Source organism: Bacillus sp. SRB_331, from assembly GCF_003264175.1.
Lineage (GTDB): Bacteria > Bacillota > Bacilli > Bacillales > Bacillaceae_G > Bacillus_A > Bacillus_A mycoides.
Genome location: NZ_NADV01000030.1, coordinates 57,672 through 115,342 on the forward strand (window position 1 = coordinate 57,672; position 57,671 = coordinate 115,342).

The 57,671-nt window shown below is 35.0% G+C and carries 58 protein-coding genes and 1 pseudogene (2 of these 59 cut by a window edge); 42 read left to right on the forward strand and 17 right to left on the reverse strand.

The features are described from left to right. From B5P42_RS20645 to B5P42_RS20655, 3 genes are all read left to right on the forward strand, one after another. Positions 1-901, forward strand: the 3' portion of a protein-coding gene (locus B5P42_RS20645; protein ID WP_113735075.1) for a ring-cleaving dioxygenase. 38 nt of this gene lie to the left of the window's left edge; the window shows 901 of its 939 coding nt (coding positions 39-939); its start codon lies off the left edge, out of view; the stop codon is at positions 899-901. A gap of 27 nt (positions 902-928) precedes the next feature. Further along, positions 929-1,543, forward strand: a complete 615-nt coding sequence (locus tag B5P42_RS20650) for an alpha/beta hydrolase (RefSeq protein WP_113735141.1) — start codon at positions 929-931, stop codon at positions 1,541-1,543. A gap of 137 nt (positions 1,544-1,680) precedes the next feature. Then, on the forward strand, positions 1,681-2,475 hold the full coding sequence (locus B5P42_RS20655) for a phosphotransferase (RefSeq protein WP_113735076.1): 795 nt from the start codon (positions 1,681-1,683) through the stop codon (positions 2,473-2,475). 136 nt (positions 2,476-2,611) lie between these two features. On the opposite strand, the gene B5P42_RS20660 is transcribed toward B5P42_RS20655, so the two are convergent. Then, complete coding sequence (locus B5P42_RS20660; RefSeq protein WP_113735077.1) at positions 2,612-4,144, reverse strand: BA3702 family sensor histidine kinase; 1,533 nt, start codon at positions 4,142-4,144, stop codon at positions 2,612-2,614. Positions 4,145-4,379: 235 nt separating this feature from the next. Here B5P42_RS20660 and B5P42_RS20670 point away from each other — a divergent pair, with 235 nt between their 5' ends. Beyond that, complete coding sequence (locus B5P42_RS20670) at positions 4,380-4,751, forward strand: VOC family protein (RefSeq protein WP_002087825.1); 372 nt, start codon at positions 4,380-4,382, stop codon at positions 4,749-4,751. Positions 4,752-4,771: 20 nt separating this feature from the next. Here the strand turns inward: B5P42_RS20670 and B5P42_RS20675 are convergent, their stop codons facing one another. After that, a complete protein-coding gene (locus tag B5P42_RS20675; RefSeq protein WP_113735078.1) occupies positions 4,772-5,581 on the reverse strand; it encodes a YitT family protein in 810 nt (269 codons plus the stop codon). 143 nt (positions 5,582-5,724) lie between these two features. Between B5P42_RS20675 and B5P42_RS20680 the strand changes: the two genes are divergently transcribed. The 4 genes from B5P42_RS20680 to B5P42_RS20695 all read left to right on the forward strand — a co-directional run bounded on the left by B5P42_RS20680 (position 5,725) and on the right by B5P42_RS20695 (position 9,172). After that, entirely contained in the window at positions 5,725-6,528 is an 804-nt protein-coding gene (locus B5P42_RS20680) for a protein phosphatase 2C domain-containing protein (RefSeq protein ID WP_113735079.1), read from the forward strand. Positions 6,529-6,543: 15 nt separating this feature from the next. Next, a complete protein-coding gene (locus B5P42_RS20685; RefSeq protein WP_113735080.1) occupies positions 6,544-6,996 on the forward strand; it encodes a peptidoglycan recognition protein family protein in 453 nt (150 codons plus the stop codon). 17 nt (positions 6,997-7,013) lie between these two features. Further along, entirely contained in the window at positions 7,014-7,265 is a 252-nt protein-coding gene (locus B5P42_RS20690; RefSeq protein ID WP_002111161.1) for a DUF2164 domain-containing protein, read from the forward strand. 428 nt (positions 7,266-7,693) lie between these two features. Continuing rightward, positions 7,694-9,172, forward strand: coding sequence for a DUF4822 domain-containing protein (locus B5P42_RS20695; protein ID WP_113735142.1), 1,479 nt, complete (start codon positions 7,694-7,696; stop codon positions 9,170-9,172). A 253-nt stretch (positions 9,173-9,425) separates the two neighbouring features. On the opposite strand, the gene B5P42_RS20700 is transcribed toward B5P42_RS20695, so the two are convergent. Both B5P42_RS20700 and B5P42_RS20705 read right to left on the reverse strand, forming a co-directional pair. Further along, entirely contained in the window at positions 9,426-9,638 is a 213-nt protein-coding gene (locus tag B5P42_RS20700; protein ID WP_113735081.1) for a CsbD family protein, read from the reverse strand. Between the two features lie 171 nt (positions 9,639-9,809). Beyond that, positions 9,810-10,622, reverse strand: coding sequence for a GNAT family N-acetyltransferase (locus B5P42_RS20705; RefSeq protein WP_113735082.1), 813 nt, complete (start codon positions 10,620-10,622; stop codon positions 9,810-9,812). 152 nt (positions 10,623-10,774) lie between these two features. Here B5P42_RS20705 and B5P42_RS20710 point away from each other — a divergent pair, with 152 nt between their 5' ends. The 6 genes from B5P42_RS20710 (at position 10,775) to B5P42_RS20735 (ending at position 17,332) form a co-directional block, all read left to right on the forward strand. Beyond that, positions 10,775-10,978, forward strand: a complete 204-nt coding sequence (locus B5P42_RS20710; protein ID WP_012261408.1) for a hypothetical protein — start codon at positions 10,775-10,777, stop codon at positions 10,976-10,978. Between the two features lie 459 nt (positions 10,979-11,437). Continuing rightward, a complete protein-coding gene (locus tag B5P42_RS20715) occupies positions 11,438-12,226 on the forward strand; it encodes a helix-turn-helix domain-containing protein (protein WP_002142721.1) in 789 nt (262 codons plus the stop codon). Positions 12,227-12,396: 170 nt separating this feature from the next. Beyond that, a complete protein-coding gene (locus B5P42_RS20720) occupies positions 12,397-14,010 on the forward strand; it encodes a long-chain fatty acid--CoA ligase (protein ID WP_113735083.1) in 1,614 nt (537 codons plus the stop codon). A gap of 123 nt (positions 14,011-14,133) precedes the next feature. Then, complete coding sequence (locus B5P42_RS20725; RefSeq protein WP_113735084.1) at positions 14,134-14,709, forward strand: biotin transporter BioY; 576 nt, start codon at positions 14,134-14,136, stop codon at positions 14,707-14,709. Positions 14,710-14,784: 75 nt separating this feature from the next. Beyond that, positions 14,785-16,248, forward strand: a complete 1,464-nt coding sequence (locus B5P42_RS20730) for an acyl-CoA synthetase (RefSeq protein WP_113735085.1) — start codon at positions 14,785-14,787, stop codon at positions 16,246-16,248. Next, positions 16,241-17,332, forward strand: a complete 1,092-nt coding sequence (locus tag B5P42_RS20735; protein ID WP_113735086.1) for an acetyl-CoA C-acyltransferase — start codon at positions 16,241-16,243, stop codon at positions 17,330-17,332. Before B5P42_RS20730 ends, B5P42_RS20735 begins: the two co-directional genes overlap by 8 nt. Before the next feature lie 7 nt (positions 17,333-17,339). Here the strand turns inward: B5P42_RS20735 and B5P42_RS20740 are convergent, their stop codons facing one another. Continuing rightward, positions 17,340-17,921: a DUF6434 domain-containing protein gene (locus B5P42_RS20740; RefSeq protein WP_113735087.1), complete on the reverse strand. Its 582-nt coding sequence runs from the start codon at positions 17,919-17,921 to the stop codon at positions 17,340-17,342. A 104-nt stretch (positions 17,922-18,025) separates the two neighbouring features. On the opposite strand from B5P42_RS20740, the gene B5P42_RS20745 reads away from it, so the two are divergent. Next, the gene (locus tag B5P42_RS20745) at positions 18,026-18,469 is read left to right on the forward strand and encodes an NUDIX hydrolase (protein ID WP_113735088.1); all 444 of its coding nucleotides are present in this window, start codon (positions 18,026-18,028) and stop codon (positions 18,467-18,469) included. A 44-nt stretch (positions 18,470-18,513) separates the two neighbouring features. Here B5P42_RS20745 and B5P42_RS20750 read toward each other — a convergent pair whose 3' ends face one another. Further along, complete coding sequence (locus B5P42_RS20750) at positions 18,514-19,716, reverse strand: alanyl-tRNA editing protein (protein WP_165497881.1); 1,203 nt, start codon at positions 19,714-19,716, stop codon at positions 18,514-18,516. Positions 19,717-19,849: 133 nt separating this feature from the next. On the opposite strand from B5P42_RS20750, the gene B5P42_RS20755 reads away from it, so the two are divergent. Together B5P42_RS20755 and B5P42_RS20760 are read left to right on the forward strand one after the other, a co-directional pair. After that, positions 19,850-20,242 carry a hypothetical protein gene (locus B5P42_RS20755; RefSeq protein ID WP_002137716.1) on the forward strand — a complete coding sequence of 131 codons (393 nt, stop codon included), beginning with the start codon at positions 19,850-19,852 and terminating at the stop codon, positions 20,240-20,242. Between the two features lie 84 nt (positions 20,243-20,326). Then, a complete protein-coding gene (locus B5P42_RS20760) occupies positions 20,327-21,565 on the forward strand; it encodes an MDR family MFS transporter (protein WP_113735090.1) in 1,239 nt (412 codons plus the stop codon). 58 nt (positions 21,566-21,623) lie between these two features. Here B5P42_RS20760 and B5P42_RS20765 read toward each other — a convergent pair whose 3' ends face one another. Together B5P42_RS20765 and B5P42_RS20770 are read right to left on the reverse strand one after the other, a co-directional pair. Continuing rightward, positions 21,624-22,004 (reverse strand): Hsp20/alpha crystallin family protein, encoded by a 381-nt coding sequence (locus B5P42_RS20765; protein ID WP_002087791.1) that lies wholly within the window; start codon positions 22,002-22,004, stop codon positions 21,624-21,626. Between the two features lie 125 nt (positions 22,005-22,129). Beyond that, positions 22,130-22,273 carry a small acid-soluble spore protein P gene (locus B5P42_RS20770; protein WP_002014281.1) on the reverse strand — a complete coding sequence of 48 codons (144 nt, stop codon included), beginning with the start codon at positions 22,271-22,273 and terminating at the stop codon, positions 22,130-22,132. 121 nt (positions 22,274-22,394) lie between these two features. On the opposite strand from B5P42_RS20770, the gene B5P42_RS20775 reads away from it, so the two are divergent. Both B5P42_RS20775 and pdaB read left to right on the forward strand, forming a co-directional pair. Continuing rightward, positions 22,395-22,658: a hypothetical protein gene (locus tag B5P42_RS20775; protein ID WP_002014282.1), complete on the forward strand. Its 264-nt coding sequence runs from the start codon at positions 22,395-22,397 to the stop codon at positions 22,656-22,658. A 46-nt stretch (positions 22,659-22,704) separates the two neighbouring features. Then, the gene (pdaB, locus tag B5P42_RS20780) at positions 22,705-23,430 is read left to right on the forward strand and encodes a polysaccharide deacetylase family sporulation protein PdaB (RefSeq protein WP_002066634.1); all 726 of its coding nucleotides are present in this window, start codon (positions 22,705-22,707) and stop codon (positions 23,428-23,430) included. A gap of 37 nt (positions 23,431-23,467) precedes the next feature. Here pdaB and sspO read toward each other — a convergent pair whose 3' ends face one another. After that, the gene (sspO, locus tag B5P42_RS20785; RefSeq protein ID WP_002033549.1) at positions 23,468-23,617 is read right to left on the reverse strand and encodes a small acid-soluble spore protein O; all 150 of its coding nucleotides are present in this window, start codon (positions 23,615-23,617) and stop codon (positions 23,468-23,470) included. Positions 23,618-23,906: 289 nt separating this feature from the next. Here sspO and acnA point away from each other — a divergent pair, with 289 nt between their 5' ends. Next, positions 23,907-26,630, forward strand: coding sequence for an aconitate hydratase AcnA (gene acnA, locus B5P42_RS20790; RefSeq protein WP_113735091.1), 2,724 nt, complete (start codon positions 23,907-23,909; stop codon positions 26,628-26,630). A gap of 69 nt (positions 26,631-26,699) precedes the next feature. Then, positions 26,700-28,414: pseudogene (locus B5P42_RS20795) on the forward strand (ABC transporter ATP-binding protein). Between the two features lie 22 nt (positions 28,415-28,436). On the opposite strand, the gene B5P42_RS20800 reads toward B5P42_RS20795, so the two are convergent. Beyond that, complete coding sequence (locus B5P42_RS20800; RefSeq protein ID WP_080784617.1) at positions 28,437-28,769, reverse strand: YmzC family protein; 333 nt, start codon at positions 28,767-28,769, stop codon at positions 28,437-28,439. A gap of 11 nt (positions 28,770-28,780) precedes the next feature. Next, on the reverse strand, positions 28,781-28,993 hold the full coding sequence (locus tag B5P42_RS20805; protein ID WP_002033553.1) for a hypothetical protein: 213 nt from the start codon (positions 28,991-28,993) through the stop codon (positions 28,781-28,783). 481 nt (positions 28,994-29,474) lie between these two features. On the opposite strand from B5P42_RS20805, the gene B5P42_RS20815 reads away from it, so the two are divergent. From B5P42_RS20815 to sspN, 4 genes are all read left to right on the forward strand, one after another. Beyond that, complete coding sequence (locus tag B5P42_RS20815) at positions 29,475-30,050, forward strand: TlpA family protein disulfide reductase (protein WP_044443541.1); 576 nt, start codon at positions 29,475-29,477, stop codon at positions 30,048-30,050. Between the two features lie 115 nt (positions 30,051-30,165). Then, the gene (locus B5P42_RS20820; protein WP_113735092.1) at positions 30,166-31,113 is read left to right on the forward strand and encodes a 3'-5' exonuclease; all 948 of its coding nucleotides are present in this window, start codon (positions 30,166-30,168) and stop codon (positions 31,111-31,113) included. 131 nt (positions 31,114-31,244) lie between these two features. Then, positions 31,245-31,388, forward strand: coding sequence for an FbpB family small basic protein (locus B5P42_RS20825; protein ID WP_002014298.1), 144 nt, complete (start codon positions 31,245-31,247; stop codon positions 31,386-31,388). 43 nt (positions 31,389-31,431) lie between these two features. Beyond that, the gene (sspN, locus tag B5P42_RS20830; RefSeq protein WP_000527988.1) at positions 31,432-31,566 is read left to right on the forward strand and encodes an acid-soluble spore protein SspN; all 135 of its coding nucleotides are present in this window, start codon (positions 31,432-31,434) and stop codon (positions 31,564-31,566) included. 76 nt (positions 31,567-31,642) lie between these two features. On the opposite strand, the gene B5P42_RS20835 is transcribed toward sspN, so the two are convergent. Then, on the reverse strand, positions 31,643-32,935 hold the full coding sequence (locus tag B5P42_RS20835; RefSeq protein WP_002066644.1) for a glycoside hydrolase family 18 protein: 1,293 nt from the start codon (positions 32,933-32,935) through the stop codon (positions 31,643-31,645). 109 nt (positions 32,936-33,044) lie between these two features. Here B5P42_RS20835 and B5P42_RS20840 point away from each other — a divergent pair, with 109 nt between their 5' ends. Continuing rightward, the gene (locus B5P42_RS20840) at positions 33,045-33,464 is read left to right on the forward strand and encodes an acyl-CoA thioesterase (RefSeq protein WP_000495823.1); all 420 of its coding nucleotides are present in this window, start codon (positions 33,045-33,047) and stop codon (positions 33,462-33,464) included. A 26-nt stretch (positions 33,465-33,490) separates the two neighbouring features. Here B5P42_RS20840 and B5P42_RS20845 read toward each other — a convergent pair whose 3' ends face one another. Then, positions 33,491-33,781 carry a HesB/YadR/YfhF family protein gene (locus B5P42_RS20845; RefSeq protein WP_113735093.1) on the reverse strand — a complete coding sequence of 97 codons (291 nt, stop codon included), beginning with the start codon at positions 33,779-33,781 and terminating at the stop codon, positions 33,491-33,493. 108 nt (positions 33,782-33,889) lie between these two features. After that, the gene (gene plsY, locus B5P42_RS20850; protein WP_002121351.1) at positions 33,890-34,486 is read right to left on the reverse strand and encodes a glycerol-3-phosphate 1-O-acyltransferase PlsY; all 597 of its coding nucleotides are present in this window, start codon (positions 34,484-34,486) and stop codon (positions 33,890-33,892) included. Positions 34,487-34,711: 225 nt separating this feature from the next. Here plsY and B5P42_RS20855 point away from each other — a divergent pair, with 225 nt between their 5' ends. The 8 genes from B5P42_RS20855 (at position 34,712) to B5P42_RS20890 (ending at position 45,794) form a co-directional block, all read left to right on the forward strand. Continuing rightward, positions 34,712-36,568 carry an anaerobic ribonucleoside triphosphate reductase gene (locus B5P42_RS20855; RefSeq protein WP_113735094.1) on the forward strand — a complete coding sequence of 619 codons (1,857 nt, stop codon included), beginning with the start codon at positions 34,712-34,714 and terminating at the stop codon, positions 36,566-36,568. Next, positions 36,565-37,017, forward strand: a complete 453-nt coding sequence (gene nrdG, locus B5P42_RS20860) for an anaerobic ribonucleoside-triphosphate reductase activating protein (protein WP_002128495.1) — start codon at positions 36,565-36,567, stop codon at positions 37,015-37,017. Before B5P42_RS20855 ends, nrdG begins: the two co-directional genes overlap by 4 nt. A gap of 18 nt (positions 37,018-37,035) precedes the next feature. Then, the gene (locus tag B5P42_RS20865; protein WP_002185181.1) at positions 37,036-37,713 is read left to right on the forward strand and encodes a response regulator transcription factor; all 678 of its coding nucleotides are present in this window, start codon (positions 37,036-37,038) and stop codon (positions 37,711-37,713) included. A 203-nt stretch (positions 37,714-37,916) separates the two neighbouring features. Then, positions 37,917-39,158: a S1C family serine protease gene (locus tag B5P42_RS20870; protein WP_002185182.1), complete on the forward strand. Its 1,242-nt coding sequence runs from the start codon at positions 37,917-37,919 to the stop codon at positions 39,156-39,158. Positions 39,159-39,293: 135 nt separating this feature from the next. Beyond that, on the forward strand, positions 39,294-39,707 hold the full coding sequence (locus B5P42_RS20875) for a CoA-binding protein (RefSeq protein WP_000151385.1): 414 nt from the start codon (positions 39,294-39,296) through the stop codon (positions 39,705-39,707). 374 nt (positions 39,708-40,081) lie between these two features. Continuing rightward, the gene (parE, locus tag B5P42_RS20880) at positions 40,082-42,046 is read left to right on the forward strand and encodes a DNA topoisomerase IV subunit B (RefSeq protein WP_002014314.1); all 1,965 of its coding nucleotides are present in this window, start codon (positions 40,082-40,084) and stop codon (positions 42,044-42,046) included. Between the two features lies 1 nt (position 42,047). Continuing rightward, positions 42,048-44,471, forward strand: a complete 2,424-nt coding sequence (gene parC, locus B5P42_RS20885; RefSeq protein ID WP_002014315.1) for a DNA topoisomerase IV subunit A — start codon at positions 42,048-42,050, stop codon at positions 44,469-44,471. Positions 44,472-44,762: 291 nt separating this feature from the next. Then, a complete protein-coding gene (locus B5P42_RS20890) occupies positions 44,763-45,794 on the forward strand; it encodes an oxidoreductase (protein WP_002014316.1) in 1,032 nt (343 codons plus the stop codon). Between the two features lie 57 nt (positions 45,795-45,851). Here B5P42_RS20890 and B5P42_RS20895 read toward each other — a convergent pair whose 3' ends face one another. Next, on the reverse strand, positions 45,852-46,295 hold the full coding sequence (locus B5P42_RS20895; RefSeq protein ID WP_113735095.1) for a VOC family protein: 444 nt from the start codon (positions 46,293-46,295) through the stop codon (positions 45,852-45,854). Positions 46,296-46,354: 59 nt separating this feature from the next. On the opposite strand from B5P42_RS20895, the gene B5P42_RS20900 reads away from it, so the two are divergent. Continuing rightward, on the forward strand, positions 46,355-47,323 hold the full coding sequence (locus B5P42_RS20900; protein WP_113735096.1) for a helix-turn-helix transcriptional regulator: 969 nt from the start codon (positions 46,355-46,357) through the stop codon (positions 47,321-47,323). Between the two features lie 95 nt (positions 47,324-47,418). On the opposite strand, the gene B5P42_RS20905 is transcribed toward B5P42_RS20900, so the two are convergent. Then, entirely contained in the window at positions 47,419-48,012 is a 594-nt protein-coding gene (locus B5P42_RS20905) for a TetR/AcrR family transcriptional regulator (protein WP_044439934.1), read from the reverse strand. 164 nt (positions 48,013-48,176) lie between these two features. Between B5P42_RS20905 and B5P42_RS20910 the strand changes: the two genes are divergently transcribed. The 6 genes from B5P42_RS20910 to B5P42_RS20935 all read left to right on the forward strand — a co-directional run bounded on the left by B5P42_RS20910 (position 48,177) and on the right by B5P42_RS20935 (position 56,838). Continuing rightward, positions 48,177-49,070, forward strand: a complete 894-nt coding sequence (locus B5P42_RS20910) for an ABC transporter ATP-binding protein (RefSeq protein WP_113735097.1) — start codon at positions 48,177-48,179, stop codon at positions 49,068-49,070. Further along, positions 49,063-49,869, forward strand: coding sequence for an ABC transporter permease subunit (locus tag B5P42_RS20915; protein ID WP_002087759.1), 807 nt, complete (start codon positions 49,063-49,065; stop codon positions 49,867-49,869). The genes B5P42_RS20910 and B5P42_RS20915 overlap by 8 nt, the downstream gene beginning before the upstream one ends. 356 nt (positions 49,870-50,225) lie before the next feature. Continuing rightward, positions 50,226-51,929 (forward strand): peptide ABC transporter substrate-binding protein, encoded by a 1,704-nt coding sequence (locus tag B5P42_RS20920; protein ID WP_113735098.1) that lies wholly within the window; start codon positions 50,226-50,228, stop codon positions 51,927-51,929. 281 nt (positions 51,930-52,210) lie between these two features. Next, complete coding sequence (locus B5P42_RS20925) at positions 52,211-53,926, forward strand: peptide ABC transporter substrate-binding protein (protein ID WP_113735099.1); 1,716 nt, start codon at positions 52,211-52,213, stop codon at positions 53,924-53,926. A gap of 416 nt (positions 53,927-54,342) precedes the next feature. Next, positions 54,343-56,037 carry a peptide ABC transporter substrate-binding protein gene (locus B5P42_RS20930; protein ID WP_113735100.1) on the forward strand — a complete coding sequence of 565 codons (1,695 nt, stop codon included), beginning with the start codon at positions 54,343-54,345 and terminating at the stop codon, positions 56,035-56,037. 81 nt (positions 56,038-56,118) lie between these two features. After that, positions 56,119-56,838 carry a class I SAM-dependent methyltransferase gene (locus B5P42_RS20935; protein WP_113735101.1) on the forward strand — a complete coding sequence of 240 codons (720 nt, stop codon included), beginning with the start codon at positions 56,119-56,121 and terminating at the stop codon, positions 56,836-56,838. A gap of 38 nt (positions 56,839-56,876) precedes the next feature. Here the strand turns inward: B5P42_RS20935 and B5P42_RS20940 are convergent, their stop codons facing one another. Continuing rightward, positions 56,877-57,263, reverse strand: coding sequence for a hypothetical protein (locus B5P42_RS20940; RefSeq protein WP_113735102.1), 387 nt, complete (start codon positions 57,261-57,263; stop codon positions 56,877-56,879). Positions 57,264-57,401: 138 nt separating this feature from the next. Between B5P42_RS20940 and B5P42_RS20945 the strand changes: the two genes are divergently transcribed. Then, positions 57,402-57,671, forward strand: partial view of a hypothetical protein gene (locus B5P42_RS20945; protein ID WP_002033583.1) — the 5' portion only. It continues 66 nt past the right edge of the window; 270 of the gene's 336 nt are visible here — the first part of the coding sequence; it begins with the start codon at positions 57,402-57,404; its stop codon lies beyond the right edge, outside the window.

The window sequence follows — 57,671 nt, forward strand, 5'->3', positions numbered from 1 at the left end:
AATCGTAGGACACCCACAAGAAAATGTAGATTTTTATGCAGGTGTATTAGGATTGCGTTTAGTAAAACAAACAGTGAATTTTGATGATCCAGGTACGTATCATCTTTATTTTGGTAATACAGGAGGAAAGCCTGGAACAATTATTACGTTTTTCCCATGGGCAGGTGCTCGTCAAGGTATTATTGGGGACGGTCAAGTAGGCATTACGTCTTATGTCGTACCAAAAGGTACAATGGAGTTTTGGGAAAATAGATTAGAAAAATTCGACGTACCGTATACAAAAATGACTCGGTTTGGAGAACAGTATATAGAATTTGATGATCCACATGGTTTGCATATAGAATTAGTTGAAAGAGAAGAGGGCGAATTAAATAATTGGACTTTTGGGGAAGTTACGCCAGAAGTAGCAATTAAAGGATTTGGCGGTGCTGTTCTTTTATCTGCACAACCTCAAAAAACTGCTGAATCGTTAGAGCATGTTATGGGTCTTGAGAAAGTAGGAGAAGAGGGAGAGTTTATGCGGTTCCGTTCTTCTGCTGATATTGGAAATATTATCGATTTGAGATTATCAACAATTGGACGTGGGCAAATGGGTGTTGGTACAGTTCATCATATTGCTTGGAGAGCGAGTGATGATGCTGATCAATTAGACTGGAAAGAGCATGTTTCTCGCTTTGGATATGGTGTAACCCCTGTACAAGACCGAAACTATTTTAACGCAATTTATTTTAGAGAACACGGCGAAATCTTATTTGAAATTGCAACAGACCCTCCTGGTTTTGCCCATGACGAATCTTTAGAGACGATGGGTGAGGAGTTAAAATTACCGGATCGATATGAACAACATAGAAAACAAATTGAACAGACACTCTTACCATTTGAAGTGAGAAATCTAGATTAAAGTGATTGAAAGGGGAAAAGGAATATGATGAAACATGTTTTTCAAAAAGGAAAAGATACGTCAAAACCAGTGTTGTTATTGCTTCATGGTACAGGAGGAAATGAATTAGATTTATTACCGCTTGCAGAAAGAATTGATCGGGAAGCTTCTGTATTAAGTGTTCGTGGAAATGTATTAGAAAATGGGATGCCTCGTTTCTTCCGCCGATTAGCAGAAGGTATTTTTGATGAAGAGGATCTTGTTTTACGTACGAAGGAATTAAATGAATTTTTAAATGAAGCAGCAAAAACATATGAATTTGATAGAGATAATATCGTAGCTGTTGGGTATTCAAATGGAGCAAATATTGCGGCGAGCTTATTATTCCATTACGAAAATGCATTAAAAGGTGCAGTCCTTCATCACCCAATGGTGCCTAGAAGAGGAATACAATTACCTAATTTAGCAGAGAAATTCGTGTTTATCGCTGCTGGAACAAATGATCCAATTTGTTCACCTTCTGAGTCAGAGGAATTGAAGATGCTATTAGAAAATGTAGATGCTAATGTAACAATGCATTGGGAAAATAGAGGACATCAATTAACGATGAATGAAGTAGAGAAGGCAACAGAATGGTATGAAAAAATATTTTCACATGCATAAATAGTAGACTAAATCGAGTGTAAAATCATAAAGATTTTATACTCGATTTTTTTGTTGCAATTTAAGGGGTTAAAAGAGAATAGGAAAGTTATGTTAAAATATAAAGAAAATGTAGAATAATGGAGGGGAACTATTAGATGTCAAACTACGAAAATGAAGAAATGCTAACGGGAGGGAATGTCTCAAACGTATATCGTTCGGAAGATACTGTTCGACGAGAATTAAAGCAAGGCAGTACCAAAATTCATAAGCTATTAAATCATTTGGAAAACAAAGGTTTTAGTTATGCACCAAAGTTTTTAGGTATTGATGATAAAGATAGAGAGATATTATCATTTATTGAAGGAGAAGCTGGTAATTACCCTTTAAAAGAGTACATGTGGTCTAATGATGTTTTAAAAGAAATAGCGAAGATGCTCCGTCTTTATCATGATGCTGTGAGTGATTTCCCGTTATCAGATGATTGGAAACCGATGGATAATACTCCAAATAAAATAGAGGTTGTATGCCACAATGATTTTGTAATATACAACATTATTTTTAATAACGAAAAACCAGTAGGTATTATTGATTTTGATGTTGCTGGTCCTGGACCGAGACTTTGGGACATAGCCTATACTCTTTACACTTGTGTCCCATTAAGTAGAGTTTATTATAAGGAAACAGGTGCGGCGGTTTATTATAATTCATTACAGCATGCAGACCGCATAAAGCAAAGAGTTAAATTGTTTTTTGAGTCCTATAAAAGTGATGGCATCGCCGAGGATTATTTAGAGATGGTACTTCTACGATTAGAAGGATTATGTAAATACATGAAAAGAAAAGCACTAGAAGGCGATATGAACTTCCAAAAGATGATAGATGAAGGGCATCTTGAACATTATGAAAATGATATTCAGTTTATTCGTAAACATGGAAAAGAGTGGATTTAATAAAATAAATCGTATACAAAAATAAAGCTCAGAGTCATATAGGGACTTTGAGCTTTTTAACGTATTAGTGTAGATATTTTCCACAATAACCCGACTACTTATAACAGATGTCTTTTACTATATTAATGTAGCATAGTTAAGAGTTTGTTACAGGCTGAGCTGTAGCAATCGGTAATTGGATATCGACAGTTGTTCCTATGTTTAATTCACTGGAAATGAATAATTTTCCGTGATGCTCTTGAATGATTTTATAGCACATCATTAAGCCAAGGCCAGTTCCTTTTTCTTTCAAGCTATAAAAAGGTTCGCCAAGACGAGCCATGCGCTCTTCAGGAATCCCACAACCTTCATCCATAATGCGTATTGAAACAAAATCATTTTCTAACGAAGCTGTTTGAATGAATATGTTACCACCATCAGGCATCGCCTCGATTGCATTTTTTAATATGTTAATCAAAACTTGTTTTAATTGATTACTGTCACATTGAATGTCAGAAATATAATCGAAATGATCCATGATGATATGAACGCTATGCATAACTGCTGTTGGTAAAATAAAAGTTACAACTTCTTCAATTAATGCTTGTACGTTGCATGTATGAATAGATAACACTTGTGGTTTAGACATCGCCATAAATTGGCTTGTTATAGATTCCATTTGTGAAATTTCACTCAACATAACGTCCACATACCATTTATTTTCCTCATTTATTTCTGGATGTAATAACGTTAAAAATCCTTTTAATGAAGTGAGCGGGTTTCTAATTTCATGGGCAATTCCAGCTGTCAGTTGTCCTACTACTGCAAGTTTTTCGGATTTCCGTAATAACTTTTCAGTTTCTTTTAGTTCGGTAACGTCTCTTCCCATCACTATAAGACCTTTGCGTGAGCCATCAGGATGGAAGAGTGGGACTTTTGAAATGCTTAAAACTAGGTCGAAATCATTTCTATGTATAATAAATTCCTCTCCGTGAAGAATTTGTCCTTTTTGCCATGTTAGTTCATCGACTTCTTCACAATGCAAAAAAGATTCGCGGTATGCTTCGTTATATTGAATGAGTTCATTATCTCTTTTTCCATGATAAGGAACGTTATGGAAATTGAAACAAGAAAGCGCATAGTCATTCGCTTCAAGCCAGCGTCCTTCATGATCCTTAAAAATAACAAATGCAGGCATTGAATTCATTAATGTGCGTAATCGTTTCTCACTCTCTTGTAGTACTTTCTCAATTCTTTCTGATTTTTCAAGGGGTTTCATAATGGCGTATACACCTGTTAAACGGTTTTTAACAAAAATAGGAACTAATTTTGTTACGACATCTAGTAAATATCCGTCTTTATGATAAATAGAGACGATATACTCTTTTTGATTGTCAGCTGCAGCATTTTTTATGTATTGTAGCACTTGATCAGAAATATGTGCTTCTAAAATAGAAGTGATTGTTTTCCGCTCTAATTCGTTAGAAGTATAACCTAATATTCTTTCCGCAGAGGGGTTAATATGTAAAATAACTCCTTCTAAATTCAATGAAATAATACTATCAGGGTTATGTTCAAAAAGAGATGCATACATTTCTGCTAAAGAACGATTTTGTATATGGTTTCGCAAGCGCTCCGATACGTTTGGGTGACGCTTTTTTTGAGTAGATGAATGTTTTTTACGACTCATAATATTTCCTCCGTACAACTAGCATCTAAAAAGATGAATCTAGTACTAACTATAATATAGGTGCAGTGTGTATTTCTATAAAAAATGGAAATTATATAATAAATTTTCTTTTTTATTTTTAGTGGAAGGTAAAAAAAGGTAGTAATAAGAGAATCTTATATTGCTTTATTAATATTTTCTAAGTTACATGAATGTATTTTCGTTATAACATTAGAATAGAAGAGGGGGAAGGAATATGAAAAATTATATTCAAGGAATTGATCATGTACAAGTAGCGGCGCCAGTAGGATGTGAAGAAGAAGCACGAGAATTTTATGGTAATAAAATTGGTATGGAGGAAATCCCAAAGCCAGAGGAATTAAAGAAGCGTGGTGGGTGTTGGTTTAAGTGTGGAAATCAAGAGATTCATATCGGAGTTGAGCAAAATTTTAATCCAGCTAAAAAAGCGCATCCAGCTTTTTATGTTTTGAAAATTAATGAATTTAAACAAGGGTTAATAAAGCAAGGTATTGAAGTAATAGATGATCATGCGCGACCAGATGTAATCAGATTTTACGTGTCAGATCCGTTTGGAAATCGAATTGAATTTATGGAAAATAAAAACTAGGTGGAGATCCACCTAGTTTTTTACACTTTTCTAAACAATCCTAATACTTCAACAGTCTCCGTAATATTAACGAATGCATGAGGATCAATTTCCGAAATCGTTAGTTTCATACTTGCTAATTCTTCACGTGAAACGACTGTCATAAGTACACGTTTTTTCTCGTTTGAATAAGCACCTTCACCATCAAGTAACGTAATTCCACGTACTACAGTTGAAAGAAGCTTTTTTTTCATTTCTTCTGCTTGATTTGTTACAATCATAAGTGTAACTTTACGATGTTTCGTATGAACGGCATCAATTACTTTACCAGTTACATAAATTGAAAGTAAGCTTGTAAGGGCAACATCCCAAGTGAAGAAAAATCCTGCAATGACAATAACAACAGTATTTAATGCAATAAGGAATCCACCAAGTTTAATATCTCGCTTACGAGATAACAACATACCGATAATATCAAATCCACCAGTTGAACCATGGCAGTTAAAGACAAGACCGATACCAGCTCCGGCGATGACACCGCCAAATACAGATGATAAAAGTGGATCTGTTGCTACGACTTTTACTGGAACATAGTATAATGCAACAGATAATACAATTACAGAAACAACCGTGTTAAAAATTACTTTTTTTCCAAGACCTATGTATCCTAAAATAAGGATAGGTAAGTTCAATACAAAGTTAATAATACCTGTGTTTACAGGGGTTACAATCCCTAAAATAATAGCAATTCCGCCAATTCCACTACTTAAAATTTTATGGGGGATAAGGAAAAGATTAAAGGCAATTGCGATAATAATAGAACCAAAAATAACACCAAGAAATCTGACCATCTCTTTCCCATCCTTCACTAAATAATCATATTATTTCAAGATTATATATGAAATTGAAAGTTTTTGGGGAAAACAGTTTATTTTGGAAAATTAGATTAATCTAAATAGTTCGAGTGTTTGATAAATTGGGAGGGGATACAGATATGAAGATAACGACGTATCAACAGAAGAGTCCTTTAAAACAAGAGTGTGAGGATTCATTTTTTTGTAATGAAGATAAAATGATTTACGGTGTATGCGATGGAGCAACACCGTTAGTTCCATTTTGTGATGAAGAAGGACATAATGGAGCATACATCGCTTCACATTTATTTGCAAGTCATTTTACTTCGCTACGAGAGATCAATAGTTTACAAGATGAAGTTGCAAAGGCGAATGAATTATTGCAAAACAAGATGCTAGAGTACAAGGTTGATACGAGAAAAAAAGACCATCTGTGGTGTACATGTATTGCAGCAGTTCAAATAGAAGGCGAAAAACTTGAATATGCACAGTTAGGTGATTGTATGATCGTTGCAATACTTCAGGATGGAGCGATAAGAGTATTAACGAAAGATACGGTTCAAGGAATTAGTAAACGTGCAAAAAAGAAGAGAGAGGAAGATAGAGAAAAGGGATTACCTGTACCTGAGGAACACGTTTTTCAAGATGTTCAGGAGCAGTTAAAATACAATCGCTATCTTGCAAATATGCCAAACGGCTACTCAGTTGCAAATGGGATGAAAGAAGCTATGGATTATTTACAATATGGTGAATTACATGTAGCTGAAGTAAGTGGGATTTTTATTTGTTCAGACGGATTGTTTCACCCAGAGTGGTCGTTAGAACAAACTGTAGCATATATAAGAAAGAATAGTATAAAAGAATATGTAGCAATCATTGAAAGGTTAGAAGGAGAAAATAGAATAAGACCAGATGATAAAACAGTTATTATGATCGATTTGTAAGAGGAGGATGTTCATATGGAAATTAAATGTGCAAATTTAATATTCCGAGACGAGTTAGTTCCTTTAGAAAAAGTAAATAAACTGATTATCCACCATACGTCAGAAGATGGATGGGATGTGTATAAAACTCACGAATTTCATCAAAAGGTAAGAGGATGGAGCGGGATTGGTTACAATTATTTTATTGAAGAAGATGGAACTGTAGTCGAAGGGCGAGGTTTACATATTGGAGCACATGCGAAAGATAATAATAGTGATACAATTGGAATATGTATGACGGGAAATTTTGATAAATATGATCCAACTACTGCACAAATGAATTCATTATATTCTTTATGTAAAATGTTTATGAAGCAGTTTGCCATAGAGAAAGGAAATATACTCGGCCATAGGGAGTTAGAAGGGGTTACAAAAACTTGTCCAGGAAATCGCTTTTCTATGGTAGAGTTAAGAAAAGTATTATCTTAAATAAAGAGGAGTAAAGAATGATGATGAATATAAAAATACCGACTGACAAAAAAGAAGAGCTTGTAGCACAAATTCAGCAATTTTTTGTTGAAGAAGATTTAGATGAAATTGGACGTTTTCAAGCAGAGCGATTAATAGAAGAAATGATAAAATTAGTAGGACCGTTTGCATACAATCAAGCAATTGGAGATGCTAGAAAGCTTGTAACAGAGAAACTATCTAATATTGAAGAAGATTTGTATGTGTTAGAGAAGAATGAAGGGAAGTAAACTTTCGCCAATTATAAAATAAGTATTTGCCACGGCTTCTTTCCGATGCTTTGTTTGGAAAGGGCCGTGAAATTGTTTTTGGGCAAATAAAATAAAGTTTCTCTTTTTTTGTCAAAAAGAACCCTAGAACTAAAAACGTTATTCTTTCTTAACAAGCTTGATGAGAAAGAATAACGTTTTTTTTTAGATTGAGATTAAAAATATATTATTTTAATTTTATCTTTTTTTAATAATTTATTTATGGGCAATTTATAGTTGCTATTTATAATTCATATATATAACAGCTATGGATACTACGAAAAAGAACTTTGGAGGTGTAACCAATTAGCTGTAATCAAAATTTAAAACATGAATTGCTCACATAGAATCTTCTTTTGGAAGATAAGTGGTGTAATTCTTTGTTAAATGAAGGAAGGTATTGGGAAGCTATGAATAAAACAATTTTAAAAACATGTATAATATCAGCAGTTTTAGGTGGAAGCCTATTAAGTGAAAAAAATGGAGAGGTGAAAGCAGAGGAGGTTACACCACAAACGAATCATACTGGTGTATTCAAAGATGTTCCAAAGGGGCACTGGGCATATGAGGCGATTCATCAATTAACAGGTGAGAAAATTATTTTTGGCTATGATGATGGAAGATTTGGTTTTGGGGATAACGTAACACGCGAACAAGTTGCAGCTTTAATGTATCGTTATTTTAATTTGACAGAAAACAAAAATTATCAGAACCCATACGGTGACATAAGTGAAGATTCGACAAGCTATATAAAGGAAATTTTATCTTTAACAGAGATGGGCGTTTTTACGGGTGACGAGCATGGGAACTTTAGACCGAAGGCATCCTTAACACGTGCAGAAATGGCACAAGTTCTTACAAATGCTTTTCATTTAAAGGCAAAGAGTGATCACACTTTTAATGACGTTGCAACGAACTCATGGGCAAGAAATGCAATTAGTGCTGTTCAAACAAATAATATTGCAAAAGGAGTAGGAGGAGGGAAATTTGCTCCAAGTATGGATGTGACGCGTGAACAGTATGCACAATTTTTATACAATGCAATACAAGAAACTGAGCAAACTCAACAAACGAAAGGGCAACTATTAGCTAGCATACTCGGTGAAACAAATTGGCAAGGGACAAAAGTCTATGACAAAGATCATAATGATGTAACGAAAGAAAATCAAAATTTCATCGGGCTTGCAAAATATGATGCTAAAACTGCAAGGTATGAATTTTTTAATGCAAGTACAGGAGAGAGTCGTAATGATAGCGGTACCTTTTTTATAACGAATGATGGAAAGAAAAGAGTGTTAATTTCTGAAACGCAAAATTATCAAGCAGTTGTTGAATTAACGCAATTAGATAAGGAGAAATTTACATATAAAAGAATGGGGAAAGATGCAAAAGGGAACGATGTAGAAGTATTTGTTGAACATGTTCCTTATCAAGAAAAAGAGCTTTCTTTCACGCGACCTGATAAAAATTTAGAAAGCTCGACGGGGAAAATAGTTACAGACGTTGATGGAGATAAAATTTTATCTAGTACACTATGGAACGGAACGGTGGTATTAGACGAACAGGGTAATAATGTAACAAAATACAACTCAAACTTAATCAGTCTAGCAAAATATGATAAAAATACAAACAAATATGAGTTTTTCAATGTGAATACAGGAGAAAGTCGTGGAGACTATGGTTTCTTTGATGTTGTACATGGTAACAAAATAAGGGCTCACGTTTCGTTAGGAAATAATAAATATGGTGCGGTTCTTGAACTTACAGAGTTAAATAAAGAGAAATTTACGTATACAAGAATGGGGAAAGATGCGAATGGAAAAGATATAAAAATCTTTGTTGAGCATGAACCGTATACAGGTGACCTAAAACCAAATTTCACAAAGTAAGATGTAAAAGTAATCTTAAAGCAAATAATCTTTTACTCTAGCAAAGGCATGATCTTAGAAAATGTTAGTAAGGAAAAGCCTGAGTGATTAGGTAATTACAGTAGAAGTAAAATAGTTGTTTATAGACAAATAGATGCCTTGAGGCATCTATTTGTCGTTTTAAAATGATTTTATGGGTAAATATAAAATACAAACTCTCTTTTCTCAGATCTAGTAACTTACTACTTGCACAACCATATATCTTCGTTCTTTTTTATTTATTCTCTTTATGCTCTTTATATTCATTAACTTTTTCTTTTACATTACCGACAGTATCTTTAGCAGTGCCTTTCACCTTATCCCATTTTCCCTCGGCTTGTAATTTTTTATTGGCAGTTACTTTCCCGACAACTTCCTTTACTTCACCCTTTACCTTATCAATAGCACCTTCTACTTTTTCTTTTAAACCATGATCATGTTTAGTCATACATTTCTCCTCCTTGTAGTTTGAGTAGAATTCTCTTTTCATATTGCAAGTTGAATGATGTATCTAGTAATAGCGTAACAAATTTAGTTTGAATATTCAAATGAGTAACAGGATAGAAAGGTAATTTTCATAAAATGTATACATTCGTAATGGAAAGAAAAAGAAAGTTAATTATATGTCTTTCGCAGTCCATATTGATTTTGTATAAGCAATTTTCATATGGGCACGTTCCATATTATTTTGACTGCCGCTACCGAATCTTGCTTGTCCAACTATTAAATTGCAATTGGATGCAACAGCGGTCTCAATTCGTTTTTGAATTAATACGGTATGACAACCTTTACGTTGAAATTCTGGCAAAGTAGCAGAAGCAGCTAATGAAGCAACACCTTTATTTATATAAAGTACCCCTATACTAGCAGGAGTGTTTTGAACTTCGGCTATGAAAAAATGCCATCCTGGTTTATTGTAAAGAATTTCATTATTTTGACGAACACCATTTTTTGTAAAGGACGGCATATTAAATCCACGTACATAAATATCTGCAAAAGTATGAAACTCATTTTCTTTCAGTTTGCGTACTGAAATGTTAGAAGGGGGAAGCAAAAAATCTTGTCCCGGTATACTATATAAAGCGGTATGGAAGCTAGATTGGTAAAAGCCTTTTTGAGATAAGTATTGAAATAGTTCAGTTGTACCTTGAACCGGTGTAATTTCAAAACGGCAAGGGATTTGTAGTGATTGATAATAAGAGATGATTTCATCTATCTCATCTGTATTTGTAAATGCAATGCCCTTTACTGTGTTAAAAGTAGGACCAGCAATTATTTTTGATGAAGAGGCAGTGGCACTCCCAAACTTTTTCAATTGTACTTGCATTGGGTTGCCGCTTATTGTTTGTAGTGCCTCTAATCTAGAAGAAAGCATATGTATTTCTGCGTTTTCAATTTCTTGTGCTGTATTGACTGTCATAATTGTACTCATACGATTCCTCCGTCAATTAATATAGTTCATAGTACATATACGATTTTTCTTCTGAGATTCCTGTTGAAATGTAAGAGAATAAGAGGTTTTTTGGAAGGGAAATGGAAGCGAACTGTCGAAGGGAGTGGAAACAGATTAAAGGTGGTGCTCTCATGAAACAGAAAGACGTGCAGACATGCTCTCATTGCGGTTCTCAAAACATAGGAGAAGGTGAGTTTATCGGTTATGCACAAATACGGAAAAAGGAAACGATGTTCACATCTTCACCAGTGGATGCTTATATTTGTACAGATTGCGGGAATATCCTTTCATTAAAGGTACGGAATTATGAAAAGTTTAAGCAGAAGCCGTTATGATTGTTAAGAAGTGGTAATATAAAACGTCGTATACGAAAGATCTTACATTAAGTTAATTTAATATAAGTGACATTTTACATATATATGAGTACGCCTTAAAAAAAGAGATAAAAACATATACTGTATGAGATGCTCATCATTCATTACATGAAACAGAAAAATATATAGAAGAAAAAGTAGTCATCTTAGAATGGTTCATAACGAAAACTCCTTTAAATGAATAAAGGAGTTTTTTGTTTTTTTTTATAACAATAATTCCCTTTAATTGTTATAATTGGTCATTGAGAGTAATTATTTTATTAACGCCATAATTATAGAAGAAAAACAGCTAAATCGTATACAAGACCGCTATATAACACAATCGCAACCGTAAGTTGACAAAGTGCAACCGTAGGAAGATAGAGATAGGAGCAATGTTTTACGTATAATTTAGTTAAGAAAACAAAGGGGGACACACATATGGGATTTGGTGAGAAACTTTTTAAATTAAGAAAGGAAAAGGGCCTTTCTCAAGAAGCATTAGCTGAGAAATTAAACACAACAAGGCAAGCAGTTAGTAAATGGGAAAACGGTCAAGGATTTCCTGAAACTGAAAAGTTAATAATGATTGGAAATGTATTTGAAGTATCTCTTGATTACTTATTAAAAGAAACTGCTGAGCAAAGTAATGAAAAGGAAAATGGTTATTATGTAAGTAAGGAAATGGCGGAAGGGTATATAGTGTATGGGCAAAAAATTTCTAAATATATCGCATTAGGATTTAGCTTGCTTATTTTATCTACAATACCGTATTTATTATTTAAAGAAAATGCAACAATGTCTACATTCCTTGTCATTATCATTGCTGTCCTTGGAATTGGAGCAATGATGGTACCTGTAACTATAGAAGAGAGTCGATACAATGTATTAAAAAAAGAAGAATTACTATTTGATCCAAACTTTTTAAAAGAATTGACAAAAAGATATGCGACTATTAAAAAGAAGTATGCTGCAGTAGTAATTGTTGGACTTTGTTTCATAGCAGCAGGAGCGATACCATTTTTATTTGAGAAAAAACGAATTACTTCAGGAGAGCTCGTGCAGTATTATCCTTATTGTGTTGTACTTATTGCTATCGGGTTTTATCTTTTTGTTCGTGTTTTAGGAGTGTTAGAGACGTATCGGATTTTAGTAGAAAATAAAGAATATAGTAATCGTGTCATTTTTAAATTAAAAAAGAAAGTAAGAAAAAAGGTAGATAGTTTTTAAATAGGAGAGAACCATGTTTTGTATCGTATGTATTCAAAACATGGTTTTTATTTATTAGAATTATTTCCAAAGAAATAATTCAGAAAATACAGAAAAATATCGTAATTATTTGTAGAAGTCTGTTATAATATACAGAAATGAAAACGCTTTAAAGGGAGGCTATAAACAATATGATGATGAATGTACCGCTAACAATTAGTTCTATGATGGAAAGAGCAGAGAAACTGTTTTCGAAGAAAGAAATTGTTTCACGGACACATGATACAGTTACGACGTTAACGTATAAGCAGTTAGGTGAAAGGACGAGAAGACTTTCAAGTGCGCTAAAAAAATTAGGAATTAAAGAAGGCGAGCGTATAGGAACGTTAGCGTGGAATCATCATCGACATGTGGAGGCGTATTTTGCTATTCCAGGTATTGCTTCCGTTTTACACACAATTAATATTCGTTTATCTCCTCAACATATTTCATACATTATTCAGCACGCAGAAGATCGCATTTTACTCATTGATGAAGATCTCGTACCACTTGTTGAAAATATTCAATCACAATTATCAACTGTACAAGCCTACATTATTATGACTGATAAAGACGAACTTCCAAAAACTACACTGGAGCCTGTATATCATTATGAAAAGCTATTAGAAGAAGGCGATCCAACTTTCCAATTTGTAAAAGATATTGATGAAAATACACCTGCTGGTATGTGTTATACGTCAGCAACTACAGGAAACCCAAAAGGTGTTGTATATACGCATCGTAGTACTGTATTGCATTGTATGGCACTCGGTTTAGCGGATACAGCTGCTTTATCGGAAAGTGATGCGGCGATGGCAATTGTACCGATGTTCCATGTGAACGCTTGGGGGCTTCCTTTTGCAGCTACTTGGTTTGGAACTAAACAAGTTCTGCCAGGACCAATGTTTACTCCAAAAATTTTATTAGAGATGATTCAAGCTGAAAAAGTAACGATAGCAGCAGGTGTGCCGACAATTTGGCTCGGTGTATTACAAGAGTTAGAAAATAATAGTTACGATTTATCTAGTATAACGAGAATATTATGCGGTGGTGCTGCTGCACCGAAAAGCGTTATTAAAGCATTTGAGCAAAAATATAATGTTCCTTTCGTACATGCATATGGTATGACTGAAACAAGCCCACTCGTAACACTTGCACGTTTAAAAAGTTATGAAACAGAATTATCATATGAAGAGCAATTAGAAATCCGCTCAAAACAAGGATATCTTGTCCCTGGTGTAGAGATGAAAGTAGTCGGTACAAATGGTGAAGTGAAGTGGGATGGTACTGAGATGGGAGAGTTATGTTTACGAGCACCTTGGATCGCTGAAAGCTATTATAACGATGATCGTACTGTCGAAGGATTCCGAGACGGTTGGTTATATACTGGTGATGTTGTTACAGTTGATGAGGAAGGCTGCGTGAAAATTGTTGATCGTACGAAAGATGTTATTAAAAGCGGGGGAGAATGGATTTCTTCAGTGGATCTTGAAAATGCTTTAATGGCACATGATGCTATATTTGAAGCGGCTGTCGTTGCAATTCCTCATCCGCAGTGGCAAGAACGCCCAGTTGCCTGTGTTGTTCAAAAGAAAAATAGTACGGTTACAAAAGAAGAAATATATGAGTTTTTAAAACCACAGTTTGCTAAATGGTGGTTACCGGACGATATTGTATTTATGGAGGAAATTCCGAAAACATCTGTTGGGAAGTTTTTAAAGCAGGCGCTTCGGAAAGAACTTGAGCATTTGCATAAAGAGAAATAATTGAATTTACGTTTGTAAACTTATATGGAGACAAGGTTGACAAACGGTGGATAGAAAGATAAGATAACCCCTATAATATGTTATCTAAAATCTAATTTAAGTTTACAAATAGGAGAAGCAAATATGAATAAAAAAAACTTAGTTTTCGTCGCTTTATTTAGTTCTATTATGGGAGTGTTAGGATTAATACCTCCAATTGCTCTTGCTATTACACCAGTTCCGATTACATTACAATCACTCGGTGTTATGCTTGCTGGTGGATTGTTAGGATCACGTCTTGGTGCGTTAAGTCAGCTTATTTTCTTACTTATAGTTGGAGTTGGAGCACCATTACTTGCTGGTGGACGCGGTGGTCCAGGCGTATTTGTTGGGCCAAGTGCAGGATATTTACTTGGTTATATCGTTGGAGCGTTTGTCATTGGTTATTTAATTGAGCGTTTACGTGAAGTTTCTATAATAAAGGTATTATGTATTAATATAATTGGTGGTATTTTCGTAGTTTATGTATTTGGTATTATTGTACAAGCTTTCTTTATGGATGTTTCTATATGGCAGACGATGAAAGTAAGTGCCGTATTTTTACCAGGTGATTGCATAAAAGCGACTATAGCAGCAATTCTTGTAACGAAATTACATCGTTCATTGAAACATATTATTACGCCTGCTTTGAAGAATAAAAAAATTACAAATGCAGGGTAAGAAAGGGTAAGAAAAAGGAGAAACACGTTACTTGCGTGTTTCTTTTTATTATTTTGTAAAGAAAGGACGTCTCATATGGGGATTACAAAAGAATATAAAAAGTATGCCTCTTTACAACCAAATAAAATAGCGATTAAAGAAAATGATAGAGTATTAACATATAAAGAATGGTTGGAGTCAGTTTGTAAAGTAGCAAACTGGTTGAATGAAAAAGAATCGCAGAATAAAACGATAGCAATTGTATTAGAAAATAGTATGGAGTTTTTACAACTATTTGCTGGTGCTGCGATGGCTGGATGGGTTTGTGTGCCGTTAGATATAAAGTGGAAAGAGGATGAGCTCAAAGAAAGAATTGCAATTAGTAATCCGGATGTGATTGTGACAGAGCGATATAAGGTAAATGATCTACCGGATGAAGAAGGAAGAGTAATTGAAATTGATGAGTGGAAAAGAATGATAGAGAACTATCTTCCTACATATAATCCTGTAGAAAGTGTACAAAATGCTCCGTTTTATATGGGATTTACATCAGGATCGACTGGGAAGGCAAAAGCATTTTTACGTGCACAACAATCGTGGGTTCATAGTTTTGATTGCAATATACATGACTTTCATATGAAAAAAGAAGATTCTATTTTAATAGCTGGGACGCTCGTTCATTCTCTTTTCTTATACGGCGCAATAAGTGCATTGTTTTTAGGGCAAACGGTACACATAATGAGAAAGTTTGTACCAGTTCAAGTGCTATCTAGTATAAGGATAGAGAATATTTCTGTAATGTATACAGTTCCTACAATGCTTGAGTCTTTGTATAAAGAAAATAAAGTAATTGAAAGTGAAATGAAAATTATTTCGTCAGGAGCGAAATGGGAAGCTGAAGCAAAAGAGAAGATGAAGAATGTGTTTCCTTATGCAAAAAGATATGAGTTTTATGGTGCGTCTGAGCTAAGCTTTGTAACGGCATTGGTTGATGAAGAGAGTGAAAGAAAACCGAATTCAGTAGGGAAACCTTGTCATAATGTACAAGTTCGAATATGTAATGAAGCAGGAGAAGAAGTACAGACAGGTGAGATAGGAACTGTGTATGTGAAAAGTGATCAATTTTTTATGGGCTATGTATCGGATGGAGCTATAATCCCGCAATTGTCCGAAGGTGGCTGGATGACAGTGCAAGATGTGGGCTACCAAGATGAAGAAGGCTTTATATATATTGTTGGTAGGGAGAAGAATATGATTTTATTTGGAGGAATCAATATTTTCCCAGAAGAAATAGAAAGGGTATTACAGACACATCCAGCTGTTGAAGAAATAGTTGTGGTTGGTGTAGAAGATAGTTACTGGGGTGAAAAACCTGTCGCCATCGTAAAAGGAAGTGCTACGAGGCAACAATTAAAAAGTTTTTGCTTACAACGATTATCCTCGTTTAAAATACCGAAAGAATGGCATTTTGTAGATGAAATACCTTATACAAATAGCGGGAAAATCGCTCGTATTGCAGCAAAAAATATGATTGAAAACCGGGAGAAGATATATGAATAGAGCGGTTATTGTAGAAGCAAAAAGGACACCTATTGGTAAGAAAAATGGGATGTTGAAAGATTATGAAGTTCAGCAATTAGTAACGCCGCTTCTTACGTTTTTAAGTAAAGGAATTGAGAGAGAAATAGACGATGTCATATTAGGGAATATTGTGGGGCCGGGAGGGAATGTTGCAAGATTATCTGCTTTAGCGGCAGGACTTGGTTATCATATCCCTGGTGTAACGATTGATCGGCAATGTGGTGCCGGATTGGAAGCGATTCGCACCGCATGTCATTTCATTCAAGGCGGCGCAGGTAATTGTTATATTGCAGGAGGAGTAGAGAGTACAAGTACATCACCTTTTCAAAATAGAGCGCGATTTTCACCAGAAACAATTGGTGATCCTAATATGGGAGTGGCGGCTGAATATGTTGCAGAGCGCTATAATATAACACGAGAAATGCAAGACGAATACGCTTGTCTTAGTTATAAAAGGACACTGCAAGCAGTAGAAAATGGATATTTACAAGATGAAATACTTTCGTTTAATGGATCTTTTGACGAAGCTATAAAACGAGAAATGAATTATGAAAGAATGATTAAAAGAACAAAGCCCGCATTTTTGAAAAATGGTACAGTAACGGCAGGTAATTCGTGTGGTGTAAATGATGGAGCATGTGCTGTTCTTGTAATAGAAGAGGGGCAAGCCCGAAAATTAGGATACAAGCCTGTACTTCGTTTCGTTCGTAGTGCTGTAGTTGGCGTGGATCCAAATCTTCCAGGGACTGGTCCGATATTTGCGGTGAACAAATTATTAAACGAAATGAATATGAAAGTAGAGGACATCGATTATTTTGAAATAAATGAAGCATTTGCTTCAAAAATTGTTGCTTGTGCAAAGGAGTTACAAATTCCTTTTGAAAAATTAAATGTAAATGGTGGAGCAATTGCGCTCGGTCATCCGTACGGTGCATCTGGAGCTATGCTTGTGACACGTTTGTTTTATCAAGCACAAAGAGAGCATATGAAATATGGAATTACGACGTTAGGAATTGGTGGTGGAATAGGGCTTGCGCTATTATTTGAGAAAGTAGAAAACTAGAAAGGGACTAGTTTTCTACTTTTTGAGGAACATAAGCATTACTACCAGGTTTTGCTTTTATTTTGTTCCAAGCAGCGATAGCATCAGCTTTTGATTTTCCTTTGTTATTTGGATCTTCGAAAAAGTCGCGAGTAAAGCGATTGTATTCAAACTGTGTACCGATAGTTGTTTTATAGGATGGTTCTTTTTTACGTTCGTTTTCTTCGTACCAAAACGTTATCGCGTCTTCATATGTTTTTCCAATATTCTCTTTGAAAAACTTTTGAAGAGCTACTGTAAAGCGAAAGTTTGCTCCAATTTTTTCTTTGAAAAAAGCACGCACATCTTCACTACAGCGGTGATTTTCAGTAATAATTGTTTGAAGAGAAAGATCTTTATAAGAGAGGGAAGCTTTACTCACTTTTTGATGAGAACTGTTTTTTAATACTTTACCCGTAGTTAAATAATGTGAGATACGCCCGCTTATTTCAATCTTAGAGCCACTAGCTGGTAAATCATGCTCACGACAAAATGTTTGCAGTTCTGTTTTTAACCAATAATAGTTTTGGAAATCTTCAAGAGATATAGACTTTGTTAAAGGTGGGCGCATGCATATAACAACTTCTTTCTTCCATAATTTTCTTTAATTATAAAACATACGTTCTTTTTGTGGAAGGATTAATTTATAAATTTAATGGGAAGAGGAGATTACATATGGAAAATGTAATGCAAGTTCGTGTTACTGGAATTTTAATTGAAGATGAAAAAGTATTGTTAGTAAAACAAAGAGTCGCTAATCGGAATTGGTCTTTACCTGGAGGAAGAGTAGAGAACGGTGAAACGTTAGAAGAAGCGATGATTCGAGAAATGAGAGAAGAAACCGGATTAGAAGTTAAGATTAAGAGACTACTCTATGTTTGTGATAAACCAGATGCTATCCCATCTTTATTGCATATTACGTTTCTGCTTGAAAGGATTGAAGGTGAAATTACGCTACCTTCTAATGAGTTTGATCATAATCCAATTCAAGATGTGCAAATGGTACCGATTAAAGATTTAAGTCAATATGGTTTTTCGGAAACTTTTATAACTCTTATAAGTGAAGGTTTTGCAAGTGCAGGGAGTTATCAAGGCTTGAAACAAAATATAGGCTTGTAAATATAGTTGAAGGATAGCAGTTAGCTATCCTTCATAAACATGTTTTACACTTCTGACTGTAAAGAAGAAACAAGTTGATTTAAAAACTCATCCCCACTCATAATCGCTTTCCCACCACCACGAGCACTCTTTTTATTTCCTCCGCCTTTTCCTTCAATAGAAGGGAGGGCATCTTTTAAAAGTGTATTCATATCGAGTGTCACTGCTTTACCACAAGCAAGAATACATTGTAATTTGTCCTCATTTTCAATAACGAAATATGTAATTGCGTGTTCTTGTTGTTCTGTAATAATAGCGGATAGTTTTGCGATTTCTTGCATGGAACGATTTGTAAATGCTCGAGAGATAAGTGTTCCGGCATGTATTTCTTCCGATTGTTGCAATAGTTCATTTGCTTCTACAAATAATAGTTTTTCATTCATTGCTTGTACTGCCTTTTCGTTTTCTTTTTGAGAGGTAAGAAGTTGTGCTACTTTTGCTGGAATATCAGTGTCGCTACTGTTCAATTGTTTAGAAACATCTTTCATAATTTGTTGCTGTTGTCCCATTAATTTAAGAGCGCGCCAACCAGCGATAAATGTTAAGCGTATACCACCTTTATTGCGCTCCCATCCTAGTACTTGAATAGGGCCTACTTCACCTGTATGTTTCGGGTGTGTTCCACCACAACCGTTGTAGTCATAGTTTTCGATGATAACAACCCGTATATTTTCTGTCATAGTTGGTTCTTTGCGAAGGGGTAATGCTTTGGCCTCTTCTAAGTTCATCCATTCAATACGAATAGGGTGGTTTTCAAAAACAATTTGATTAGCAATTTGTGCGGCCTTCTCAACAGTTTCTGTAGAAAGATTGGCAGTTTCTAAATCAATGGTTATAGTTTCTTTTCCAAGATGGAACCCGATCGTCGGTATGTTAAAGTGATCCCAAAAAGCAGCGGATAAAATGTGCTGAGCCGTATGTTGTTGCATATGGTCAAAACGACGTTGCCAATCTATTTTACCCTCTACTTCTTCCGTATGTAATTGTTCTATTATGAAATGACGAATTTCTCCATTTACTTCTTCAACGTTACTTACCGGAATACCATTTAAAGTTCCAGTATCGTGTGGTTGTCCGCCGCCTGTTGGATAAAATGCAGTTTCATTTAAGACAACATATAAGTTTCCTTCTGTACAATAATCTTGCTTTATAACTTTAGTAGTAAAGTCTTTCTTATAAGCGTCGATGTAATATAATTTTTTCTCCAATTTTCTTTCCCCTTTCGTGTTAGCTAGTTTCATTGTAAAGCAATTGAAATTAGTTTCCTAATATTTCAGAAGAAAGAAACTATTTTTAGAATTTTCTTGCTATAATAAGAAGAAAATGCGGGGGGGAATGAAAATGCCATATGAAAACGGCGTAGATAAGTTGCTTAGTTTAAGCAGAAATATTTCCGAATTATATCGAGAATTAAATGAGATGACCCGGATTTTAACGGATTGTAATCGAGAAAGTGTGAAATTTGATCGGTTATATGTAAAGGAGTTACTTTGGAAAAAAGAAGATGTCATAGAGAAGTATGAACAATTACTCGTCCAGCTTTGTATTAATGAATGCTTTGATTTAAAAAGTGTAATTACTGGCGAATATAAGTATACATATGAAGAAGTAGAAAGCATTGTTTTAGAATTTAATGAAAAGTATAATGTAGCTATTTTGATTAAAGATGTTTGTAAAGAACTACAGTTTACATATGGAATTGATATGGAAATAACGAGAACAGCTCGGGTATAAACATCTCAAGTATAGAAAAAGGAAAAAGAAAGCAGATCCTTTGCTTTCTTTTTTTATGTAGGAAAAGGGAGAGTAGGTTTAAAGATGAAGGGGAAGTTACAGCATATTCATCCACTTGGAATGAGTATCATTATAGGGACATTATTTGCTAGGTTTGCAACTTCAATGAGCATTCCTTTTTTAGCGATTTATTTAACGACTGTTAAAGACGTATCGGCTGGAATGACCGGTGCTATCATTGGAACGAGTGCGCTTGTTGGAGTGTTTGCTAGTTTTATTGGAGGCAATTTATCGGATCGATTTGGTCGAAAGATGATTATAATATGGTCCATGATTGTTTGGGTGTTTGTATTTATAGGATTTTCAGTTGCAGATCATGTTTTTAGTTTCTTTCTATTAAACGCTTTGAATGGATTATGTCGTTCTTTTTTTGAACCGACATCAAGAGCTTTATTATCAGATTTAACGAAACCAGAGTATCGTTTACTCGTATATAATTTGCGTTACGGTGCAATAAATGTTGGAGTAGCGATGGGTCCACTTGTTGGATTACAGATTGGAAGTGCAAAATCAACGATTCCTTTTTTAGTAGCCGCTGGAGTGTACATTTTATATACAGTTATATTAGCGTTTCAATTTAAGAAATATCCACTTGATAAAAAGAAAGTAACTACAGAAAATCCGGTCACAATGTTAAGTGCGGTTCGGATTTTGCGAAAAGACATAGTATTTTTAGTTGCTTTAGTCGGAATCATTTTGAGTAATAGTGGTTTTTCACAGTTAACGACGACACTATCTCAATATTTTGCAAACGCACATATATTTCAAGATGGAGTAAAGTTGTTTTCATATATGCTAACTTTAAATGCGATTACAGTAGTAGTTATTCAATACCCTATTATTCAAATGTGTAAAAAGTATACGCCGTTAGCATCTATTATGGTTGGAACGTTATTTGTGAGCGGGGGATTGTTTGGATTTGGACTAGTAGAATCTATGTTAGGGGCTGCTATATGTACAATTATTTTTACATTCGGAGAAGTATTAATGTTTTCAATGACAGATGTATTTATTGATGAGATAGCTGTTTCACATTTGAAAGGGACATATTTTGGAGCTATGGGCTTTTCAGGAATTGGAGTAGTAATTGGTCCTTGGTTTGGCGGGATACTTCTCGATCATTATGGATATCAAAATGGCCTTATAGTATTTTTAATATTAGCTATATTTTCAAGCGTAGCGTTCCCAGTTCTTTTAGTGACAAAAGGTTTAATGAAAAAAAGATATGTTAGAAATTCTAAAATAGAAATACATGCGAAATAACATGAGCCCGAGCAAACTAGAAGGTTGCTCGGGCTCATGTTTGTGTTTATAGTAATCCTTAATTTGAAAAAAGAACTTTCTTTTCATGTTTATTGGCAACTTCGTTTTTGGAAATATGAATGGCTAAATATCCATTCTCTAAACAGGCTAGCATCTTGTTATAAATGATATTAGTAGGTAAAGGAACAATCCGCTGTAAAGAAGTGTTTTTATAAAGTATACAAATGTTTAGGCCTGTCTCCATCTTTTTAATGAGTACATTTTGTGCAGTTGCATTTGGTACATCTGTTTCCAAAATGTATTCTTGTTCTGTTTCACAAAGGTCAATATGAATTTGATTTGGAAAACTAAAGTTACTACAAGAATCAGAACAAAATTGATCCATCCATTCTTCGAAACCATCAACATGAAAAAGACAATCCTTCTTTTTCTTGCCCATGAAAGACACCCTCCGTAAAATCTCAATTCATACTATGTTATGCATGAATGAAATAGAGGTGAAGAACAAATAGAAAAATATAAACATTTTATGTGAAAGATACAGTGTGTGTGAATGCTTTTGCTTTACATATCATGATGTGCATGATTTTTTTGACGTGAATGATTACGATTTTTAACTTTATGAGATCCACTTAAAGGTTCGGGCTGTCCAGAAGATTGCCCTTTTTTCTCGTTTTGACGATTAGATTGATTATTGTTTTTACCCATTGTATTTTACACCTCCTCTCCCTATTTAGAATGAGAGAAGTTTGCGAATTTATACGAGAATGTTTTTTGAGAAATGGGTAAAGATAAGTAGGACTAACTCATATAGGAAGGGGAAAGTGTTATGCCATATCATAAAGATAAGCAACAGGCTTTTCAGGCCGCGCAGCAAGGGGTTGTTCAAGCGGAAAATATATTCAATAATATTGTGAAAAATGACCCGAATTACGGCCATGACTTAAAAGAGTTACGCCAAGAAGTTCAAGAGGCGTACGAACAGATTCAAAATGCACTTGAAGTAGCATCAGAAACGCAGCGTCCACAACTTGAGCAATATGAAAGTAATCTCCAAAATATTATGCGAAATGTAGATCAAATAGAAAAGTGAAAAAGGTTGTTGTGAATTCAACAACCTCATTACTTTTAGTGCTACTATGCTGAAACGAAAAATTATTCTATCAATTTTTTCTTTAATTTGTGCAGTACATATATTTCAAGTGGACAAAGTGGAAGCTAAAATGTTGTTAAGAAAAGAGCTAGAGCCAACTGGCTATGTAACATGGGAAGTGCCAAATAATGAAAAAATTATCGCAATTACATTTGATGATGGACCGGACCCAACTTATACACCGCAAGTATTAGAGTTATTACGTCAATATAAAGCGGAAGCGACTTTTTTTATGATTGGCTTTCGAGTTCAGCGTAATCCGTACTTAGTAAAGCAAGTGTTGAAAGAAGGGCATGAAATCGGAAATCATACGATGAATCATTTGTATGCGAGTAATTCATCAGATGAAAAATTAGAACATGATATTTTAAATGGAAAGAAATATTTTGAAAAATGGGTGAAAGAACCTTTATTGTTCCGTCCGCCAGGTGGATATATTAATGATGCTGTATTTACTACGGCAAAAAAAGCTGGGTATCAAATTGTTCTATGGTCATGGCATCAAGACCCTCGTGATTGGGCGAATCCAGGTACAGAATCCATAGTAAATCATGTTGTGAAAAATGCTAAAAGTGGAGATATTGTACTGTTGCACGATGGAGGAAGTGATCGTAGTCAAACAGTGGCGGCATTAGCAAAAATTTTACCTGAGCTGAAAAAGCAGGGTTATCGATTTGTAACAGTTTCGGAGTTGTTACGTTATAAACATTAGAGAAAATCCCAAAAGGTATACCTTTTGGGATTTTTCGTTACTGATTCTTTTTTCGTTTCTTATTATTTTGTCGCTCTGCCGGAGTTAAAGGTTCATTTGCGAACTCTTCATTATAGCCAGTTCCTTGCCCTTGGGCGGATGCAGCATTCATTCCTGAAATAATATGATTGGCTTTTCGTTTACCCATTTTTCTCACCTCTATAATGTTTTTTATAGACGAACCATGAGTCGTTCATAGCATATATGAACGTAAAGTAAAACGCTGAAAGAGTGCTTTACTTTATAGTAATAGTATTAATAAAGAGCATGGACACTATTCAAATTTAGAAAGATAAAGAAAACTTATGATAATCCATAAGTTTCTTATTATTTACTTATTTAGAAAGTTGTAATAAGATATTATCGTAAGGTATTGAAAAGTTTGTCTACATTTTATATTCAGACAAATTAGTCACGTTTAACAGGGGGGAAACATAATGGTCAAACATAATCCATTTCAATCACGTGCAACTTTTGAACTAGATGGAAAGACGTATCATTATTATCAATTGAAAGCGCTTGAAAACGCAGGGGTTGGCAACGTATCTCAATTACCATATTCCGTGAAAGTTTTACTTGAATCTGTACTTCGTCAAGTAGACGGACGCGTAATTACAGAAGAACACGTTACAAATTTAGCGAAATGGGGAACGAAAGATGTTCAAGATATCGATGTTCCGTTTAAACCATCTCGCGTAATCTTACAAGACTTCACAGGTGTTCCAGCTGTTGTAGATTTGGCTTCGCTTCGTAAAGCAATGGCAGATATGGGCGGAGATCCTGATAAAATTAATCCAGAAATTACTGTAGACCTTGTAATTGACCACTCTGTACAGGTTGATAGAGCGGGTACAGCGGACTCGCTTGCATTCAACATGGACTTAGAGTTTAAACGTAATGAAGAACGTTATAAATTTTTAAGCTGGGCACAGAAATCATTTGATAACTACCGTGCAGTTCCACCAGCAACAGGTATTGTACACCAAGTAAATCTTGAATATTTGGCACCGGTTGTTCATGCGGTGAAAAATGCTGAAGGTGACTTAGTTGCATACCCAGATTCATTAGTTGGAACTGACTCACATACAACAATGATTAATGGTATTGGTGTTCTTGGATGGGGCGTTGGTGGTATTGAAGCAGAAGCAGGAATGCTTGGACAGCCTTCATATTTCCCAGTACCTGAAGTAATCGGTGTGAAATTAACTGGTACACTTCCAAGTGGTACAACAGCAACTGATGTTGCATTAAAAGTAACACAAGTGTTACGTCAAAAAGGTGTAGTTGGTAAATTTGTTGAGTTCTTCGGTAGTGGACTAAAGAGCATGCCTTTAGCTGACCGTGCAACAATTTCAAATATGGCACCAGAATACGGTGCAACTTGTGGATTCTTCCCAATCGACGATATTTCATTAGAATACTTACGTTTAACAGGTAGAGATGAAGAGCAAATTCGCGTTGTTGAAGAATATTGTAAAGCAAACGGTTTATTCTATACAGCAGATAGTAAAGATCCAATCTATACTGATCTTGTTGAAATTGATTTAAATACAATCGAATCTAACCTTTCTGGACCGAAACGTCCGCAAGATTTAATCCCGCTTTCAGATATGAAAGAGGAGTTCCATAAAGCTGTTGTAGCACCAGTTGGAACACAAGGGCTTGGATTCAATGAGCAAGAGTTTGATAAAGAAGTGAAAGTTACATTGAAAGATCAAGAAGTAACGATGAAAACAGGTGGAATTGCAATCGCTGCAATTACAAGCTGTACAAATACGTCAAATCCGTACGTGTTAATTGGAGCAGGGTTAGTTGCGAAGAAAGCAATTGAAAAAGGACTTAAAGTACCTGGTTACGTAAAAACATCGTTAGCACCAGGATCTAAAGTTGTTACAGAGTACTTAGATAAGTCTGGTTTAACAACGTATTTAGATCAATTAGGTTTCCAAACAGTTGGTTACGGCTGTACGACTTGTATCGGTAACTCTGGTCCATTAGCAGAGGAATTAGAAGAAGCAATCGCAGCAAATGATTTATTAGTAACATCTGTTCTATCTGGTAACCGTAACTTTGAAGGTCGTATTCATCCACTTGTAAAAGCAAACTACTTAGCATCACCACCACTTGTTGTGGCATATGCACTTGCAGGTACTGTTGATATTGACCTGAAAAATGATGAAATCGGTAAAGATGTAAATGGTAATGCTGTTTACTTTAATGATATTTGGCCATCAGCTAAAGAAATTGAAGATGTAGTTCAAAGTGTTGTTACATCTGAATTGTTCAAAAAAGAATATGCACAAGTATTTAACAGCAATGAGCGCTGGAATGAAATCCAAACTTCAAATGAAGCTTTATATAATTGGGATAATGATTCAACATACATTCAAAACCCACCGTTCTTCGAAGGATTATCTAAAGAGCCAGGTGAAGTTGAAACGTTATCAGGTTTACGCATAGTTGGTAAATTTGGTGATTCTGTAACAACAGACCACATTTCACCAGCAGGTTCAATTGGTAAGCACACGCCAGCTGGACGTTATTTACTAGAAAACGGCGTACAACCAGTCGACTTTAACTCTTACGGTTCTCGTCGTGGTAACCATGAAGTTATGATGCGTGGTACATTTGCAAACATCCGTATTAAAAACCAAATCGCACCAGGAACAGAAGGCGGATATACAACATATTGGCCAACTGGTGAAGTAACATCTATCTATGATGCTGCGATGAAATATAAAGAAGATGGCACAGGCCTTCTAGTTGTTGCTGGTAAAGACTACGGTATGGGAAGTTCTCGTGACTGGGCTGCGAAAGGTACAAACTTATTAGGTATTAAAGCAGTAATCGCAGAAAGCTTCGAGCGTATTCACCGCAGTAACTTAGTGTTAATGGGCGTATTACCATTACAATTTAAAGATGGCGACAGTGCTGAAACATTAGGTCTTGTTGGTGACGAGTCATTTGAAATTCAAATTGACAAAACGGTTAGACCACGTGATCTTGTAAAAGTAGTTGCAATCGATGCAGAAGGAAAAGAGAAGCAATTTGAAGTAGTAGCTCGTTTCGATAGTGAAGTTGAAATTGACTACTACCGTCACGGTGGTATCTTGCAAATGGTTCTTCGTTCGAAAATCGAAGAGTCTAAAGTATCAAACTAAATAATTGAAATGAATGATAAGGAAGCTAACATTTGTTAGCTTCCTTACTTTATGTACAGAGGGAAAGGGATGAAACCACTTGGTTTCATCCCTTTCCTTTTATTATGCAAAATTGGGGGAATGACAATGAATGAGTATAGAAGAATAATGTTGCCGCTGTTGCAAGAAAAGCTATTGCTAATTAGTGCGATTTGTAGCGGAATAGTAGCTGCCATTTTAAATTTATCCCGTCCGCTATTTATGGGGCTAATTGTAGATAACCTTATTCAGCGGGAGTTAAAAGGTACGTATGTATATATTGCTTTGTTTGCGGGGAGCCGCTTTTTGATGTGGGTGAACAATCTGTTATTTAATTATGTAAGCTCAAAAGTAAGTCAGCGAATATTACGAGAGAAGCGTATAGATGTATTACGTCATTTTTTCTTATTACCGTTTGAAGAAAGTGAGAAGGTAAAACAAGGGGAGTTAGAAACATTAGTCGTTTCTGATATTCCGAATTGGGTAAGGTTATATGGATCTATATTAATAGAATACATCCACGCCATTGCACAATTTATTGGTGCGTTCATAGCTCTACAACATATCGATGTACAGTTCATATGGTGGATAACCCCGTTTTTATTTTTAAGTGCAATTGTTCCAATGCTTATGGGGGAAAAGTAAGAAATATTGCAAGTATTGCTCAAAAAAATCAATCAAGTGTTGTAGAGATGATGTCACAGTTTGTAAAAGGTATACAAGATTTACGTAGTTTACAAAAAGAAAAATGGGCAATTCATTTGTTTAAAGGAGTGACGGCACAATCTTATAAAACAGAAGTAAAGAAGACGATGATACAACATTATATTGGGATAGTTGGAACGGTAAAAGAAACAGGAGCATATATAGTTGTTCTTATTATAGGAGCAAAAAAAATAATAAAAGGGGATATGGAAGTCGGTTCGCTTGTGGCGGTATTAGCTACAATTGAGATGTTATTTTTCCCCGTTCGTTATGCGAGTGATTTATTGATGATGACACAAGTTGCTATTGCTTCGGCAAATCGAGTTTTTGGCTTTTTAGATATACCGGCTGAATACAGAAATGTAGAAAGAGCGATGGGAATGAAATTAACAAACGTTTCATTTCAAGAGAACGGTGAAGAGAGATGTAGAATTAAAAATATACATTTGCAAATTAATCCCGGTGAACTCGTTATTATTGTGGGGGAAAGTGGTGCAGGAAAAACGACGCTTTTAAAATTAATCACGGGTTTATATAAACCATCTACTGGTAGTATTGCTTATTACGGTAATAAAGCTCGTATGACTACTATATGGCAGGAACCTCGTTTTTTTCGAACGACAGTAAAAGAGAATATGTATTTTGGGGAAGGGGTCTTAGAAAAACAGTTAGAAAAAAATATTGAACTTGTAAATGCGAAGTCAATTATCAGGAGTTTATCTAAAGGGATTCAGACTGTACTACATAAAAGCGGTGAAGAGTTTTCGGGAGGAGAGAGAAAGCGTCTTGCATTATTGCGAGCGATTGTATCAAATCCGAATCTCATTATTCTAGATGAACCGACTGCGGGATTAGATCTGAGCAATCAAGAAGTGGTTTGGAATATGCTTAAAGGGCTAGAGGAGAATGTAACGAGAATTGTGACGACACATGATGTCGAGAGGGCGATGATAGCGGATCGGATTGTTGTCATGAAGAATGGAATTATTGTGGAATGTGGGGATCCTAGAGAATTATTAAATTGTAAGTCATTGTTTAAAGAGATGCTAATAAAAAGATAAGAGCTATATAGCGCTCTTATCTTTATTCACTCTTATTAAGTTGATACGTATAAGAATCAGTATCGTTAGTGCTAAACTCTTTGACTAGAGTAAGTTGATTTGTATCCGGATTATATTTGAAAATTTTGAGCGTACGTTCGCTACTTAGTGATGGATTATATTCTTGAATAGCAAATGTATTTTCAGCAATCTGTGTCATATTACTGGTTGAAACGTTTTCTACGGCATCATGATTTGTAGAAATTTCAACAACTCTTTCACCGTTGAAAAATAAAAGAACGATTACTAAAACAACTAAACATATTCGTATATAGCGAAGTTCTTTACTTATAGGATGTTCTCCCAAAATAATCATCCTTTCTATAACTATTGTATAGTAGTGGTAGTCATCGTGAAGAAACTAAGAATACCGAGACCGGCTAAAAGGATAAATGAGATTAAAGCGATAAAGAGACAAATACGCCCAACTTGCTTTTTTTCAGGATCTTTACTGAAGAGCGAGATGATCCAAGTGATAATCCCGATTGGGGAAAATATAAAACTAAGAATATATAATAGTATTTTTTCAAATAGATTCATAAAAATCCCCCTTTTTGAAAGTTCTACATGTGCAGTTTTCTTCGTATTAGCGCTGGCGTTATGTAGGAAAGTACAGAATAAACAGCACTATAAACAATCCAAGCGTCTAAGTTTTGTAAAGCGAGGTGTATATCAAATCCCGAGACGATAACGAAAAATATAAGTGGAACAGTAAAAGAAATAATAATTACAGCCCATTTGAATTTGTATAGTAAGGCGCTAAAAAAAATACATAGTAACGGTAAAGTGAAGAAAACAAAAGTAAAAGGGTTGATAAGTAATTGTAAAATACATATCACCTCGCAGGTTTTGTATTTATTTCTAATTATATGATAAAAAGGTAAATATTTCATCTTAACCGAAAATATTCTAACTATTTCGAATGTGAATATTTCCAAGCTTGTCCGTATAAGCTAAAATAAGGTATATAGTATTTTGGTGATTATGTTATAAGAAGATAAACACGTAAGGGTGATATAATATGTGGCGGAAGCTTACCATTATTGTAGTGTTACTTTGTTTAGCGGGATATGCAGCTTATGAACAATTTGCGGAAAAGGATCAAGTAGTACAAGAAAAACCTGCCAAAAGTGAAGCTGCTATGAAAGAGATTTTCGCAAGGAACGGTATTGAAATTGGAAAGAGCGCACCAGATTTTGAATTAGCAAAGATAGATGGAACGAATGTAAAGTTATCCGATTTAAAAGGAAAGAAAGTTATTTTAAACTTTTGGGCAACGTGGTGTGGGCCTTGTCAGCAAGAAATGCCTGATATGGAGGCCTTTTATAAAGAACATAAAGAAAACGTAGAAATTTTAGCTATAAATTATACGCCTTCAGAAAAAGGAGGGGGAGAAGAAAAGGTAAGGAACTTCGCTAAAGAAAAAGGAATTACTTTTCCTATTTTATTGGACAAGAACATTGATGTGACAACAGCGTATAAAGTAATTACCATTCCAACTTCTTATTTTATTGATACAGAAGGTGTTATTCAAGATAAGTTTATTGGACCGATGACACAAAAAGAGATGGAAAAACGGATTGCTAAATTAAAATAACGGTGAAAAGGTGGAGATGGAATATAATCATTTCTGCCTTTTCTTTTTCAAGTAGTGAAAGCTTCGTGATATGATAAAAGAAATATAAATGTTTAGAGATAAAGGAGTGTCTGGAGTGGGGAATGTATCCTTACCGTTAGATTATGTTGTAATTGATTTTGAAACAACAGGATTTAACCCTTATAATGATAAAATTATTCAAGTTGCAGCAGTGAAATATCGTAATCATGAACTAGTAGATCAATTTGTATCGTATGTGAATCCAGAGCGTCCATTTCCGAGCCGAATTACGAGTTTAACAGGTATTACGAATTATCGTGTTTCAGACGCACCAACAATTGCAGAAGTATTGCCTTTGTTTTTGGCATTTCTAGATACAAATATTATCGTGGCACATAATGCTTCTTTTGATATGCGTTTTTTAAAGAGTAATGTAAATACGCTTGGACTACCTGAGCCTAAAAATAACGTTATTGATACTGTGTTTTTAGCGAAAAAATATATGAAGCATGCGCCTAATCATAAACTTGAAACGTTAAAACGAATGCTTGGAATTCGCTTAAGTTCTCATAATGCATTTGACGACTGTATTACGTGTGCTGCTGTTTATCAAAAATGTGCAGCCGTTGAAGCAGAAGGAAAAAGAAAAGCGAATAAGGAAGTACTTGATGAAACAGCGGTATTTGAAGCGGTAAAAGAAATGCTTGTACGAAATAAACGTGATATTGAGTGGATTCGTTGTATGAATGTTGGGAGTTATTTAGATATAAAAGCTTTTTACCCAATTATAAGGTTAAAGGTCAAAGGGCGAAAGAAATATGTGTTAACAGAAAAAATGGAAGACGATGTAAGAGAAATTTGTACGAGCTTAACATACGAGGCAGCATTGAAAAGTGAGATTGGCAACACGAGAATTATGATTGACAGTGTAGAGGACATTTTGAAGCTAGAGAGCTACATTGTAGCAGAATACGATTCTGTATTACGAGCGCTGGATGAATATAGAGCAAATAAAGTAAATGCGGATGAAGAAATTAAAAAATATTTAAATACGATGGTGTAAAAAATCCCATGTGCAATATATGCGCATGGGATTTTTTATCAAAACATAAAATTTTCTTACAAATCTGATTAAAGAGTTTTTCATTTGCTCATACTATGTAATAAGAAAGCGTAGAAGAAAGGGTGAGCAACATGAGAAGAAGTCGCCGTAGATCGTTTGAAGAACTTGTAAATGAAAATAAACAACAATTATTAAGCGATCGTGATGCAATGGATCGAATTGAAAAACGAATTGAAAAACGTTATGAAATGAAACTTTTTAAGCAGGCTGAATAATTCTTAACACTAGTACGATACTAGTGTTAAGGAGGCGATAGTAATGGGTAATCCGAAAAAGAATTCAAAAGACTTTGCACCAAATCAAATTGGAACACAATCGAAAAAAGCTGGTGGCAATAAAGGGAAGCAAATGCAAGACCAAACTGGCAAACAACCAATTGTTGATAACGGTTAAAAAAAGGAGAATGTCATCATTCTCCTTTTTTTGTGTTTGGATAATATTATAAAAATATTTAAAAAGCTGACTTTCGTCAGCCTTTTTTCGTAATTGTAAAGTTTTCAACGAGTAAACGCCAATTTTGTGGGAATGGTAGACCAATCTTCCAGTAACTAATACCGCCAATGCCTTGTTCTTTCATTAAATTGAATTTACTTTGAATAGACCTCGAATCTTCAAACCAAACCTCGTGTTGTACGCCGTTTTCATCAAAGTAATTAAAATGTGGAGCTTGGGCTGTGAAATCATAACGGATAGGAACATTGTATTTACGAGCAAGTGCAACAGCTGCGACAGAGCTAACTGCTTTTGCGGGTGGATTCCCTTGTTTGAAAGGAAGTTTCCAATCAAATCCATATAAATTTTGCCCCATCATAATTTTTTGTGGAGGCATTTGAGACTTTGCATATTGAAGTACTTCTTTTACAGGACCAATAGGGGAAATCGCCATCGGTGGTCCACCTTGCCAACCCCAGTCGTATGTCATAATGACGACGAAATCAACAATTTGTCCTTGTGCTTTATAATCGTGAGCCTCAAAAAATTTCCCTTTTTGATTTGAGCTCGTTTTCGGTACAAGTGTTGTACTTAATGTGTACCCGCTAGGTAAGCGTGTTTTCACATTTCGTAAAAAACGATTATACGCTTCGCGATCTTCAGGTGCCACACTCTCGAAATCGAAATGAATGTCTCGCATGCCATATTTTTCAGCTGTTTGCAAAATGTTAGTAATAAACTTGTTTTGAATTGTTGCATCGCGTAAAATAACCGAGGTCAGATCGGCACTGAAATTTCCATTTTCAATATTTGTAATAACGAGCATAGGGATGGTGTTACCTTGCGTTGCAATATTAGCGATTTTCGCTGTTTCCGTCGGTTCTTTTAAAGTGCCGTCTCTTTTTGCTTCAAAGCTGAAGTAGGCTAAATATGTTAAAAATGGATTAATAGCACGTGTAGCATTTACTAAACTTTCTTTTATCGGTATTGTTGAAGGCTGTAAATAAGCGATGGATTCTACTGCTCGTTTTGTTCCTTTCGGTATATATAATTGCTGCCCGACATGGAGAATAGATTTTAATGAAAGATTATTAACTTTAGCTAAACTGGCGAGAGGGACGTTATACGTTTGAGAAATTCGATAAAGGCTGTCACCTGGCTGTACATAATAATTATTGCCTTTTGTATTAACGATAAGTGCCTGACCAACAACGAGTGTTTCAGCTGGATTTAGTCCATTGTCTTTTACAATTTCTTCAGGTGTAGATCCGTACTTTGATGCTAAACCATAAACACTATCACCGCTACGAACAGTTACAATTTGGATCATGTGCTTGCCCCTTTCGGTAAAAGATTCACTGTTTTTATTTTATTTTTGATTCCACTGTATTATGATTAAATGTATGCAAGGTAGCAGAAGTGAAAGAAGGCGAATAGAAATGTTTGTAGCAGAATATGAAGTTGAAATCCGCTATGCGGAAACAGACCAGATGGGTGTTGTTTACCATTCAAACTATTTAGTGTGGCTGGAACTTGGGCGCACTAAACTTATACAAGAATTAGGATTTTCATATGTTGAAATGGAGAAAGAGGGAATTATTTCTCCTGTATTAGACTTGCAAATTTCATATCGTAAAGCGATGCGTTACGGAGAAAAAGCAATTGTGAAAACGTGGATTGATACTGTGAGCCCGCTTCGTGTTGTATATGGTTATGAAATATATAACGGTGATGGTGAGCTTTGCATTACTGCAAGTACAACGAATATTTGTGCGAAAAAAGAAGGGTTCCGCCCTGTATCATTTAAAAAATTATATCCTGAGTGGTATGCGAAATATGAGGAAATTAAAAAGAAATAAAAAAGCGTGGCAGAAGCCACGCTTTTTTATTTTTCATAATTAAATTGAGGGAAATCATCACCGTCGTTAAGTGTAACTAATAAATTATGTCCATCGAAGAACCACTCATCATCGCCTTCAATAAAGAAGTTAATACCTTCTTCTTGAGTTTGAACAGCAGGATGTGCAGGGTCATCTTTACGAATACCTAAAGAAAGTCCTTTTTGCACAGTACTGCAACCGCCGTATTGTACGAAAAGGCGTAGTGTTTCACCCGATTGTAAGTTTAATTCGTTTTTATACCATTGTGCTGCTTCTTTTGTTACGGAAAGATTCATGTATAGTTCCTCCAAATTATGTTGCTTTTTCTTTAGTATAAAAAATAACGCAAAAAGACGCTATTAATATGCTTCACGTTTTCTTTTTGCGTTATGTGGGTTAAGATCTTATTTTTGCTTTTTTGAAAAGTTTGCTTTCGGTTCAGTTTTATTTATAATTCGTCCGATATTTGCACGGTGTTTATAAATAACCATACCTGCTAATAAACACATCGCAATAATGAAGATTTTATCCCCGCTAACAATGGATGCAATAACAGCAACGACAGCTGTTACCATAGAAGAAAGTGATACGTATCTTGTTGTAAATAAAAGGGTGAAAAATACAACAGCTAATATTGCAAATACAACTGGTGAGTAGCATAATAGCACGCCAGCAGAAGTTGCAACTGCTTTCCCCCCGCGGAATTTTGCGAAGATTGGATAGACATGTCCAAGAACAGCGGCTAATCCAAACCATAGTGGGTGCGTATCTAATCCGAAAATAATCGGTAGAGCTGTTGCTAATGTGCCTTTTAAAATGTCAGCAATTGTAACGATAAAACCTGCTTTTTTCCCTAATGTACGGAATGTATTAGTTCCGCCTAGATTACCACTTCCATGCTCACGAATGTCAATTCCATAGCCAATTTTTCCAACGACTAATGCAAACGGAATCGAGCCAAGTAAGTAGGCAACGATAAATAAAAGATATGTAATAACCATGAGTTCAGTCTCCTTTATACAAATGTGTTGATAAAGGGTAAAAAGAGTTTTTCCCGTTCATTGTACCATACATTTGTAAAGAGCACATTTCTTTTTTATAAATGAAAAAGTCATTAATTTTTAAAAAAACTTTCACAGGAATGTTACATTTTTCACAGGAACAGAAGAACTATATGTTGTATGATTTTAATCAAAAGACAACAACATGTTGGTGGAGGGTTATGAATGTTGAAACAAAATGTACGTGGAGAAGAATTAATGAAAGTATTTGAGACAATTATCCACGGTAATGAACAAGATTTAATGCAGGAAAATGCAAATGTAGATGGTCGATCTCCAATGGGAGTAATGGGAACGTTCGCATCTGAGAGCGCAAAGTATTATGCAGTAGAAAAATTATTATCAGATCAAGTGAAAAAAGCGATAGATCAAAATATATTATATCCACATGATTTAGATTTTTATGCAACAGGAACGACGACTTGTTCGCAAATTCCGTTAGCGCAAATGCTAGCTAACGGTTTTCATACTGGACATGGACATATGAGACAACCGCAAGACATTAAAAGTGCGTTGGCGCTTTCTTCAATTATTTTTCAGGCGAATCAAAATATGCAGCACGGTGGTCAATCGTTTGCACTCTTTGATATTGATTTAGCTCCATATGTGAGAAAAACAGTAAAGAGACATAAAAAACGACTACAGTCATATCCGCTTACGAAAGAACAAATAGAGGAATTTGCATGGAAAGAGACAGAAAATGATACGTATCAGGCGTGTGAGGCTTTCGTTCATAATTCAAATAGTATGCATAGTAGGGGCGGGGGACAAGTACCATTTATTTCTATTAACTACGGAACAGACACATCAAAAGAGGGAAGACTTTTAATTAAGCAACTTTTAAAAGCGACGCAAGCTGGACTTGGTAAAGGGGAAACACCGATTTTTCCTATTCAAATTTTCAAAATGAAAAAAGGCGTGAACTTTGAAGAGTGTGATCCGAACTATGATTTATTTGAATTAGCGTTAGAAACGACCGCTGAGCGATTATTCCCTAACTTTTCGTTTTTAGATGCTCCGTTTAATGCTGTGCATTATGATGGTCGACCTGAAAGTGAAGTATGTTATATGGGGTGCCGTACTCGTGTTATGTCTAATATACATGGGGAAGAAACAGCAATTGGAAGAGGGAATTTATCGTTTACTTCTATTAATTTAGTGAAATTAGCGCTAATTAGTGGTTCAAAAGAAGCGTTTTTTGAAGCGCTAAGTTATTATTTAGATTTAGGCGTTAAGCAATTATTAGAGAGATTTGCTTATCAATGTACAAAGAGAGCAAGAGATTTTCAGTTCTTATATTCACAAGGTGTATGGCGTGGTGGAGAGACGTTACAACCTGAAGAGGCTGTGGCACCGATTTTGAAACAAGGGACGTTAAGTCTTGGTTTTATCGGTCTTGCAGAATGTTTAGTAGCGTTAACTGGAAAGCATCATGGAGAAAATGAAGAATCGTGGAAGCTTGGATATGAAATTATTTCCTTTATGAGAGAGAGAATGGATAAGGCGATGGAAGAACATCAACTCAATTTCTCTGTAATTGCAACGCCAGCAGAAGGGTTATCAGGAAAGTTTGTGAAAAAAGATAGAGAAGAATTTGGTGTAATTAGCGGTGTGACAAATCATAATTATTATACAAATTCGTTCCATGTACCGGTGTATTACAATATTCAAGCGATAGATAAAATTCGATTAGAAGGACCGTTCCACGCTCTTTGTAATGGCGGACATATTACGTACATTGAACTAGATGGTGCAGCTGTGCATAATCAAAAAGCGTTAAAGCAAATTGTACAAGCGATGGCGCAGTACGGAGTGGGGTACGGTTCAATTAACCATCCTGTTGATCGTTGTAAGTGCTGTAGTTATCATGGCATTATCGGGAATGAATGTCCGAGTTGCGGGAATGAAGATGAGAATGAAATAGAAAGAATTCGCCGCATAACAGGATATCTTGTTGGAGATATGTCAAAGTGGAATAGCGCGAAACGTAGTGAAGAGATGGATCGGGTGAAGCATAAATGAAAGTTATGAATATCATTCATGATAGTGTAGTAGATGGAGAAGGATTGCGGACAGTCGTGTTTTTTGCGGGCTGTCCGCATCGTTGTATCGGTTGCCATAATCCGAAATCATGGAATGTTTGCAATGGAACTGAAATGACGGTAGAAGAAATTGTGAAAGAGATTGAAAAAAATTCATTAACCGATGTAACATTTTCAGGCGGAGATCCATTTTTTCAAGCTGCTGAAGTGAAAAAAGTAGCAAAAGCAGTGAAGGATTTGAGAAAAAATCTATGGATTTATACAGGTTACAGGTTAGAAGAGATACAGAGTGCTCAAAATAATGATATGATAGAATTGTTACATTATGGGGATGTTTTGGTCGATGGAAGATTTGAACTTGATAAAAAAGATTTAACACTTCCATTTCGCGGAAGCTCCAATCAACGTATTATTCGATTGAAAGAGTAAAAAGGCGGGATATGTTATATGAATAAAACAGTATTACTTGTTGAAGATGAAAGAAGATTACGTGAAATTGTTAGTGATTATTTTCGTAATGAAGGCTTTGAAGTAATCGAAGCGGAAGATGGAAAAAAAGCGCTAGAATTATTTGCTGAACATACAATTGATTTAATTATGTTAGATATTATGTTACCAGAAATAGATGGTTGGTCTGTTTGTAGACGAATTAGAAAAGAGTCAGCGGTACCAATTATTATGCTGACAGCACGTTCTGATGAGGATGATACATTACTAGGCTTTGAACTAGGTGCAGATGAGTATGTAACAAAACCTTTTAGTCCGAAAGTGTTAGTAGCTCGTGCAAAGACGTTATTGAAACGTGCGGATGGAGCGGTAGGAGTATCAGAAGAAAATACTATGTCTTTAGCTGGAATAGAAGTAAATCGACTATCTAGAACAGTTTTAGTAGATGGTGAAGAAATTATATTGACACATAAGGAGTTTGAACTTCTTGTTTATTTAATGGAGAACAAAGGAATTGTGTTGTCACGTCAACATTTATTAGATCAGTTATGGGGATATGATTACTACGGTGATGACCGAACGGTTGATACACATATTAAAAAACTGCGAAATAAGCTAGGAGATAAGGCGAGGCATATCGGCACTGTTATTCGAGTAGGTTACAAATTCGAAGAATAACCTTTAAGTTACTATGCATCCCGGCTTTGGGATATAGCAAATTTACACTCTCCTTTGTAGGTGGAATGTACAAAAAATACTTTTCTTGTCTACAATGGTAGATAGGAGTATTTTTTTAATTGGATTTCACGATGAGTTCACAAGAAGGACACAAAATGTGACTATACTGAAAGTACGAATTCACCAGGGAGGGGAAATAAAACATGGGATATTACGACGGACCGAATTTGAATGAAGAGCATAGTGAAACGAGAGAAGTGAAAAAATCAGGTAGTAAAAAAGGATATTTTTTCACAGGTTTAGTTGGAGCTGTAGTCGGGGCGGTTTCGATTAGTTTTGCAGCACCGTACATGCCATGGGTGCAAAATAATGATGCAGCTGTTTCGTCATTCAATTCTAATAAACAAGTAGAAGGAACTGTAGTTCCAGTTGTAAATAAAGCGAAAAATGAAACTGATTTACCGGGAATGATCGAAGGCGCGAAGGATGTTGTTGTAGGTGTTATTAATATGCAACAAAGTGTTGATCCATTTGCAATGCAACCGACAGGCCAAGAGCAACAAGCTGGCTCAGGATCAGGTGTTATTTATAAAAAAGCAGGAAATAAAGCGTATATTGTAACGAACAACCATGTAGTAGATGGAGCAAATAAACTTGCTGTAAAACTAAGTGATGGTAAAAAGGTAGATGCAAAGCTTGTAGGGAAAGACCCTTGGTTAGATTTAGCGGTTGTAGAAATTGATGGATCTAATGTAAATAAAGTTGCCACTTTAGGTGATTCAAGTAAACTTCGTGCGGGTGAAAAAGCGATTGCAATCGGTAACCCACTAGGGTTTGATGGAAGTGTAACAGAAGGTATTATTAGTAGCAAAGAACGTGAAATTCCAGTAGATATTGATGGCGATAAGCGTGCAGATTGGAATGCTCAAGTTATTCAAACAGATGCAGCGATTAACCCAGGTAATAGTGGTGGTGCGTTATTTAACCAAAACGGTGAAATAATTGGGATTAATTCAAGTAAAATTGCACAACAAGAAGTTGAAGGAATTGGATTTGCTATTCCAATTAATATTGCAAAGCCAGTTATTGAATCCCTTGAAAAAGACGGAGTAGTGAAACGTCCAGCTCTTGGAGTAGGTGTCGTTTCATTAGAAGATGTGCAAGCTTATGCAGTAAATCAATTGAAAGTACCGAAAGAAGTAACAAACGGCGTTGTATTAGGTAAAATTTATCCAATATCACCTGCAGAAAAAGCTGGTTTAGAGCAATATGATATAGTAGTAGCGTTAGATGATCAAAAAGTAGAGAATTCACTTCAATTCCGTAAATATTTATATGAAAAGAAAAAAGTAGGCGAGAAAGTAGAAGTTACATTCTACCGAAACGGTCAAAAAATGACGAAAACAGCTACATTAGCAGATAATTCAGCTACAAAAAATCAATAAAGGTAAACTTTAATCAGTGGAGAGTTCTCTTCCTTCTGCTTATTAGCGTACATCAATCGGAATAAAAGAAAGTCTCTTTCATGTTGAAAGAGACTTTCTTTATCGGATATACTAAAGGAATAGGAGGGATTAATTATGACAATTGAAAACCCAACTCGTACGGAAATTGGTGAAGTATTGAAGAAAAGTAAAACGATTGCGGTTGTTGGATTATCAGATAAACCAGAACGTACATCGTATATGGTTTCAAAAGCAATGCAAGATGCAGGGTACCGCATTATACCGGTAAATCCAACAGTTGATGAAGTCCTTGGAGAAAAGGCAGTTCCTTCACTGGCGGATATTAAAGAACATGTTGATATCGTAAACGTATTTCGCCGTTCAGAATTTTTAATGGGTGTTGCGAAAGAGTTTGTAGAGATTGATGCAGATGTTTTTTGGGCACAACTAGGAGTACAAGATGAAGATACATATAAACTTTTAAAAGAAAAAGACTATACTGTAATAATGGACCGTTGTATTAAAGTAGAACATGCGATGACAAAATAGTATAGATTTTAAAGATAGAAAGATTGATTCAGCCCTCGTTATAGATAAGTAGGGCCGATGAACGAGGTGTTCATCATGAGATTTTTTAAAGGCTGTTTTTGGGGATTGTTACTTGTTATCCCGTTTTGGATATTGATCATTTGGATCATGATAAAGGTTTGGAATGTGTAATCTTGGAATACATATCCATTTCTCGTTGACAAACGATTATTTTTCTGAAATAGTAGCCTAGAGGAATCCTTGTGAAAAAACAAGGATTTTTCTATTGAAAATGGTATATAAAAGAGATAAGATAACTTGCCAAAACTATAGTCGAGGCGTTATTCTATAATAGAAACATATGTTCTGATTTGATTAGGAAAGGGGCAAGGAGTTTGGCGAAGCATCAGTTCCAATATAATGAAGATGCAATTCAAGTGTTAGAAGGACTTGAAGCCGTTCGAAAACGCCCGGGTATGTATATCGGGAGTACGGATAGCCGTGGATTGCATCATTTAGTATATGAAATAGTAGATAACTCCGTTGATGAAGCATTAGCGGGATTTGGCGACGAAATTTCTGTCGTAATACATAAAGATAATAGTATTAGCGTAATTGATAAAGGGCGAGGAATGCCTACGGGAATGCATAAGCTTGGAAAGCCGACACCTGAAGTTATTTTAACTGTACTTCATGCTGGTGGTAAGTTTGGCCAAGGAGGCTATAAAACGAGTGGTGGTTTACACGGTGTTGGGGCATCAGTTGTAAACGCCTTATCAGAATGGCTAGTAGTAACGATTAAGCGAGATGGTAGCATTTATGAACAACGCTTTGAAAATGGTGGTACTCCTGCAACGACGTTAGAGAAAATCGGGAAAACGAAAGAGTCTGGTACAACGATGCACTTCAAACCAGATACAACTATTTTCAGCACAACAAATTATAATTATGAAACATTATGTGAGAGATTACGTGAATCTGCATTCTTATTAAAAGGAATGAAAATCTCGATAAAAGATGAACGTAATGATTTAGAAGATGTGTTTCATTATGAAACAGGAATTGAGGCTTTCGTTTCATACTTAAACGAAGAGAAAGATTCGATTCATCCAGTTGTATATTTCTCGGGTGAGCAAAATGGAATTGAAGCAGAGTTAGCGTTTCAGTTTAATGATGGTTACTCAGAAAACATTCTTTCGTTTGTAAATAATGTACGTACAAAAGACGGTGGTACACACGAAGCTGGATTTAAAACAGCAATGACACGTGTGTTCAATGAGTATGCTCGTAAAGTTTCTTTATTAAAAGAAAAAGACAAAAATTTAGAGGGTACAGATATTCGAGAAGGATTAGCTTCGATTGTTTCTGTACGTGTACCAGAAGACGTACTCCAGTTTGAAGGGCAAACGAAAGGGAAACTAGGTACAAGTGAAGCTCGTTCTTCAATTGATGCAATTGTATCTGAGCATTTAGCTTACTTTTTAGAAGAAAACCCGGATGTAGCTACACTTCTTGTGAGAAAGGCAATTAAAGCAGCACAAGCACGTGAGGCTGCTCGTAAAGCGAGAGAAGAAGCGCGTACTGGTAAGAAGAAGAAAAAATCAGAAGGTACTTTAAGCGGGAAGTTAACACCTGCACAATCACGTAATCCTCAGAAAAACGAATTGTATTTAGTAGAGGGTGACTCGGCTGGTGGTTCAGCAAAGCAAGGGCGAGATCGTCGTTTCCAAGCGGTACTACCATTACGTGGTAAAGTAATTAACACGGAAAAAGCAAAGCTTGCTGATATTTTTAAGAACGAAGAGATCAATACGATTATTTACGCAATTGGCGGAGGCGTAGGGAATGAGTTCGCTGTTGAAGATATTAACTACGATAAAGTTGTTATTATGACCGATGCAGATACGGATGGAGCACATATTCAAGTGTTACTACTGACGTTCTTCTACCGTTATATGAAACCACTTATTGAAGCTGGTAAAGTATTTATCGCACTTCCACCTTTATATAAAGTAAGTAAAGGAAAAGGGAAAAGTGAAGTAATTGAATATGCATGGTCTGATGAGGAATTAGGTGATGTAACGAAAAAGGTCGGTAAAGGCTACATGTTGCAGCGCTATAAAGGACTTGGCGAAATGAATGCCGATCAATTATGGGAAACAACGATGAACCCTGAAACACGTACGTTAATCCGTGTGAAAATTGACGATGCATCAAGAGCTGAGCGCCGAGTTACGACATTGATGGGGGATAAAGTAGAACCTCGCCGTAAATGGATTGAGCGTAATGTACAATTTGGTATGCAAGAAGAAGGAAATATTTTAGAAAATGAAATGATTATGGAGACGGAGGTGGAATAACATGCAGGCAGAGAAGTTTCATGACCTCCCGCTTGAAGACGTGTTAGGTGACCGCTTTGCACGTTATAGTAAATATATTATTCAAGACCGCGCGCTTCCAGATGCGCGTGACGGTTTAAAACCGGTACAAAGACGTATTTTATATTCTATGTATGTAGAAGGAAACGTACATGATAAAGCGTTTCGTAAATCAGCCAAAACAGTAGGTAATGTTATCGGTAATTATCATCCACATGGTGATTCCTCTGTATATGAGGCGATGGTCCGTTTAAGTCAAACTTGGAAAGTACGTAATGTTTTAGTTGAAATGCACGGAAATAACGGTAGTGTTGATGGGGATCCAGCAGCGGCAATGCGTTATACGGAAGCACGTTTATCACCAATCGCATCTGAGTTATTACGTGATCTTGATAAAGAAACAGTAGAATTCGTGTCAAACTTTGATGATACGAGTGAAGAACCTATTGTATTACCGGCAATGTTCCCGAACTTATTAGTGAACGGATCTACAGGGATTTCCGCTGGTTATGCAACAGAAATTCCACCGCATCATCTTGGAGAAGTAATTGATGCTACAATTATGCGTATCGATCAACCGAATAGTTCTGTGGAGGACTTGTTAACAGTTATTAAAGGACCAGATTTCCCTACAGGTGGTATTATACAAGGGATAGATGGCATTAAAAAAGCGTATGAAACAGGTAAAGGTAAAATTATTATTCGCGGAAAAGCAGAGGTTGAAACGATTCGTGGCGGGAAGCAACAAATCGTTATTACAGAAATTCCGTACGAAGTAAATAAAGCGAATCTTGTTAAGAAAATGGATGAATTACGTATAGATAAAAAGCTAGATGGAATTGCTGAAGTACGTGATGAGACAGATCGTACAGGTCTTCGTATCGTTGTAGAATTAAAAAAAGAAGCGAATGCTGAAGGTATTTTAAATTATTTATATAAAAATACAGATTTACAAATTCCATACAACTTTAATATGGTAGCGATAAATAATCGCCGTCCGACACTTATGACATTACCTAAGATTTTGGATGCATATATTGGACATCAGAAAGAAGTTGTTACAAGACGCTCACAATATGAATTAAGAAAAGCAGAAAATCGTCAGCATATTGTAGAAGGTTTAAAGAAAGCATTATCAATTTTAGATGAAGTGATTGAAACGATCCGTGGGTCTAAAGATAAGCGTAATGCGAAAGATAATTTAAGTGCGAAATTTGGATTTACAGAGGCGCAGTCAGAAGCAATTGTTTCACTGCAATTATATCGTTTAACAAATACAGATATTACAGCGCTAGAGCAAGAAGCAGCGGAACTTAGTAAGAAAATTATAGAGTTACAGTCAATTTTACAAAGTGAAAAAAGACTTTTTCAAGTTATTAAAACAGATTTGAAGAGAGTAAAGAAAACATATAGTGATAATCGCCGTGCGATAATTGAAGAGGAAATTGAAGAAATTAAAATCGATGTGGAAGTTATGATTCCGCAAGAAGATGTCATCGTTACTGTAACGAAAGAAGGCTATGTGAAACGAACAGGTTGGCGTTCGCATAATGCATCGAACGGGAAATACTTCGGTATGAAAGAGGGTGACATCTTACTTGAGCGTTTCGATACAAACACGACAGAAACCGTTCTTTTATTTACGAACAAAGGAAATTATATTTATCTTCCTGTGTATGAAATGCCAGAAATTCGTTGGAAAGATTTAGGTCAACACGTTGCGAATCTTGTTTCACTCGAGCGAGATGAATCGTTAATTTGGGCAACAGTCGTACCGAATTTTGAAGAAGAAAAACGATTTATCGTATTTGTTACACGAAACGGTATGATTAAGAAAACAGAATTAAACCAATATAAAGTGCAGCGTTATTCACGGGCATTCGTTGCTGTAAACTTGAAAAAAGATGATGAAGTTGTTGATATATTTGCGACAGATGGGACAAGTGATATTGTTCTTGCAACACATGGTGCATATGCACTTGTATTCAATGAAGAAGAAGTAAGTCCAGTTGGTGTCAGAGCAGCTGGTGTGAAAGCAATTAATTTAAAAGAAGATGACTATGTTGCTTCTGGTAAACCGTTAAATGGTGAAAAAGATCAACTTATTCTCGTTACGCAGCGAGGTGCTGTGAAACGTATAAAGGCATCGGAAATTGAGAAATCAACGAGGGCGAAGCGAGGCCTTGTAATTTTTAAAGAGTTAAAACGTAATCCGTACCGCATTGTCGGTATTGAAATTGTTCGAGATGATGAATTAGTTTACATGAAGACAGAGAAACACATTGTAGAAGAAATTGATCCGAAAGCGTTTCGAAATAAAGACCGGTATAGTAATGGTAGTTTAGTACTAGATGTTAATGATACTGGTGAAGTAATTGAAACGTGGACAAAAAAACGAACAGAGTAAATGTGAAAAAACCTTGCTAGTGTATAACTAGCAAGGTTTTTAGTTATGAAAAGGTATGTATGAGCAAAACGTTATGTATATAAAAATAATCTTGTTATAATAATGAGATGAAATCGTTCTCATAAAGTGAAACTTTAATTAGTGGGGGTTTTCTTCATCCCCCACTGATTATTAGTTGAACCAATCGGGCTTTTGCGAGCAGTTGACCCCTCACCTAACTTCTGTGCTTTCGCTGAATTTTTAGGTAGGGGTCTTACTGCCCGCAAATAGCAGGACAAATGGAGGGGCAACATGAAAAAAATAGGTGTAGGGATTGTAGGATTTGGATTTTCTAGTACAACATTTCACATCCCGTTATTACAAACGATAGAAGAATACGATATTCGTGCTATTTTATCATCAAAAGAAGAAGTAGTGAAACAAGCATTACCAAATGCTGAAGTTGTTGGTACAATTGATGAATTAGTAAATCGAGCTGATATTGACTTAGTGGTCATTACTTCGCCGAATACAACCCATTTTCCATATGTAAAAGAAGCAATTGTACACGGTAAGCATGTTGTTGTGGAAAAACCATTCGTTGTTTCAATTGAAGAAGGAGAAGAACTTATTTCATTAGCGAACCGACATAATGTCGTTTTAAGTGTGTATCATAATCGCCGTTTGGATAATGATTTCTTAACGATAAAGAAATTATTACAAGAAAAAAGAATAGGGAATGTATACGCATATGAAGCGCATTTCGATCGTTTCCGCCCACATGTACGCGATCGCTGGAGAGAAAAGAACTTACCAGGATCAGGTATATTATATGATTTAGGATCGCATTTAATTGACCAAGCATTATCATTATTTGGGAAACCAGATGCGATAAGCGCAGATGTAATAAAACAACGACCAGGTGCAGAAGTGGATGATTACTTCCATGTTGTACTTCACTATGGAGTGAAGCGCGTTATTTTACATAGTAGCAGTTACGTAAAGCAAGCTGGACCACATTTTACACTGCATGGAGATAAAGGTTCTATCGTGAAGTATGGTATGGATTCACAGGAAGAACAATTAAAGACTGGAATGAAGCCAGGGGATAATGGTTATGGATCAGACTCTGAAGAGAATTTTGCTACTTTAGAAACAGAAGAAAGCTTAGAGCGTATTCCAACAGAAGTCGGCTGCTATGACATGTATTATAAAGGCGTGCGAGATAGCATATTAAATGGTGAAAAACTACCTGTAACTGCTCAAGAAGGTTTAGACGTTATTAAATTGATTCAATTGGCGACTGAAAGTAGTGAAACGGGTAGAGTCATTGCGGTAAAATAAAAAAGACACGAATTTCGTGTCTTTTTTTATTAGGAATATGCGAATATGACTCATTATTTATTTTAGTCGTTTTTCATACATTAATTGGATTTGTATGCCGTAAGGATCTTCAATAATACCATATGCTTCACTAAATATATTTTTTTCTAGTGGAGAGATTATTTTCACATGCTTATCGGAAATTAAATTATTATAAAATCTTTGTATTTCTTCTAAATCAGCGCTTTGAATGCAAAGTGACATGTTATTTCCAACGCTATAACGTTCAGTAGGGTTCATTGTATCTTCGGCTATCATTAGCTTTGTATTCCCAATTTGTAAAACAGAGTGGGCAATATGATCTTTATTTTCATTTGTAATTTCAAAAGAACTATCTCTTTTGGCCAGTTCTTCATACGTAACAATCATTAACTTCTTGGCTTCTAAATTACGTGTATAAAAATTAATTGCCTCCTTTGCTTGCCCATTCATTGAAAGAAAAATAGCTATTTCTAATGTCATAAATATCTAACTCCTTTTTTAGTTAATAATTATAATATAGACTAAAAAGGTTTCAATACATGACACCTTTTATGGAGGGAAATATGAAAAAAACTGAACGAATAAATGATATGCTTATTTTCTTAAATAATAAAAGATATTTTAATTTAAAAGATTTAATGGTTAGATATGATATTTCTAAAAGTACCGCTCTACGAGACATTCAATCATTGGAAGAAATAGGTGTACCGATATATTCTGAACTAGGTAGAAATGGGAGTTATAAAATTATAGAAAATAGTGTGTTATCACCAATATATTTTAGTGTGGATGAAATGTATGCGTTATACTTTTCGATTCTTACATTAAATGGTTACAAAACAAAGCCATTTAATATAGAAAGTATTGCGCTTGAAAATAAATTTAAACATGTATTACCTGATAATGTGAGTAAAAATATTTCAATCATGGAACGAACACTTTCCTTTGAAGTAACAAATCATAGTAACTTTAGTCCGTTCTTAAAAGAACTTTTACAGGGGATTTTTGCTGAACGGGTTTATCGTTTAACATATTTGAAAAAAGATGAGGAGAAAGCATTGGTCGCCCAATTTATTCGAATAGAATCTAAATTTGGACAGTGGTATGCTAAAATTTTTAATTTTGAGACAAGTAATGTTCAAATAATTAGATGTGATAAAATTCTTTCTATTATGGAAACAAACAATACTAATCCAAAAAAGCTCGAAGAACTATTAAGTTATCTTACTACTTTTCACAGAAAGCCTGATGCAATTGATTTTATTGTCATTGTTAATCAAGAAGGAAAAGACATTTTTGATAAAGAGAATTATCCTTCCATGAGGATACAAAAAGAAAAAGAAAATTACATTATAACAGGCTATTTTAACAAGAAAGAAATTGATTTTATTTCAAGTTATTTTTTGAATTTCGGAAAAACGATTATCTCAATTCAGCCTGTCATGCTGAAAGATTTAATCTATAATAAGGTAGTATCTATAAAACATCATTTAACTTCTTTGAGATAAAGTTAGTTTTAATAATTCTTTTCGACATGAAAAAGCCCTTGAGATTTAAATATCCAAAGGGCTTTTTTATGATTTTGTTTGTTCTTTAGAAAAAATTATTTTTCTGGAACAGAAAGTCCGTAAAAGAACATCGTAACTATATCTTGTATATGTTTTTCTCGATCTCCTTCAAGAAGCTGTGCCCCGAAATCATCACCTAATTTAGTGAACATTTGAATGTAAAGTAACATCATTTCTTTTGAAAGGTGTGGATTAATTTCATTTTTGCGCTGTGCTTGTTCTAATATTTCTAAATACCAAGGCAAGATTTTTTCGTTTTGATAACTATAAATAAATTCTCGGAGCGCTTCGTCTCTTTGCATCATTTGTAGTAACATATCAGGTTGAAATAACCCCCCAGTATTCATTTTTCTTACAATCATTTTTTGCATCATATCATGAAAAGGTAATTTTTCTTCTGCAAGCTCTTTATAATATTGAAATTCAGATATTATAAATTCTTGTATAAGTTCCCTAAATAACGCATCTTTACTTCCGAAATGATTATAAATTGTCACTTGAGAAACGTTTGCTTTTTTTGCAATATGTTCTATTTTCACTTCATTAAATCCACGTTCTGAAAATAATGTAAAGGCCGCATCTTTAATGGCACGTTTTTTCTTTTCTTTCACTTTTTCAAAGCCGTTCAATACAATCACCTCATTTAAAATATACAAGAAAAAATAATTGAAAACAATATTTTTGAAATATGGACATATAAATATTTCAAAAAGTTGTTGCGAATATGAAAGATGAGGAGTACAATAATTTTGAAATATCACATGTTAAATATTTCAAAAAATGAGGTGGGTTTATGATTTCAGTTCAAAATGTTACAAAACAGTTTTCAAATGGAAAAGGCTTGTTTGATATTACATTTGAAGTGAAAGAAGGAGAAGTTTTTGGCTACTTAGGACCAAATGGTGCTGGGAAATCAACAACGATTCGTAATTTAATGGGATTTATAAAACCGACGGCTGGTAAAGCGACAATTTTCGGATTAGATTGTTGGGAAGATGCTGCGAAAATTCAAAGAGAAGTTGGCTATTTACCAGGAGAGATTTCTTTTATTGAAGGAATTAATGGATTAGAGTTTTTAAATTTGATGCAAGGAATGCGTGGGTTAAAAAATATAAAAAGACGAGATGAATTGATAGAACGTTTGCAGTTCGATGTGAAAACACCAATTCGAAAAATGTCTAAAGGAATGAAACAAAAAGTAGGTATAGTTGCGGCATTTATGCATGATCCAGAAGTGTTAATTTTAGATGAACCGACATCAGGACTCGATCCACTTATGCAACAAGTATTTATAGATTTAATATTAGAGGAAAAGCAAAGAGGAAAAACAATCCTTATGTCATCACATATTTTCACTGAAATTGAGAGAACTTGTGACAGAGTAGCTATTATTAAAGATGGTTGTCTTGTAACCGTTGAAAACATTCATGATTTACAAGGCATGAGAAGACAGGTGATAGATGTAACAGTATCATCTCAAGAAGAAATCGAGTCTCTTAAACAATGTGATTTGCAATTTGAAGGAGTGAAAGGTAGAGAGGCGTCAATTATTGTGCAAGGAAACTATCAAACTGTTTTACAAATACTTTCAAACTATAATGTAACTGCACTTCAAACGAGAGCGACGGATTTAGAACATTTATTTATGCATTATTACGAGAAGAAAGAAGGGGTAAAGCATGAATAAACAACTATTTTTAGCTAGTTTGAAAGAAACGAAAAAAAGTATATTGAGCTATGCTACTGGTGCAGCTCTTTATTTATGGTTATTAATTTGGATATTCCCATCGATGGTTTCAGCCAAAGGTTTAAATGAATTAATAAGTGCCATGCCTGATAGTGTGAAAAAAATTGTTGGAATGGAAAGTCCGATTCAAAATGTAATGGATTTTTTAGCTGGTGAATATTATAGTCTATTGTTTATTATCATTTTAACAATTTTTTGTGTCACGGTTGCAACGCATTTAATTGCTCGTCATGTAGATAAAGGGGCGATGGCATATTTATTAGCAACACCTGTATCAAGGGTGCAAATTGCAATTACACAAGCTGCTGTTCTCATATTGGGGCTACTAATAATTGTAATTGTTACTTATGTAGCTGGTATATTAGGTGCAGAATGGTTTTTAAAAGATAATAACTTAAATCGAGAATTATTTTTGAAAATAAACATAGTCGGAGGGCTTATATTTTTAGTAGTTAGTGCCTATTCATTTTTCTTTTCTTGTATATGTAATGATGAAAGAAAGGCACTTAGCTACTCAGCCAGTTTAACAATCTTATTTTTCGTATTAGATATGGTAGGGAAATTAAGTGATAAATTAGAGTGGATGAGAAATATATCTTTATTTACATTATTTCGTCCGAAAGAAATTGCTGAAGGAACATATAATATATGGCCAGTAAGTATAGGCTTAACTGCTGGAGCGCTTTGTATCTTCATAGTAGCAATTGTAGTGTTTAGGAAGAGGGATTTACCGTTGTAAATTAGAAAGTCCACTGAGAAAGTGGGCTTTTTTTGTTTTTGTAGGAAAAAGATCTCTAGAATATACATTATTTATTAACGACAATCTACAGTCTATTTATTGGGAAGTATCATTAACACTATTAAATTAGTGTATATGTAACGATAATAAATGATGTAAAAAAACTATATGGAATTTTTATGAATATTACTGTAAAAAAATAATTTTTTTAAAATTTTCAATAATAACACTTTACAAATTTTAAAAAATTAGTAGAATAAGAAGTAGTAAGAATCGTCTGATAAATATATAAAGAAAAACAGAATTATCAGAAGATTCTTAAATAGCTATCGTTTAGAATTAGGGAGGGTACAAAAATGAAAAAGAAAAAAATGAAAAAACTAACAGCAGTTGTAGTACCGGTTTTAGCAATGAGCATGGCATTAACAGCATGTTCTACATCAGGCGGAGATAAAAAGACAAGCACAAATTCTAGCTCTAGTGGAGATAGTAAGTCAGGGGAAAAATTAGCGGCAAAACAAGTTTTAAATCGAACAGTAACACAAGAGATTCCAACGATGGATTCTTCTAAATCAACAGATACAGTATCTTCACAAATGCTAGGGAATACGATGGAAGGGTTATATCGTCTTGATAAAGATAATAAGCCGATGCCAGCTGCGGCAGAATCTAGTACGAAAAGTGAAGATGGTAAAAAATATACATTTAAACTACGTAAAGATGCAAAATGGTCAAATGGTGATCCAGTAACTGCGAAAGATTTCGTATATGCTTGGCAACGTCTATTAGATCCAAAAACAGCTGCTGAGTATGCGTTTATCGCATTCCCAATTAAAAATGCAGAAGTGGTTAATAAAGGAGAAAAACCTGTCGCTGAATTAGGAGTGAAAGCGGTAGATGATCTTACGCTTGAAGTTGAATTAGAGCAAGCAGTACCGTACTTCTTAAACTTAGTAGCATTCCCATCGTACTACCCATTAAATGAAAAATACGTAAAAGAAAAAGGGGAGAAGTTCGGCTTAGAGTCTGATACAACAGTTTATAACGGACCGTTCGTTCTTAAAGATTGGAAGCATGAACAAGGATGGCAATTAAAGAAAAATGATCAATATTGGGATAAAAAGACTGTAAAACTTGAAGAAGTTAACTTCAGTGTTGTAAAAGAGGCAGCAACGCTAATTAACTTATATGATAGCGGTCAAGTTGACTTTGCTTTATTAAATGGAGAGTTCGTAGATAAATACAGAAATAAGAAAGACGAATTCGGAACATTCTCACAAGTGAGCACGTACTTCATTCGTATGAACCAAAAACGTGATGGACAAGATACACCATTAAAGAGCAAAAAATTGCGTGAAGCAATTGCACTTTCTATCGATAAGAAAAATCTAGCAAATGTAATTTTAAATGATGGATCAAAAGAAGCTGACTTCTTAGTGCCAAAAGGATTAGCGACTGGACCGGACGGTAAAGACTTCCAAGAAACGTTTAAAAATGGTTTGAAACCAGATGCTAAAAAAGCTGCTGCATCATGGGAAGAAGCGAAAAAAGAGCTTGGTAAAGATCAAGTTACAATTGAATTCTTAAACTACGATACTGGTAATGCGAAAAAAGTTGGAGAATATATTAAGGACCAAATTGAGAAAAACTTAAAAGGTGTAACAGTTAACATTAAACTTCAACCATTTAAGCAAAAACTAAAATTAGAATCTGAGCAACAATATGATATTTCATACGGTGGTTGGAATCCAGATTATGCAGATCCAATGACATTCTTAGATATGTTTGAGTCTAAGCATTCTCATAACCAAATGAGCTTCTCAGATCCTAAATATGATGAAATGGTGAAGAAAGCTGGAACAGAATTAATGAGCGATGCGAAGAAACGTTGGGAAGAGTTAGGAAAAGCTGAAAAAACATTACTTGAAGAAGATGTAGCGATTGTACCTTTATATCAACGTGGGGATTCTTATGTTTTACAACCAAATGTAAAAGGTGTAGTAAAACATAATATCAGTCCAGAATTTAGCTTTAAGTGGGCATACGTGACTGAAAAATAATAGAGTTAAAAAAGCATTTCAAAGTAGCTTAGTTACTTTGAAATGCTTTTTTTTAGCTCAGTTAAATAGAGAAGAATAAGGCGTATAGTATGTACATATAGTAGATGGGGGATAAATCATACTAAATTACGAAAGTAAAAATCAGAATATTAAAAATAAAACTATTTACAAACGCGAAAAAAAGAGTAGAATAATATTAGTTATAATTTTCAGAAAATTAATTGTTAGCAAGGGGTCTCTCAAGGGTTGGTAATGTACATATAATTGGGGAGGGTACAAAAATGAAGAGAAAAAAGATGAAAAAGTTAACAGCGGTTGTAGTACCAGTTTTAGCAATGAGTGTTGCATTGACAGCATGCTCTGGATCAGGTGGGGAGAAGAAAACGACTACTACATCTAATAGTGGGGAAGAAAAAAAATCTGATATTAAATATGCAGCGAAGCAAGTATTAAATCGTACGGAAAATCAAGAAATTCCGACGATGGACACTTCTAAATCTACTGATACGTTAGGGGCACAAATTTTAGGGAACACGATGGAAGGATTATATCGTCTTGATAAAGATAATAAGCCTATTCCGGCTGCTGCAGAATCAAGTACGAAAAGCGAAGATGGTAAAAAATATACGTTTAAACTGCGTAAAGATGCGAAATGGTCAAATGGAGAGCCTGTAACAGCGAAAGATTTCGTATATGGATGGCAGCGCTTACTTGATAAAAACACAGCTGCAGAATATGCGTTTATTGCCTACTATATTAAAAATGCAGAGGCAATTAATAAAGGTGAAAAACCTGGAACTGAATTAGGAGCGAAGGCGGTAGATGATTACACGCTAGAAGTAGAATTAGAAAAACCGGTACCGTACTTCTTAAATTTATTAGCATTCCCGTCATATTATCCTTTAAATGAAAAGTTCGTAAAAGAAAAAGGAGAGAAATTCGGTTTAGAAGCAGATACAACATTGTATAACGGGCCATTTGTAATGGCATCGTGGAAACATGAACAAGGTTGGCAGCTGAAGAAAAATGATAAGTATTGGGATAATAAGACTGTGAAATTAGAAGAAATTAATTACAGCGTTGTAAAAGAAGTGGCTACAAAAGTAAATTTATATGATACAGGATCGATTGACTTTACATTATTATCAGGAGAATTTGTAGATAAATATAAATCGAACAAAGATGAATATGGTGAGTATTCAGAAGCAAGTACGTTCTTCTTACGTTTAAATCAAAAGCGTAACGGACAAGATACACCGTTAAAGAGCAAAAAACTTCGTGAAGCAATCGCATTATCAATTGATAAAAAAGGTTTAGCAAACGTTATATTAAATAATGGATCAAAAGCAACGGATCAATTGGTTCCAAAAGGGCTTGCGATGGGACCGGATGGTAAAGATTATCAAGATACATTTAAAAATGGTCTGAAATATGATGTGAAAAAAGGCGCAGCAGCTTGGGAAGAGGCGAAAAAGGAACTCGGAAAAGATCAAGTTACAATTGAATTACTAAGCTATGATGATGGAACTGCGAAAAAGATTGCCGATTATTTTAAAGATCAAATTGAGAAAAACTTAAAAGGTGTAACAGTTAACACGAAAATTCAGCCATTTAAACAAAAATTAAAATTAGAGTCAGCGCAAGATTATGAAGTTTCGTTTGCAGGTTGGAGCCCAGATTATTCGGATCCAATGACATTTATTGATATGTTTGAATCGAAGAGTCCATATAACCAAATGAGTTATTCAAATCCGAAATACGATGAAATGGTACAAAAAGCAGGTAATGAATTATTGTCTGATCCGAAGAAGCGCTGGGAAACATTAGGGAAAGCAGAAAAAATATTCCTTGAAGAAGATGCAGGATTAGTTCCTTTATATCAAACAGGAAGATCATATGTAATGAAACCGAATGTAAAAGGAATTGTGAAACACAACATTAGTCCAGAATATAGCTTTAAGTGGGCGTATGTAACTGAGGATGGCGGAAAGAAATAACATGAAAGCATTTCAAAAGCGGCTAATATGCTTTTGAAATGCTTTTTTGTATGGATAGGAGAATAAGGAGCATGGAAATTTTGAGTTCACTTTTAAAATTCTACTGTAGGAATAGTAGAAGGGATTCAATAAGATAGTTAGAGATTTCATTTTTATAAGAAAAATATAGAACTTAGCAATGGAGAAGAATAAGAGGAGATATGTTTACATATAGTAGACGGGGGATAATTCATATAGTAATTAAAACAACAAGTTACTATAATAAAAAAATAAATATTTAGAAAAATTACAAAAATACTTTACAAAACTCAAAAAGATAGTAGAATATTAATTAATAAGAATTTTCTGATAACGAAAGTTAATAGAGAATCTCTAAATGTTAATATCGTACATATAATTGGGGAGGGTACAAAAAAATGAAGAGAAAAAAGATGACAAAATTAACAGCGGTTGTAGCACCAGTTCTAGTAATGAGTATGGCATTAACAGCTTGCTCGGGATCAGGGGAAAAAGAAAAGACGAACACAACGCCGAAAAGTAGTGAAAAAGAAGGCGGAAAATTAGCAGCAAAGCAAGTGCTTAATTTAACAGAGAGTCAAGAGATTCCATCTATGGATTCTTCTAAAGCGACAGACCAAGTATCGTTTCTTGCTTTAAACAACGTAATGGAAGGTTTATATCGACTTGATAAAGATAATAAAGCAGCACCAGGGGTTGCTGAATCATATAAAAAGAGTGGTGATGGTAAAAAATATACATTCACATTAAATAAAAATGCAAAATGGTCAAATGGAGAACCTGTAACAGCGAAGGATTTCGTGTTTGCTTGGAAACGTGCGGTAGATAAAAATACAGCAGCGGAATATGCATACATTATGTTTGATTTAAAGAACGCAAAAGCAATTAATGATGGGAAAGCACCACTTGATACGTTAGGTGTAAAAGCTGTAGATGACTACACATTAGAGGTAGAATTAGAAAATCCAGTTCCTTACTTTGTAGAATTAACTTCATTCGGAACATTCTATCCGTTAAATGAAAAATTCGTAAAAGAAAAAGGAGAAAAATACGGTTTAGAATCAGATACAACGTTATACAACGGACCATTTACATTAACAGACTGGAAACATGAAGAAGGTTGGAAGTTAAAGAAAAATGCACAATACTGGGATAATAAAACAGTTAAATTAGAAGAAATCAACTTTAACGTAGTAAAAGATAGCGGTACACGTGTAAACTTATATGAAAGTGGACAAATCGATCGTGCAGCACTTACATCTGAAATGGTTGACAAATATAAATCAAATCCAGATTTCTTTACACAAAAAACACCGTCAACGTACTTCTTACGATTAAACCAAAAACGTGGTAATCAAGATACAGTATTAAAGAGCAAAGATTTACGTTTAGCGATTGCAATGGCATATGATAAAAAAGGTTTAACGAATGTAATTTTAAATGACGGATCTACACCTGCAGATTACTTAGTACCAAAAGAATTTGCAAAAAGTCCAGATGGAAAAGACTTCCGTAAAGATAACGGAGATATTTTAAAAACAGATGTGAAGAAAGCAAAAGAGCATTGGGAAAAAGCGAAAAAAGAACTTGGAAAAGAGCAAGTAACGATTGAGTTATTAAACTACGATAGCGATAACGCGAAAAAAGTAGGGGAGTTCTTAAAAGGAGAGCTTGAGAAGAACTTACCGGGCTTAACAGTGAATTTGAAAAACCAACCGTTTAAACAAAAATTAAAATTAGAATCAGATCTAGATTATGATTTATCTTACGCTGGTTGGGGACCTGACTACTTAGATCCAATGACATTCATTGATATGTTCGTTACAAATGGACCTCATAACCAAACTGGATATTCAAATCCGAAATATGATGAAATTGTAGAAAAAGGTAAAGGCGAGCTATTAACGAAAACGAAAGATCGCTGGGATAGCTTACTGAAAGCTGAAAAAATGTTACTTGAAGATGCTGCAATTGCACCGTTATACCAACGTGGTGATGCTCTAGTTCAAAGAGCGAAAGTAAAAGGTATTATTCACCACCCAGTTGGTGGAGATTACAGCTACAAATGGGCATATATTGGTGAAGATAAGTAAGAGAGAGGGCGCGCGATGCGCCCTTTTTTTATGCACTTTTCTTCCTTCCTGGAATATATAAAATAAAAAAGGGAGAATTGTATGGAACGGAATACTTACATCGACTTCTTAGCTTATTACGGAATAGGGAGTGCTCATCCTGGTGGTTTTACGTTAACGAAGCAATTACTATCTCAATTGCCACTTAGACACGGAGCAAATGTTCTTGAGATAGGTTGCGGCACGGGGAAAACAGCGGCGTATATGACAAAAGAATTGGGTTATAAAGTGACAGCGGTTGAAAAGAATGAAATTATGATTAAAAAAGCGAAAGATAGATGGTTGTTTGATGGTTTAAATATACAATTGATTCAAGGCGATGTAGAAGGGTTACCGTGTTTAAATGATTCTTTTGAGCTTGTACTTGGAGAATCTATACTCGCTTTTACAAATAAAGAAAAGGTTATTTCGGAATGTTATCGTGTATTACAAAAGGATGGAAAGCTTGTTGTCATTGAAATGATTACCGAAAAACATATTGAGAAGAAAGAGGAGGAAAAGATTGGACAGTTATACGGTATGAAAGAATTATTAACTGAGAATGAGTGGATTCATTTATTTCAAGCAGCAAATTTTAAAAGAATTACAATTGCGGGTGGCGGAACTATTGCAGAAACAGTTGCAGGACATGTGGAAGAGCCAGAGTGGAATGTATCACCTTTTATTCCGGAAGAATTGTATGAGGCGTGGGTGCAACACGAACAAGTACTGCTTATGTATCAACATATTTTAGGGCATCGGATTTTTATATGTGAAAAATAGAAAAAGAGTTGGCTAAAGATAGTCAACTCTTTACTATGTTAGATGAAAAATAATGCAGCCAAAGTAATTCCAAAAATAAAGCCAAATCCGAGTTCAAGGCCCCAGCCACCGCCGCCACAACCACCGCAACCACGACCGCCGCATCCACAGCCACTAAATCCACCATCGAATCCACCACCGCATCCAAATCCACAGTTATCACATCTGCTAATACCGCCGCAAATATCACATCCGCCGTTTGAATATGCATTATAGTATCCGAACCCTGTATCAAAAGATGAACGCTGCTGCACTGGCTCAATCCAAACAGAATCATTTGTCACGTCTATTATTTTTCCTAAATGGATATGACCATCACGGTCTTCAATTCGAACAACTTTTCCGAAATAACGTTGGCATGTATTATAACATTTTTGTCTATGCATGTTCTTTCCTCCTTCCCCCATTACAGTAATACGATATGTAAGGGGGACAAGTGCGGCTTGTACGAATGACCTATCTATCATAATTGTTATAGGAAAGGGGAAATATACGAACAGGATACATAACGAGGAGGAAGAGAAATGAAATCTACAGACCAATTTCAGACGTACGAAGTTCCTTGGGAGGAATTAATAGAAGCACTGCGAGGTGAAATGAAGAAACAAGTAGGGGCGGATATTATTGATACGGTCGTATGTAATTTGAAAGATGGTTTTGAAGTGTATACATATGTGCAGGGTGATTTGGATTTCGAGTATACAGAAGCTCTTGAACGAAAATATGGAAGTGACGGGAAAATCCCTAATTTGTTAACAGTTATGCTGGTAGCTAGCATTTATAATACGGGTGAA

Bases quoted from the DNA above. Each gene is read 5' to 3' on its own strand.
- B5P42_RS20650 (WP_113735141.1), top strand. From the start codon at position 929: ATGAAACATGTTTTTCAAAAAGGAAAAGATACGTCAAAACCAGTGTTG.
- B5P42_RS20655 (WP_113735076.1), top strand. From the start codon at position 1,681: ATGTCAAACTACGAAAATGAAGAAATGCTAACGGGAGGGAATGTCTCA.
- B5P42_RS20660 (WP_113735077.1), bottom strand. From the start codon at position 4,144: ATGAGTCGTAAAAAACATTCATCTACTCAAAAAAAGCGTCACCCAAAC.
- B5P42_RS20670 (WP_002087825.1), top strand. From the start codon at position 4,380: ATGAAAAATTATATTCAAGGAATTGATCATGTACAAGTAGCGGCGCCA.
- B5P42_RS20675 (WP_113735078.1), bottom strand. From the start codon at position 5,581: ATGGTCAGATTTCTTGGTGTTATTTTTGGTTCTATTATTATCGCAATT.
- B5P42_RS20680 (WP_113735079.1), top strand. From the start codon at position 5,725: ATGAAGATAACGACGTATCAACAGAAGAGTCCTTTAAAACAAGAGTGT.
- B5P42_RS20685 (WP_113735080.1), top strand. From the start codon at position 6,544: ATGGAAATTAAATGTGCAAATTTAATATTCCGAGACGAGTTAGTTCCT.
- B5P42_RS20690 (WP_002111161.1), top strand. From the start codon at position 7,014: ATGATGATGAATATAAAAATACCGACTGACAAAAAAGAAGAGCTTGTA.
- B5P42_RS20695 (WP_113735142.1), top strand. From the start codon at position 7,694: ATGAATAAAACAATTTTAAAAACATGTATAATATCAGCAGTTTTAGGT.
- B5P42_RS20700 (WP_113735081.1), bottom strand. From the start codon at position 9,638: ATGACTAAACATGATCATGGTTTAAAAGAAAAAGTAGAAGGTGCTATT.
- B5P42_RS20705 (WP_113735082.1), bottom strand. From the start codon at position 10,622: ATGAGTACAATTATGACAGTCAATACAGCACAAGAAATTGAAAACGCA.
- B5P42_RS20710 (WP_012261408.1), top strand. From the start codon at position 10,775: ATGAAACAGAAAGACGTGCAGACATGCTCTCATTGCGGTTCTCAAAAC.
- B5P42_RS20715 (WP_002142721.1), top strand. From the start codon at position 11,438: ATGGGATTTGGTGAGAAACTTTTTAAATTAAGAAAGGAAAAGGGCCTT.
- B5P42_RS20720 (WP_113735083.1), top strand. From the start codon at position 12,397: ATGATGATGAATGTACCGCTAACAATTAGTTCTATGATGGAAAGAGCA.
- B5P42_RS20725 (WP_113735084.1), top strand. From the start codon at position 14,134: ATGAATAAAAAAAACTTAGTTTTCGTCGCTTTATTTAGTTCTATTATG.
- B5P42_RS20730 (WP_113735085.1), top strand. From the start codon at position 14,785: ATGGGGATTACAAAAGAATATAAAAAGTATGCCTCTTTACAACCAAAT.
- B5P42_RS20735 (WP_113735086.1), top strand. From the start codon at position 16,241: ATGAATAGAGCGGTTATTGTAGAAGCAAAAAGGACACCTATTGGTAAG.
- B5P42_RS20740 (WP_113735087.1), bottom strand. From the start codon at position 17,921: ATGCGCCCACCTTTAACAAAGTCTATATCTCTTGAAGATTTCCAAAAC.
- B5P42_RS20745 (WP_113735088.1), top strand. From the start codon at position 18,026: ATGGAAAATGTAATGCAAGTTCGTGTTACTGGAATTTTAATTGAAGAT.
- B5P42_RS20755 (WP_002137716.1), top strand. From the start codon at position 19,850: ATGCCATATGAAAACGGCGTAGATAAGTTGCTTAGTTTAAGCAGAAAT.
- B5P42_RS20760 (WP_113735090.1), top strand. From the start codon at position 20,327: ATGAAGGGGAAGTTACAGCATATTCATCCACTTGGAATGAGTATCATT.
- B5P42_RS20765 (WP_002087791.1), bottom strand. From the start codon at position 22,004: ATGGGCAAGAAAAAGAAGGATTGTCTTTTTCATGTTGATGGTTTCGAA.
- B5P42_RS20770 (WP_002014281.1), bottom strand. From the start codon at position 22,273: ATGGGTAAAAACAATAATCAATCTAATCGTCAAAACGAGAAAAAAGGG.
- B5P42_RS20775 (WP_002014282.1), top strand. From the start codon at position 22,395: ATGCCATATCATAAAGATAAGCAACAGGCTTTTCAGGCCGCGCAGCAA.
- pdaB (WP_002066634.1), top strand. From the start codon at position 22,705: ATGCTGAAACGAAAAATTATTCTATCAATTTTTTCTTTAATTTGTGCA.
- sspO (WP_002033549.1), bottom strand. From the start codon at position 23,617: ATGGGTAAACGAAAAGCCAATCATATTATTTCAGGAATGAATGCTGCA.
- acnA (WP_113735091.1), top strand. From the start codon at position 23,907: ATGGTCAAACATAATCCATTTCAATCACGTGCAACTTTTGAACTAGAT.
- B5P42_RS20800 (WP_080784617.1), bottom strand. From the start codon at position 28,769: ATGATTATTTTGGGAGAACATCCTATAAGTAAAGAACTTCGCTATATA.
- B5P42_RS20805 (WP_002033553.1), bottom strand. From the start codon at position 28,993: ATGAATCTATTTGAAAAAATACTATTATATATTCTTAGTTTTATATTT.
- B5P42_RS20815 (WP_044443541.1), top strand. From the start codon at position 29,475: ATGTGGCGGAAGCTTACCATTATTGTAGTGTTACTTTGTTTAGCGGGA.
- B5P42_RS20825 (WP_002014298.1), top strand. From the start codon at position 31,245: ATGAGAAGAAGTCGCCGTAGATCGTTTGAAGAACTTGTAAATGAAAAT.
- sspN (WP_000527988.1), top strand. From the start codon at position 31,432: ATGGGTAATCCGAAAAAGAATTCAAAAGACTTTGCACCAAATCAAATT.
- B5P42_RS20835 (WP_002066644.1), bottom strand. From the start codon at position 32,935: ATGATCCAAATTGTAACTGTTCGTAGCGGTGATAGTGTTTATGGTTTA.
- B5P42_RS20840 (WP_000495823.1), top strand. From the start codon at position 33,045: ATGTTTGTAGCAGAATATGAAGTTGAAATCCGCTATGCGGAAACAGAC.
- B5P42_RS20845 (WP_113735093.1), bottom strand. From the start codon at position 33,781: ATGAATCTTTCCGTAACAAAAGAAGCAGCACAATGGTATAAAAACGAA.
- plsY (WP_002121351.1), bottom strand. From the start codon at position 34,486: ATGGTTATTACATATCTTTTATTTATCGTTGCCTACTTACTTGGCTCG.
- B5P42_RS20855 (WP_113735094.1), top strand. From the start codon at position 34,712: ATGTTGAAACAAAATGTACGTGGAGAAGAATTAATGAAAGTATTTGAG.
- nrdG (WP_002128495.1), top strand. From the start codon at position 36,565: ATGAAAGTTATGAATATCATTCATGATAGTGTAGTAGATGGAGAAGGA.
- B5P42_RS20865 (WP_002185181.1), top strand. From the start codon at position 37,036: ATGAATAAAACAGTATTACTTGTTGAAGATGAAAGAAGATTACGTGAA.
- B5P42_RS20870 (WP_002185182.1), top strand. From the start codon at position 37,917: ATGGGATATTACGACGGACCGAATTTGAATGAAGAGCATAGTGAAACG.
- B5P42_RS20875 (WP_000151385.1), top strand. From the start codon at position 39,294: ATGACAATTGAAAACCCAACTCGTACGGAAATTGGTGAAGTATTGAAG.
- parC (WP_002014315.1), top strand. From the start codon at position 42,048: ATGCAGGCAGAGAAGTTTCATGACCTCCCGCTTGAAGACGTGTTAGGT.
- B5P42_RS20890 (WP_002014316.1), top strand. From the start codon at position 44,763: ATGAAAAAAATAGGTGTAGGGATTGTAGGATTTGGATTTTCTAGTACA.
- B5P42_RS20895 (WP_113735095.1), bottom strand. From the start codon at position 46,295: ATGACATTAGAAATAGCTATTTTTCTTTCAATGAATGGGCAAGCAAAG.
- B5P42_RS20900 (WP_113735096.1), top strand. From the start codon at position 46,355: ATGACACCTTTTATGGAGGGAAATATGAAAAAAACTGAACGAATAAAT.
- B5P42_RS20910 (WP_113735097.1), top strand. From the start codon at position 48,177: ATGATTTCAGTTCAAAATGTTACAAAACAGTTTTCAAATGGAAAAGGC.
- B5P42_RS20915 (WP_002087759.1), top strand. From the start codon at position 49,063: ATGAATAAACAACTATTTTTAGCTAGTTTGAAAGAAACGAAAAAAAGT.
- B5P42_RS20920 (WP_113735098.1), top strand. From the start codon at position 50,226: ATGAAAAAGAAAAAAATGAAAAAACTAACAGCAGTTGTAGTACCGGTT.
- B5P42_RS20925 (WP_113735099.1), top strand. From the start codon at position 52,211: ATGAAGAGAAAAAAGATGAAAAAGTTAACAGCGGTTGTAGTACCAGTT.
- B5P42_RS20930 (WP_113735100.1), top strand. From the start codon at position 54,343: ATGAAGAGAAAAAAGATGACAAAATTAACAGCGGTTGTAGCACCAGTT.
- B5P42_RS20935 (WP_113735101.1), top strand. From the start codon at position 56,119: ATGGAACGGAATACTTACATCGACTTCTTAGCTTATTACGGAATAGGG.
- B5P42_RS20940 (WP_113735102.1), bottom strand. From the start codon at position 57,263: ATGCATAGACAAAAATGTTATAATACATGCCAACGTTATTTCGGAAAA.